The sequence below is a fragment of the Variovorax sp. KK3 genome, assembly GCF_001984055.1.
Lineage (GTDB): Bacteria > Pseudomonadota > Gammaproteobacteria > Burkholderiales > Burkholderiaceae_C > Variovorax.
In genome coordinates this window covers 1-44,222 of record NZ_LYVO01000061.1, presented here as the reverse complement: position 1 = coordinate 44,222, position 44,222 = coordinate 1, and the positions used below count along the sequence as shown (strand labels likewise).

Sequence of the window (44,222 nt, the reverse complement as noted above, 5' to 3'; positions counted from 1 at the left end):
GTCTAAAGCGATCCACAGGGGTATAGCTCAATTGGCAGAGCGTCGGTCTCCAAAACCGAAGGTTGTAGGTTCGATTCCTACTGCCCCTGCCACCTGATGGTGGCTCCGAAAAAAGCCCGTCATGACCTGACGGGCTTCGGCGTCTAGGAAGGCGCCGTAAATTGAAGAGGCCGAGAGGCCGCAGGAATATTTGCCCAAGATGGCCACTTCTCAAATCGAAACCGTGAGCACCAGCGCCGACAAGGCGAAGATGGCTGCGGCCGTCTTGCTGGCGGTGGGTGCCATCGTGGCTTACTACCTGCTGTCGCGCCAGGGCGCGATCGTGCAATGGGCCGTTTTGCTGGTCGGCCTGGCGGCCGCCGTGGCGACGTTCGCCAGTTCCGAGAATGGCCGGCAGCTCTGGGCTTTCGGTCGCGATTCGTGGCGCGAGGTCAAGAAGGTTGTGTGGCCGACGCGCAAAGAGGCCATCCAGATGACGGCCTATGTGTTTGCCTTCGTCGTCGTCATGTCCATCTTTCTGTGGCTCACCGACAAAACGCTCGAATGGGTCTTCTTCGACCTCATCCTGGGCTGGAGAAAATAATGACTGACGACGCTGTCGAGTTGAAGCCGGAAGACGGCTCGGTGCTGGCGCCCCCCGCCAACCCGGATTTCCGCTGGTACGTGGTCCACGCCTACTCGGGCATGGAGAAGGCGGTGGAGCGCAATATCACCGAGCGCATCAATCGCGCCGGCATGCAGGGCAAATTCGGCCGCATCCTCGTGCCGACGGAAGAGGTGGTCGAGGTGCGCAACGGTCAGAAGCGCACCACCGAGCGACGCTTTTTCCCGGGCTATGTGCTGGTCGAGATGATCATGGAAGACGACACCTGGCATCTGGTGAAGCACACCAACAAGGTGACGGGCTTCGTCGGTGGCGCCAAGAATCGTCCGGCCCCGATTTCGCAGAAGGAAGTCGAGGACATCGTCAGCCAGATGCAGCAGGGCACGGAAAAGCCGCGCCACAAGGTCGAATTCACCGTAGGCGAGTTCGTGCGCGTCAAGGAAGGCCCGTTCACAGACTTCAATGGTTCGGTCGAAGAAGTCAACTACGAGAAGAGCAAGGTCCGCGTGTCGGTCATGATCTTCGGCCGGGCGACACCCGTCGAACTCGAGTTCGGCCAGGTCGAGAAGACCTGAGTGATTTGAAGGATCTGGTGCTTCCCGACTCGGCACCGGTTCCAGTTTCGAGAGTCGTCAACCCCGGGGAGCTGCGGCTGAACAGGCCAAGGCGTTAATACCCGCAAGGAGAAAAGCATGGCGAAAAAAATCGTCGGCTTCATCAAGCTGCAAGTGCCAGCTGGTAAAGCCAATCCGTCGCCGCCGATCGGCCCCGCACTGGGCCAACGCGGTTTGAACATCATGGAATTCTGCAAGGCGTTCAACGCGCAGACCCAGGGCGTCGAGCCCGGTCTGCCGCTGCCGGTGGTCATCACCGCGTTCGCCGACAAGAGCTTCACCTTCATCATCAAGACGCCGCCGGCGATCACGCTGATCAAGAAGGCGATCAAGCTCGAGAAGGGCTCCGCACGTCCGCATACCGACAAGGTCGGCAAGATCACGCGCGCACAGCTCGAAGAGATCGCCAAGACCAAGATGAAGGACCTGACGGCGGCCGATCTGGACGCTGCGGTTCGCACCATTGCGGGCTCTGCCCGCTCGATGGGCGTGAATGTGGAGGGTGTGTAAATGGCCAAGATCACGAAAAAGCAAAAAGCGGCGTCCGGCAAGGTCGACAGCACCAAGCTGTATTCCCTGACCGAGGCCATCGGTATCGTCAAGGACGCCGCCACTGCGAAGTTCGATGAGTCGATCGACGTTGCCGTGCAACTCGGCATCGACGCCAAGAAGTCCGACCAGGTGGTGCGTGGCGCCGTCGTGATGCCCAACGGCACCGGCAAGACCAAGCGCGTGGCCGTGTTCGCGCAGGGCGCCAAGGCGGAAGAAGCCAAGGCCGCTGGCGCCGACATCGTCGGCATGGACGACCTGGCCGCCCAGGTGAAAGCGGGCGACATGCCTTTCGACGTGGTGATCGCCGCGCCGGATGCGATGCGTGTGGTCGGTGCCCTGGGCCAGATCCTCGGCCCGCGCGGCCTGATGCCGAACCCCAAGGTTGGTACCGTCACGCCCGACGTTGCCACCGCAGTGAAGAACGCGAAGGCCGGCCAAGTGCAATTCCGTGTCGACAAGGCCGGGATCATCCACGGCACGATCGGCCGCCGTTCCTTCGACACCGAAAAGTTGCAGGGCAACCTCTCGGCTCTGATCGAAGCGCTGGTCAAGGCCAAGCCGGCTTCGAGCAAGGGCGTGTACCTGCGCAAGGTGGCCGTGTCGTCGACGATGGGTGTGGGTGTCCGCGTGGACATGCAGACCATCTCGGCCCAGAGCTGAAGAAGTTGAAGACGGGGCCTTGCCGGAGCGAGGCCCCGCCGAAATTGCCCCGCTGACCGTTCTAAGGTTGGCGGGGTGGTGTGGTGGGTCGGCCGGGGGTGCAAACACCCGGTCGGGCCATCCAAGACCGCTGGCGTGCAGGAGGGCCTGCACTTAATTCGCCTCTTCCATCGCGAGGCAGCCAGCGCAGATGGCGATCCCGCTGCAAGGAATCCGTTCCGAAACAGTTGGTCGCTGCATGTAGCGCATCCGGAGGTCTCGGCCGAAGGATGCATTAAAGGAGTAGACCTTGAGTCTGAATCGCAGTGAGAAAGAAGCGGTCATCAGTGACGTGACCAGCCTCGCCGCAAAAGCTCAAACGCTCGTGATGGCGGAATACCGTGGCATCACGGTTGCCGACATGACCCGTCTGCGCAGCGATGCGCGCAGCAAAGGCGTGACCCTGAGTGTTCTCAAGAACACCCTGGCACGCCGCGCTGTCGCAGGAAGCGCATTCGAAGTCGTCGGTGACCAGATGACCGGCCCGCTGATCTATGGCTTCTCCGAAGACGCCGTGGCCGCCGCGAAAGTGGTGGCCGATTTCGCGAAGACCAACGACAAGTTGGTCATTCGCGGCGGTGCATTCGGTGGCAAGGCCCTGGACGTCGAAGGCGTGAAGCAACTGGCCAACATCCCTTCCAAGGAAGTGCTGCTGGCGCAACTGCTGGGCTTGATGCAGTCCCCCATCTCCCGCACGGCCCGTGTTCTGGCCGCGCTGGCGGAGAAGCGTGGTGGCGGCGAAGCCCCGGCCGAGGCAGAGCCTGTGGCCGAAGCCCCGGCAGCAGCCTGAGCTTGCTTTTGAAGATTTCAACCCAATTGTTAGGAAACCAAAATGGCATTCGATAAAGACGCATTTCTGACCGCCCTCGACAGCATGACGGTCCTCGAGCTCAACGACCTGGTGAAAGCCATCGAAGAGAAGTTCGGCGTGAGCGCTGCGGCCATGTCGGCCCCGGCTGCCGGCGGTGGTGCTGCCGCTGCAGTGGTCGAAGAAAAGACCGAGTTCAACGTCGTCCTGACCGACGCCGGCGCGAACAAGGTCTCCGCGATCAAGGCCGTGCGCGAAATCACCGGCCTGGGCCTCAAGGAAGCCAAGGACCTGGTGGAAGCCGCTCCCAAGGCCGTGAAGGAAGGCGTTGCCAAGGCCGACGCCGAAGCCATGCTGAAGAAGCTGCTCGACGCTGGCGCCAAGGCAGAACTGAAGTAATTCGGTTCTCCCGCAGGGCTGGAGTGTGCCGAAAGGCCCTCCAGCCTTTGCCGCTTTCAGAGCGCACCCAAAAACCGCTGTTCCTCGGCAGTTTTTGAGTGTCTTCTGACCCCGACTGCAGAAGACCCCTTGGTTCGGGCGATGTGCAACGCATCGCCGTCCGCCAACGGCTGGTAGTGGCCAGCCGCCAAGAAGGAGCGCGCGAGCGCTGCTGACAAGTCGCTGAAGATCTCAAAGCCCGGAGCTCTCATGGCCCAAACGTCCACGTACAGTTACACCGAACGCAAGCGCATCCGAAAGAATTTCGGTAACCGCGAAAGCGTCGTAGAAATTCCCTACCTGCTGCAGATGCAGAAGGACGCTTACACCGCGTTCCTGCAAGCAGGTATCCCGCCCCAGAGACGCACCGTGGAAGGTCTGCAGGCCGCGTTCGACGCCGCCTTCCCGATCGTGTCGCACAACGGCTTCGTGGAAATGAAGTTCCTCGAATACAACCTGGCGAAGCCGGCCTTCGACGTGCGCGAGTGCCAGACCCGCGGGCTGACTTACGCCTCGGCCGTGCGTGCCAAGGTGCAGCTGATCATCTACGACCGCGAGTCGTCGACCCCGCAATCGAAGGTGGTCAAGGAAGTGAAGGAGCAAGAGGTCTACATGGGCGAAGTGCCGCTCATGACCGACAAGGGCTCGTTCATCATCAACGGCACGGAACGGGTGATCGTGTCGCAGCTGCACCGTTCGCCGGGCGTGTTCTTCGAGCATGACAAGGGCAAGACGCACAGCTCGGGCAAGCTGCTGTTCTCGGCCCGCGTGATTCCCTACCGCGGCTCGTGGCTGGACTTCGAGTTCGACCCGAAGGACATGCTGTACTTCCGCGTCGACCGCCGGCGCAAGATGCCGGTGACCATTCTGCTGAAGGCCATCGGCCTGAATCCGGAATCGATCCTCGCGAACTTCTTCGTCAACGACAACTTCCGCCTGATGGACAGCGGCGCGCAGATGGAGTTCGTCTCCGAGCGCCTGCGCGGCGAAGTCGCGCGTTTCGACATCACCGACAAGTCGGGCAAGGTCGTGGTTGCCAAGGACAAGCGCGTCACCGCGCGCCACACGCGCGAGCTGGAACAGACGGAAACCACGCACATCAGCGTGCCGGAAGACTTCCTGGTCGGCCGGGTGCTGGCCCGCAACATCGTCGATCCGGACTCCGGCGAAATCCTGGCCAAGGCCAACGACGAGCTGACCGAGGCACTGCTGAAGAAGCTGCGCGCTGCCGGCGTGCAGGAGATCCAGTGCATCTATACCAACGAGCTGGACCAGGGCGCGTACATCTCCCAGACGCTGCGCATCGACGAAACCGTTGATGAGTTCGCCGCTCGCGTGGCCATCTACCGCATGATGCGCCCCGGCGAGCCGCCGACGGAAGACGCCGTGCAGGCCCTGTTCCAGCGCCTGTTCTACAACCCCGACACCTACGATCTGTCGCGCGTCGGCCGCATGAAGTTCAACGCCAAGGTCGGCCGCGACGAATCGACCGGCCCCATGGTGCTGACGAACGAGGACATCCTGGCGGTCGTGAAGATCCTGGTGGACCTGCGCAATGGCCGCGGCGAAGTGGACGACATCGACCACCTTGGCAACCGCCGTGTGCGCTGCGTCGGTGAACTGGCCGAGAACCAGTACCGCACCGGCCTCGCCCGCATCGAAAAGGCCGTGAAGGAGCGTCTGGGCCAGGCCGAGCAAGAGCCGCTGATGCCGCACGACCTGATCAACAGCAAGCCGATCTCGGCCGCCCTGAAGGAATTCTTCGGCGCCTCGCAGCTGTCGCAGTTCATGGACCAGACGAATCCGCTGTCCGAGATCACGCACAAGCGCCGCGTCTCGGCCCTCGGCCCGGGCGGTTTGACGCGCGAGCGTGCCGGCTTCGAAGTGCGCGACGTGCACGTCACCCACTACGGCCGCGTGTGCCCGATCGAAACGCCCGAAGGCCCGAACATCGGCCTGATCAACTCGCTGGCCCTGTACGCGCGCCTCAACGAATACGGCTTCATCGAGACGCCGTACCGTCGTGTGGTCGACAGCAAGGTCACGATGGACATCGACTACCTGTCGGCCATCGAAGAAGGCAAGTACGTCATTGCGCAGGCCAATGCCGCGCTCGACAAGGACGGCCGCCTGACCGGCGACCTGGTGTCGGCCCGCGAAACCGGCGAATCGATCCTGGTGTCCGCCGAGCGCGTGCAGTACATGGACGTGTCGCCGGCGCAGATCGTGTCGGTGGCCGCCTCGCTGGTGCCTTTCCTGGAGCACGACGATGCGAACCGCGCACTGATGGGCGCCAACATGCAGCGCCAGGCCGTGCCGGTGCTGCGCCCCGAAAAGGCTTTCGTCGGTACCGGCATCGAGCGCGTCTCGGCGGTCGACTCGGGCACGGTCGTCACGGCCAGCCGCGGCGGCGTGGTCGACTATGTCGACGCCACCCGCATCGTGGTGCGCGTGAACGACGCCGAAGCGGCAGCCGGAGAAGTCGGTGTGGACATCTACAACCTGATCAAGTACCAGCGTTCGAACCAGAACACGAACATCCACCAGCGGCCGATCGTCAAGCGCGGCGACAAGATCGCCAAGGGCGACGTGATCGCCGACGGCGCATCGACCGACCTGGGCGAGCTCGCGCTCGGCCAGAACATGCTGGTCGCCTTCATGCCCTGGAACGGCTACAACTTCGAGGACTCGATCCTCATCAGCGAACGCGTGGTCGCCGAAGATCGCTACACCTCGATCCACATCGAGGAACTGGTGGTGATGGCGCGCGACACCAAGCTCGGTGCCGAGGAAATCACCCGCGACATCCCGAACCTGGCCGAGCAGCAGCTCAACCGCCTGGACGAATCCGGGATCATCTACGTCGGCGCCGAAGTGCAGCCCGGCGACACGCTGGTGGGCAAGGTCACGCCGAAGGGCGAGACCACGCTGACGCCTGAAGAGAAGCTGCTGCGCGCCATCTTCGGCGAGAAGGCTTCGGACGTGAAGGACACCTCGCTGCGCGTCGACCAGGGCTCGCAGGGCACGGTCATCGACGTGCAGGTGTTCACCCGCGAAGGCATCCAGCGCGACAAGCGCGCCCAGCAGATCATCGACGACGAGCTGAAGCGCTTCCGCCTCGACCTGAACGACCAGTTGCGCATCGTCGAAGCCGACGCTTTCGACCGGATCGAGAAGCTGTTGACCGGCAAGGCCGCCAACGGCGGCCCGAACAAGCTGGCCAAGGGCACCAAGCTCGACAAGGCGTATCTGTCGTCGATCGAGAAGTTCCACTGGTTCGACATCCGCCCGGCGGAAGAAGAAGTGGCGTCGCAACTCGAGTCGATCAAGAACTCGCTCGAGCAGACGCGCCACAGCTTCGACCTGGCCTTCGAGGAAAAGCGCAAGAAGCTCACGCAAGGCGATGAGCTGCCTGCGGGCGTGCTCAAGATGGTCAAGGTCTACCTGGCCGTCAAGCGCCGTCTTCAGCCCGGCGACAAGATGGCCGGCCGCCACGGCAACAAGGGTGTGGTCTCCAAGATCGTTCCGGTCGAGGACATGCCACACATGGCCGACGGCACGCCGTGCGACATCTGCCTGAACCCGCTGGGCGTGCCCTCGCGGATGAACGTCGGGCAGGTGCTCGAAGTGCATTTGGGCTGGGCCGGCAAGGGCGTGGGCCAGCGCATCGGCGACATGCTGCAGGCCGAAGCCAAGGTGGCCGAGCTGCGCGAGTTCATGGACAAGCTCTACAACGGCTCCGGCCGCAAGGAAGAGCTCGCCAAGCTCAGCGACGCCGACGTGCTCGAGATGGCAGGCAACCTGGCGACGGGCGTGCCCTTCGCGACGCCCGTGTTCGACGGTGCCTCGGAAGAGGAGATCCGCGGCATGCTGCACCTGGCCTACCCCGACGAGATCGCCAAGGCGAAGGGCCTGACCGCGACGCGCACGCAGGCCTACCTGTACGACGGCCGCACGGGCGACCAGTTCGAGCGCCCGGTCACCGTGGGCTACATGCACGTGCTGAAGCTGCACCATCTGGTCGACGACAAGATGCACGCGCGCTCGACCGGTCCGTACAGCCTGGTCACGCAGCAGCCGCTGGGCGGCAAGGCGCAATTCGGCGGCCAGCGTTTCGGGGAAATGGAAGTGTGGGCGCTCGAAGCCTACGGCGCTTCCTACGTCCTGCAGGAAATGCTGACCGTGAAGTCCGACGACGTTCAAGGCCGTACCAAGGTGTACGAAAGCATCGTCAAGGGCGAACACTCGATCGAAGCCGGCATGCCGGAATCGTTCAATGTGCTGGTCAAGGAAATTCGTTCCTTGGGCCTCGACATTGAACTTGAACGCTCGTAATAAGGGGAAAGAGTCAATGAAATCGCTACTCGACCTGTTCAAGCAATTCACGCCGGACGAGCATTTCGATGCCATCCGCATCGGCATGGCTTCGCCCGAGAAGATCCGTTCGTGGTCTTTCGGCGAGGTGAAGAAGCCCGAGACCATCAACTACCGGACCTTCAAGCCCGAGCGCGACGGCCTGTTCTGCGCCAAGATCTTCGGCCCGATCAAGGACTACGAGTGCCTGTGCGGCAAGTACAAACGCCTGAAGCACCGTGGTGTCATCTGCGAGAAGTGCGGTGTCGAAGTCACGCAGACCAAGGTTCGCCGCGAGCGCATGGGTCACATCGACCTGGCCGCGCCCTGCGCTCACATCTGGTTCCTGAAGTCGCTGCCGTCGCGTCTGGGCCTGGTGCTCGACATGACGCTGCGCGACATCGAACGCGTGCTGTACTTCGAAGCCTACGTGATCACCGACCCTGGCATGACCCCGCTGAAGAAGTTCGGCATCATGTCCGAGGACGACTACGACGCGAAGCGCAAGGAATACGGTGACGAGTTCGTCGCCAAGATGGGCGCCGAAGGCATCAAGGACCTGCTGATGGGCATCGAGCTCGACAGCGAGATCGAGAAGCTTCGCGGCGACCTGACCGGCTCCGAAGTCAAGGTCAAGAAGAACTCGAAGCGCCTCAAGGTGCTCGAAGCCTTCCGCAAGTCGGGCATCAAGCCCGAGTGGATGGTGCTCGACGTGCTGCCCGTGCTGCCGCCGGACCTGCGTCCGCTGGTGCCGCTGGACGGCGGCCGCTTCGCGACCTCCGACCTGAACGACCTGTACCGCCGCGTCATCAACCGCAACAGCCGCCTGCGCCGCCTGCTCGAACTCAAGGCGCCCGAAATCATCGCGCGCAACGAGAAGCGCATGCTGCAGGAAGCCGTCGACTCGCTGCTCGACAACGGCCGCCGTGGCAAGGCCATGACGGGCGCCAACAAGCGCGCGCTCAAGTCGCTGGCCGACATGATCAAAGGCAAGAGCGGCCGCTTCCGCCAGAACCTGCTGGGCAAGCGCGTCGACTACTCGGGCCGTTCGGTCATCGTTGTGGGCCCGACGCTCAAGCTGCACCAGTGCGGCCTGCCGAAGCTGATGGCGCTGGAGCTCTTCAAGCCCTTCATCTTCTCGCGCCTCGAAGCCATGGGCATCGCGACCACGATCAAGGCCGCGAAGAAGGAAGTCGAATCCGGCACGCCGGTGGTGTGGGACATCCTGGAAGAGGTGATCAAGGAGCACCCGGTGATGCTGAACCGCGCACCGACGCTGCACCGCCTCGGCATCCAGGCCTTCGAGCCGATCCTGATCGAAGGCAAGGCGATCCAGCTTCACCCGCTGGTCTGCGCCGCCTTCAACGCCGACTTCGACGGCGACCAGATGGCCGTCCACGTGCCGCTGTCGGTCGAAGCGCAGATGGAAGCCCGCACGCTGATGCTGGCCTCCAACAACGTGCTGTTCCCGGCGAGCGGCGAGCCCTCCATCGTGCCTTCGCAGGACGTGGTGCTGGGCCTGTACTACACGACGCGCGAGCGCATCAACGGCAGGGGCGAGGGCCTGGTCTTCTCCGACATCGGTGAAGTGCAGCGCGCGCTCGACGCCAACGTGGTCGAACTCACCGCCAAGGTGAGCGTGCGCATCACCGAGTACGCCAAGGACAAGGAATCGGGCGAGTTCACCCCCAGCACCACGCTGGTCGACACCACCGTCGGCCGCGCGCTGCTGTCGGAGATCCTGCCCAAGGGCCTGCCTTTCGCGAACATCAACAAGGCGCTGAAGAAGAAGGAAATCTCGCGCCTGATCAACGTCTCCTTCCGCAAGTGCGGTCTGAAGGAGACCGTGGTCTTCGCCGACAAGCTGCTGCAGAACGGCTTCCGCCTCGCGACCAAGGCCGGCATCTCGATCGCCATCGACGACATGCTGGTGCCGTCCGAGAAGCACGGCATCATCGATCGCTCCGCCAAGGAAGTGAAGGAGATCGAGCAGCAGTACGTCTCGGGCCTGGTCACGGCCGGCGAGCGCTACAACAAGGTGGTCGACATCTGGGGCAAGGCCGGCGACGAAGTGTCGAAGGTCATGATGTCCAAGCTGTCGAAGGAAAAGGTCACCGACCGCAACGGCAAAGAAGTGGATCAGGAGTCCTTCAACTCCATCTACATGATGGCCGACTCGGGTGCCCGCGGTTCTGCTGCGCAGATCCGGCAGGTGGCCGGCATGCGGGGCCTGATGGCCAAGCCGGACGGCTCGATCATCGAAACGCCCATCACCGCGAACTTCCGCGAAGGCCTGAACGTGCTGGAGTACTTCATCTCCACCCACGGTGCCCGAAAGGGTCTGGCCGACACGGCGCTGAAGACTGCGAACTCCGGCTACCTGACGCGCCGCCTGGTCGACGTGACGCAGGATCTGGTCGTGATCGAGCAGGACTGCGGCACGATGGACGGCACCGTGATGCGCGCCATCGTCGAAGGCGGTGAAGTGATCGAGTCGCTGCGCGACCGTATCCTGGGCCGTACCGCGGCCGAGGACGTGCTGCACCCAGAGACGCGCGCCGTCGTGGCCAAGGCCGGCGACATGCTCGACGAAGACCTCATCGAGATGCTCGAAACCGAGGGCGTGGACGAGGTCAAGGTGCGCACCGCGCTCACCTGCTCGACGCGCTTCGGCCTGTGCGCCAAGTGCTACGGCCGCGACCTTGGCCGCGGCGGCCTGGTCAACAACGGCGAAGCGGTCGGCGTGATCGCGGCGCAGTCGATCGGCGAGCCCGGGACGCAGCTGACGATGCGGACCTTCCACATCGGCGGTGCCGCATCGCGTGCGGCGGTGGCGTCGAGCGTCGAGGCCAAGTCCAACGGCGTGATCGGCTTCAACGCCACGATGCGCTATGTGACCAACAGCAAGGGCGAACTGGTCGTGATCGCGCGTTCGGGCGAGATCGTCATCCACGACGAACACGGCCGTGAGCGCGAGCGCCACAAGGTGCCTTACGGTGCCACCCTGGCGGTCAAGGCAGACCAGCAGATCAAGGCGGGCCACGTGCTGGCCAACTGGGATCCGCTGACGCGCCCGATCATCACGGAGTTCGCCGGACGTACCAAGTTCGAGAACGTCGAGGAAGGCCTCACGGTCGCGAAGCAGGTCGACGAAGTCACCGGCTTGTCCACCCTGGTGGTCATCGATCCGAAGCGCCGCGGGGCGGCCAAGGTCGTGCGTCCGCAGGTGAAGCTGATCGACGCTGCCGGCAGCGAGGTCAAGATCCCCGGCACCGACCACTCGGTGACGATCGGCTTCCCGGTCGGCGCGCTGGTGCAGGTGCGTGACGGCCAGGACGTCGGCCCCGGCGAAGTGCTGGCGCGCATCCCGGTCGAAGGGCAGAAGACCCGCGACATCACCGGCGGTCTGCCGCGCGTGGCCGAGCTCTTCGAAGCCCGTTCCCCCAAGGACAAGGGCATGCTGGCAGAGATGACCGGCACCGTGTCCTTCGGCAAGGAAACCAAGGGCAAGGTGCGGCTGCAGATCACCGATCCGGACGGCAAGGTCTGGGAAGAACTCGTGCCGAAGGAGAAGAACATCCTGGTGCACGAAGGCCAGGTGGTGAACAAGGGCGAGTCGATCGTCGACGGTCCGGCCGATCCGCAGGACATCCTGCGCCTGCTGGGCTCCGAGGAACTGGCACGCTACATCGTGGACGAGGTGCAGGACGTGTACCGCCTGCAGGGTGTGAAGATCAACGACAAGCACATCGAGGTGATCGTTCGCCAGATGCTGCGCCGCGTCGTGGTCGAGAACCCTGGCGACGCGAACTACATCGCCGGTGAACAGGTCGAGCGCAGCGAGATCCTGAACACCAACGACGCCCTGCGCGCCGCGGACAAGCTTCCCGCCACGTACACCAACCTGCTGCTGGGTATCACGAAGGCTTCGCTCTCGACCGACAGCTTCATCAGTGCCGCGTCCTTCCAGGAAACGACGCGCGTGCTGACCGAAGCCGCGATCATGGGCAAGCGCGACGAACTGCGCGGCCTGAAGGAAAACGTCATCGTCGGTCGCCTGATTCCCGCAGGCACCGGCATGGCTTACCACCTGGCACGCAAGGCGAAGGACGCCATGGACGAGGCCGAGCGCCGCGCGATCGCCGAGGCGGAGGCTGCCGAGCTTGCCGGCAACACCTCTTCGTCAACCGAAGATGCGAGCACGGCCGATGCCAGCGAAGGCGCCGCGACCGAATAAACGGCTAGCATCGCCGGCATGACCGGTCGACCAAGCCCCCTTTCCGCCCGCGGATCGGGGGCTTTTTTCTGCATGGCCCGATGAGCTTCGTTCCCGATTCGTGGCCGTGGTGGATCGTCGGAGCGGTGCTCCTGTTCTGGTTCGTCGGCGCCTACAACCGCATCGTTCGGCTGCGATCGAGCGCGCTGCAAGCTTATGCGGCACTCGATGCCGCGCTGGTTCGGCAGCTCGACTTCGTGCAGTCGCGGCTGGCCGAGGCGCCCGCTGCGCAGCAGCCCTTGGCCGGCGATCCACCGGCGCACGCCTCGCTGCAGGCATCGGCCGGCCAACTGGTCACGCTGCTGGCGGCCACGCGTCTCAAGCCGCTCGATCCGGCCGGCATCGCCGCGCTGTCGACGGCGCTGCACGTGATGCTCGGCGCCTGGCAGCGGCTGTATCCCGACGCGGTGGTGAGCTTCGAAGCCGACGGCACCCTGTCGCGGCCGGCGCCACTGGGCGGCCGCGAAGAAGCGCTCGCCGCCGCCGCGCCGGGCACGGCCGTGCCGCTCGCCTGGCCCGAGCCCTCGGCCGCGGCCGAGATCGCACGCAGTCAGTTCAATCAGGCGGTGGACCAGTACAACGCCGCGACCGCTCAGTTCCCCGCGCTGCTGGTGGCGTGGATCATGCAGTTGAGACCGGCGGCGCCTTTGCGCTGACACCGGACCTTTTTCTTATCGACCCCAAGTTTTGTCAGACTCTCCCGATTCCCCCGACGCTTCGCCGCAGCCTTTCGGGCCGCCCCTGTGGCGCCAGCTGCAGCTCACCGCCGTCGCGCTGGCCGCGATTCGCAGCGGCACGTCCGGCACCGTGGCCTTCGAGGCCGTTCCATCCGAGCTTCGGCCGGGCGTGCAAGCGCTCGGCTTCCAGGTGCTGCGCTGGCTCGGGCGTGCCGAGGCCCTGCGCCGACAACTGGCCAAGCGCACTCCGCCGCCCGTTGCCGATGCGCTCTTGTGCACCGCTTTGGCGCTGGCCTGGGATCCCGAGATCGCGCCCTACGAGCCCTTCACGCTGGTCGACCAAACCGTCGAAGCCGCCAAGCGAAATCCTGGCACGCGCGCGCAGGCCAGCTTCGTCAATGCCTGCCTGCGCCGCTTTCTGCGCGAGCGCGACGAACTGGTGGCCGCGACCGATCGCGAACCGGTCGCGCAGTGGAACCACCCGCGCTGGTGGATCGAGCGTCTCAAGCGCGACCATCCACGCGATTGGCAGCGCATTCTGGCGGCCGACAACACGCACGCGCCGATGACACTCCGCGTCAATCGAGGCTGGGGCGATCGGCCGGCCTACCAGGCGGCCCTCGCGGCGGTGGGGGTGAAGGCAACGCCTGTCGCTTCGACCGGATTGCAGTTGCAGCGCGCCAAGCCGATCCAGGAACTGCCGGGCTTCGCCGAGGGTGCCTGCTCCGTGCAGGATGCGGCCGCCCAACTGGCAGCGCCGCTTCTGCTCGATGGCCTCCTAGGCCTGGCCTCTCGCACGGAACCCCTGCGAGTGCTCGATGCCTGCGCGGCGCCGGGCGGCAAGACCGCGCACTTGCTGGAGCTGGCGGGAGCCGAAGCGATCGAGCTGACTGCGCTCGAGGTCGACGCCGGGCGCAGCCGTCGAATCGATCAGACCCTGGCCCGGCTCGGCCTGAGCGCCAGGGTCGTCGTGGCCGACGCCGGCCGCCCGGGCACCTGGTGGGACGGCCAGCCCTTCGACGCGATCCTGCTCGATGCACCCTGCACCGCCTCCGGCATCGTCCGGCGGCACCCCGACGTTCGCTGGCTGCGCCGCGAGAGCGACACGGAGCAACTGGCACTTCAACAAGCGATGCTGCTCTCGGCGCTGTGGCCGCTGGTCCGCTCGGGTGGGCGCCTTCTCTACTGCACTTGTTCGGTTTTCCGGGAAGAGGGTGTGCACCAGATCGATGCGTTCCTTGCACACAACACCGACGCCGCTTTGCTGCCCTCGCCGGGCCATTTGCTGCCGCAAAGCGGGGGGATTGCCCATGGCGTCCAGGACAATGCCTTGGGTGATTACGACGGCTTCTTCTACGCCCTGCTCGAAAAGCAACCGACCCGTTGAACTGCGCGCCGCTGCCTGGCTCGTCGTCGCGCTCCTGCTGAGCTGCTTGCTGGCCGGCTGGCCGGCGCCGGCCGGTGCGCAAACGAAAAGCGCATCGATCAGCCAGCTGCGCCTGGAACAGGCGGACGACGGCGTGTACCTCAACGCCCAGGTTCAATTCGACCTGCCCAACCTTGTCGAAGAAGTGCTCGACAAGGGCATCGCGATCTACTTCGTCGCCGAGGCCGAGCTCTTTCGCGAGCGCTGGTACTGGACCGATCAGCGGGTGGCACAGGCCGCGCGCCACATTCGCCTGGCCTACCAGCCGCTCACGCGCCGCTGGCGGCTCAACGTGTCGCCGGTGCCGATCAGCAACTCGGGCTTCGGCGTGTCGTTGAACCAGAACTTCGATACCCTTGCGGAGGCGCTCGACGGCGTGCGTCGCGTAGCCCGCTTGCGGCTCGGAGACGTGTCCGAGATCGGCGACGACGGGCTTCATCCGGTGAGCTTTCGATTCCGGCTGGACACCTCGCAGCTGCCGAGGCCATTCCAGATCGGGGTAGCCGGGCAGGCCGACTGGAACATCTCCGTCGAACGCAGCGCACGCCTGCCGCTGGAGAAGATGAAGTGAGCAAGGACTCTCTCGTCGGTCAAGACGCATCCAGGGCGGCCAGCCGTGCCCGGGCCCGGCGCTGGACGCTCGGCGTCGGCGCCTTCCTGGTCACCGCCATCGGCCTGGTGCTGATGTTCCTGCTCGCCCAGTCCACCAACAACCGGGTGCTGTACGAGCGCAACTACGCGCGCTTGTTCGGCATCAACGTGGTGGTCGCGTTGGTGCTGGTGCTGGTGATCGGCTGGATCTCGTTTCGCCTGTTGCGCCGCCTTCGTCAGGGCAAGTTCGGGAGCCGGCTGCTGATCAAGTTGGCTGCCATCTTCGCGCTGGTGGGGGTGGTTCCGGGTGTGCTGGTCTACGTGGTGTCATACCAGTTCGTGGCCCGCTCCATCGAGAGCTGGTTCGACGTCAAGGTCGAAGGTGCGCTCGATGCCGGGCTGAACCTCGGCCGGGCTACGTTGGACTCCCTGTCAGACGACCTGACGAGCAAGGTGCGCGGCGCGAGCACGCAGCTGGCCGACGTCTCCGATGCGGGTGCCGGGCTGGTGCTCGAACGCATCCGGGACCAGCTCGGTGCCACCGACGTGGTGCTGTGGACGGGCACAGGCCAGCTGATCGCGGGCGCGGGCGCCTCCCGCTTTCAGCTGAATCCGGAGCGGCCCACCTCGCAGCAGTTGCGCCAGGCGAGAAGCGAACGCGTCATCGCCCACATCGAGGGCCTGGACGAGAACCCGATGCCCGCAGGCACGCTGCCGCCGCCCGCCAGCGTGCGCGCGCTGGCGCTGGTGCAGCGGCCCGGCTTCGACTTCAACACCGAGCCCCGCTTTCTTCAGGTCACCCAACCGCTTCCTCCGGCGGTGGTGGCCAATGCGCTTGCGGTGCAGGAGGCCAACCGCGAATACCAGGAGAGGGCGCTCGCGCGCGAAGGCTTGCGCCGCATGTACATCGGCACGCTGACGCTGACCTTGTTCCTCGCCGTCTTCGGCGCGGTGCTGCTGGCCGTGCTGTTCGGCACCCAGCTCGCGCGGCCACTGCTCGTGCTGGCCGACGGCGTGCGGCAGGTGGCCGGCGGTGACTTGCGGCCGACTGCCGTGTTGCAGGGCAAGGACGAGTTGGGCGGCCTCACGCGTTCCTTTGCCGTCATGACCCAGCAGCTCGCCGAGGCGCGCGCCGCAGTCGAGAAGACCCTCGGCGAGCTCGACGCGGCGCGCGCCAACCTGCAGACCATCCTCGACAACCTGACGTCCGGCGTGATGGTGCTCGACGCGCAAGGCATCGTCATCTCGACGAATCCCGGCGCCACGCGGGTGCTGCGCGCACCGCTGGCCGCCTACCAGGGCAAGAGCCTGGCAGAGGTGCCCGGCCTGGCGGAATTCGGGCAGGCCGTGCTCCAGCAGTTCGACGAATTCGATATCGAGCATCTGCAGCATGGGCTCGACCACTGGCAGCGTGCGTTCGAGCTTCATGCCAGCGGACAAGGGCTGTCGCAGGACGCAGTCAACATCGTTGCGCGGGGTGCGCAGCTGCCGGAAGGCGCGCGGCTGCTGGTGTTCGACGACATCTCCGAGATCGTCTCTGCGCAGCGTGCGCAGGCCTGGGGCGAGGTGGCGCGGCGGCTGGCGCACGAGATCAAGAACCCGCTGACACCGATCCAGCTGTCGGCCGAGCGCCTCGAGATGAAGCTGAGCGGCAAGGTCGCGCCGCCCGAGGGTGCGATCTTGGCCAAGTCGGTCAAGACCATCGTCGACCAGGTCGATGCAATGAAACGCCTGGTCAACGAGTTTCGGGATTACGCGCGGCTGCCCGCGGCCGACTTGAAACCTGTGGACCTCAACGCGCTGGTCGCCGACGTGCTGCAGCTCTATGTCGGCGAGAACGCGCCCATCGCGCTGCAATCCGAACTCGACGAGCGATGCCCACCGATACGCGCCGATGCGCAGCAGATCCGGCAGGTCATTCACAACCTGTTGCAAAACGCCCAGGACGCTGCCGAAGCCGCGGCGCACGGCAGCGGGCGTCGCGGCGAAGTCGTCATTCGCACGCGCTTGGGCGATTCGGGCCAGCGCGTGCGGCTCACGGTGCAGGACAACGGACCCGGCTTTGCCGAGAACATCCTCAAGCGTGCGTTCGAACCCTATGTGACGACCAAGAGCAGGGGCACCGGCCTAGGCCTGGCCGTGGTCAAGAAAATCGCCGACGAGCACGGTGCACGCATCGAACTTTCCAACCGCGTCACCGATGGGGCTGTGGCCGGCGCACAAGTCTCGTTATCATTCGCATCGGCGGGCGCGCCACAGGGAGCGCTCGCTCACCCCAAAGATTCGACGTCATCCGTCGCCTGAGCTTCTGCATGCGGGCGGCGGGTCAGCAAGCGAACCCTCGCGGGCGCATAACACCAAGCATTCATGGCAAACATCCTCGTGGTCGACGACGAGCTGGGCATTCGGGACCTGCTCTTCGAAATTCTGAACGACGAAGGCCACAACGTTGAGCTCGCGGAAAACGCAGCAGAGGCCCGCGCCGCCCGGCAACGGGCCAGGCCCGACCTCGTGCTGCTCGACATCTGGATGCCCGACACCGACGGCGTCACGCTGCTCAAAGAGTGGTCGACAGCCGGGCTGCTCAGCATGCCGGTGATCATGATGAGCGGGCACGCCACCATCGACACCGCGGTCGACGCCACTCGCATCGGCGCGTTCGCCTTTCTCGAAAAGCCGATCACGCTGCAGAAGCTGCTCAAGGCGGTGGAGCAAGGGCTGGCTCGCGAGAACGCGCGCCGCGCGGCCGCCAGCGTGGTGCCCGCGACGTCGAACAACCTGGCCACCGTCGTCACCACATCGGGCGAGAGCGCGCTGGTGCCTGCCATCCCACAAGGCCCGGCCGTCGACACGGGCCCCCAGGCCATGCAGAGCTTCGACCTCGACCGCCCCTTGCGCGATGCGCGCGACGGCTTCGAGAAGGCGTATTTCGAGTTTCACCTCGCCATGGAGAACGGTTCGATGACACGAGTCGCCGAGAAAACCGGCCTCGAACGCACCCATCTCTATCGAAAGCTCAAGCAACTTGGCGTCGATCTGTCGAGAGGCCGAAGAGGCGCTGTATAATCGCGGGCTGCACACCAAGGCCCGGTAGCTCAGTTGGTAGAGCAGCGGATTGAAAATCCGCGTGTCGGTGGTTCGATTCCGCCCCAGGCCACCAAACATCACGCCCCAGCACCATTCGGTTCTGGGGCGTTTCTGTTTCTGCTCGCAGGGCAGGGCAGGGCAGGCATGGCGCAATGGCATGCTCGGCGTGCCAGCTTCGGCGAAGCGCGGTCGAATTCGCTCACAATGCTGAGCGCGCCACGCCTCGACTCGATAAAGTCTTTGCCCATTCGGCACGCCGTCCATTCGTGACGCGCGTTGTCGCCCAGCGCATCAGAAAGCCGCCATGACCACCACCAATTCCCAGATCATCTATACCCTCACCGACGAGGCGCCGCGTTTGGCGACGGCCTCCCTGCTGCCCATCGTCCAGGCGTTCACCGCGCCGGCGGGCATCGAAGTCGCCACCAGCGACATCTCTGTCGCCGGCCGCATCCTGGGGCAGTTCCCCGAAGCGCTGGACGAATCGCAGCGGGTGCCGGACAACCTCTCCGAGCTGGGCAAGCTGACGCTGCGCCCCGACGCCAACATCATCAAGCTGCCCAACATCAGCGCCTCCGTCTCCCAGCTCAAGGCTGCGATCCAGGAACTGCAGGGCAAGGGCTACAAGATCCCCGACTATCCCGAGAACCCGAAGACGGACGCCGAAAAGGACATCCGCACGCGCTACAACAAGTGCATCGGCAGCGCGGTCAACCCGGTGCTGCGGGAAGGCAATTCCGATCGCCGTGCGCCCAAGGCCGTGAAGGAGTTCGCCCGCAAGAACCCGCACAGCATGGCCGACTGGAGCCAGGCCTCGCGCTCGCACGTCTCGCACATGCATGGCGGCGACTTCTACCACGGCGAAAAGTCGATGACGCTCGACCGGGCGCGCGACGTGAAGATGGAACTCATCACCGCCAGCGGCAAGACCATCGTGCTCAAGCCGAAGGTCGCGCTCAAGGATCGTGAAGTGATCGATTCCATGTACATGAGCAAGAAGGCGCTGCTGCAGTTCTACGAAAAAGAGATCGACGACGCACACAAGACCGGCGTGATGTTCTCGCTGCACGTCAAGGCCACGATGATGAAGGTCTCGCACCCCATCGTGTTCGGCCATTGCGTGAAGATCTTCTACCGCGAAGCCTTCGAGAAGCACGGAAAGCTCTTCGACGAGCTGGGCGTCAACGTCAACAACGGCATGGTCGATCTCTACAACAAGATCGCCACGCTGCCGAGCGCCAAGCAGGACGAGATCAAGCGCGACCTGCATGCCTGCCACGAAGACCGGCCCGAGCTGGCGATGGTCGATTCGGCCAAGGGCATCACCAACTTCCATTCGCCCAACGACGTCATCGTCGACGCTTCGATGCCCGCGATGATCCGCAACGGCGGCAAGATGTGGGGCGCCGACGGCCGCCTGAAGGACGTGAAGGCCGTGATGCCCGAATCGACCTTCGCCCGCATCTACCAGGAGATCATCAACTTCTGCAAGTGGCATGGCGCCTTCGACCCGACCACGATGGGCACCGTGCCCAACGTCGGCCTGATGGCCCAGCAGGCCGAGGAATACGGCTCGCACGACAAGACCTTCGAGATCGCCGAAGACGGTGTCGCCAACATCACCGACCTGGCCACCGGCGAGGTGCTGATGAGCCAGAACGTCGAGCAGGGCGACATCTGGCGCATGTGCCAGACCAAGGACGCCGCGATTCGCGACTGGGTCAAGCTGGCCGTCACGCGCGCACGCAACTCGGGCATGCCGGTCGTCTTCTGGCTCGACGCATACCGTCCGCACGAGGCGCAGCTCATCACCAAAGTGAAGATGTACCTGCACGAGCACAACACCACCGGGCTCGACATCCAGATCATGAGCCAGGTGCGTGCGATGCGTTATTCGCTCGAACGCGTGGTGCGCGGCCTGGACACGATCAGCGCCACCGGCAACATCCTGCGCGACTACCTCACCGACCTGTTCCCCATCATGGAGCTGGGCACCTCGGCCAAGATGCTGTCGATCGTGCCGCTGATGGCCGGCGGCGGCATGTACGAAACGGGCGCGGGCGGGTCGGCCCCCAAGCACGTGCAGCAGCTGGTGGAAGAAAACCACCTGCGCTGGGACTCGCTGGGCGAATTCCTCGCGCTGGCCGTGAGCCTCGAAGACCTGGGCCTCAAGAACGGCAACGCCAAGGCCAAGCTGCTGGCCAAGACGCTCGACATTGCGACCGGCAAGCTGCTGGACAACAACAAGGGCCCCTCGCCCAAGACCGGCCAGCTCGACAACCGCGGCAGCCACTTCTATCTGGCGCTGTACTGGGCGCAGGCGCTCGCCGAGCAGACCGAAGACACCGCATTGGCCAAGCACTTCCAGCCGCTGGCCGCGGCGCTGTCGTCCAACGAGAAGACCATCGTCGGCGAACTGGCCGACGTGCAGGGCAAGCCGGCCGACATCGGCGGCTACTACCTGCCCGAAACATCGAAGACCGACGCGGTGATGCGTCCCAGCGCCACGTTCAATGCGGCACTGGCCGCTGCCGCCGCTTCCTGACGGGCCGCATGCGCGTGGAACGGGCCGGCCGGCCCGTTCCACGCGCACACCGTCTTGCGGATTGAACAGCAGACGCCTATAAAGACCCGATCGCGCCCGTCGCGGAGGCCCGCATGACCGACGATCTCAGCCATTTCAAGCCGTTGGACCCGGGGCGCATCCTCGCCGACGATCCCCTGGAGCTTCGCTATTGGTGCCAGCAGTTGCGCTGCTCGGAGGCGCAGCTTCGCGATGCACTCTTCCAGGTGGGCGACCACGTCACCGCGGTGCGCGACCACCTGGCCGCCCGCGAATGACGCGCTGCTCGCCGGTCGTCAGAAGTCGACCAGGCTGAGCCCGATGCTCAACACGGTGCGCTTGCGGTTGTAGTCGACCAGCGTGTCGCCGTAGCCGTGGAACAGCTGCGTATGGAAGCGCAGGTTGCTCTTCGCCGAATCGCCGATGGCCTTCAGCCATTCGAGCCGTATCGATCCCTTGCCGCTGTCGCGCAAGTTGTGGCGCAGGGTCACGCCGACCGTGTTCTCGCTGCTGAGGTTCCAGCGGCCTGTGATCTCGGCGCGGCCGATGAAGTTCGCGATGTCCGGGTTGTCGTCGTTCGACTCGCTCTCGTGCAGACGCTGCCAGACGCGGCCCGTGAGGGTGAATCGGTCGTCCAGCTCCATGCCGCCCATCAGGTACACGCGGTTCCAGCTGCGCGAGTAGGGCAGGCTCTGGCCGTTCGATTGGTGCACCAGGCCCACGCCCGCGTAGCGCCAGCGCCAGCCGCCCGGCAGCTTGAGGTCGGTGGGATACACGTACATCAGCTCCGGCTCGTGGTCGGTGGTGCGGAAGGGCCGCGAGATGTCGCCATTGAACAGCTGCCAGGTCGACTGCTGCGTGTAGCCGAACCACAGCGAGTCTTTCTTGACCGGGTCGTTCTGCGTCAGCATGCCCTGGGCGAGCTTGGTGCGCACCGACAGCCCGATGCGCATCTCGTTGGCCTGGTAGGGGATGTAGGTGCCGGTGTGGCCGGCCGCGGGCGAGGTGGGCGTGTCGGGCTTGGAATCGGCCGTCGAGAACGAGACGTTGAGCGGCCGGTACCCGCGAAAGACGAAGGTGCCGCAGTCGCTGCCGTTCTCCAGCTCCCAGAAGCGCGAGAGCGCCGAGTACTGCCGGTCGCGGCAGCCTTCTTCCTTGGCGACCGAGACCACGCGCGTGGCGGGCACCGTGGCGTCCACGGGTGCGGGCGGCTGGGTCGCTGCGAGCACCGGCGGTGCGCTGGGCACGACGGCCGCCGGCAGCGTCTGCTGTTGCGCCCAGCGGTCGTAGCAGGCCAGTCGCGCGTCGTTGTCGGCGGCGAGGCGCTGGCATTGCTGCCAGGTCAGTTGCGCCTCCGACAGCGGGCTCGGCGGCGTGCCGGCGGGTGGGGTCTGCGCCAGCGCCGGGCCGAAGCCGGCGGCGAGGAGCGTTGCGAGGGTGGTGATGCGTGTCTTCATTGCCAGGTGCCTGTCTTGTTCAGCACGAAGGGATGCGTGCTGTCGTCGGACGCATTGCGCCACGTGCCCTTGAATTCCTTGCCGCACGAGCCCGGTTGAAGCTCGCCCAGCCAACTGCCACTGATGGCGCGGCCATCCGCCGACTCGTCGATGTTCAGCATGCCTTCGTCGTCGACGTCGCCCGCAAGCTGCGCCACCGTCGCAGGCTTCGTGCCACCGCCGCGCGTGACGGTGCCGCGCACGCCGGCATAGTCGGGGTGCCTCTCGAGCCGCACCTGCGCGATGCCGGGCTGCCCGTCGATGCGCGCCTCCCAGCGGCCGTAGAGGGCTTCCACCGGCAGTTCGCGGCCGTTCGCCGGGCAGGCCGGCTGGGCGGCCGCGCCGCATGCGGCCAGGCATGCAGCCAACAGGACGAGCCGCTTCATGGCGCCGGCGCGGCCTGCGCGGCAGCGGCGGCCGCCGCATTTTGCTGGGCCTTGCGTGCGAACTCGGCGCGCAGCGCCTTCAGCTTTTCGCGCGGGTCTTCCTTGACGGTCTTCTGGTCGAGCGCCATCTCGCTGATGAAGCGGCTGGGTTGCGCCGGCACCATCTCGCGGCCCTGCTTGCGGCGCTTGGTCCAGCTCACCGCCAGGCTGCGTTGCGCGCGCGTGATGCCCACGTACATCAGGCGCCGCTCTTCCTGCAGGCGCTGCAGGGTGTCGTCGCTCACCTTCTGCTGGCGGCCGCCGCCGTCGTCGAGCTTGAAGGGCAGCAGCCCCTCGTTGACGCCGATCAGCATCACGTGCGGCCATTCGAGGCCCTTCGACGCGTGCAGGGTAGAAAGCGTGACCACGTTCTGGTCCTGCTCGCGCTCGCTGATGGTGGACAGCAGCGAGATGGTCTGCGCGACTTCGAGCAGGGTCTTGGCTTCGGTGTCGGTGGTCGCGCCCGAGGGGTCGCTGACCTTGCCGCCGCAGCGCTGCGCCATCCAGTCGCAGAACTCCATCACGTTGGTCCAGCGGCTGGCCGCGGCCTGCTCGCTGTCCTCGCCGTCGTAGAGATGCTTCTCGTACTCGATTTCCTTGAGCCAGTCGTTCAGGAATGCGCGCGCATCCTCGGCGCCCAGCGTGCGGCGCGCGCGGTACTCGAGGTCGTTGATGTAGCGCCCGAACTCGTGCAGGCCTTCCATGGCGCGCTTGGCCATCACGCTCGGCAGCGACGACGAGAACAGCGCTTCGAACAGGCTCAGCTTGTACTGGCTGGCGAAGGTGCCGAGGCCGGCCAGCGTGGTGTGGCCGATGCCGCGCTTCGGCGTGGTTACGGCGCGCAGGAAGGCCGGGTCGTCGTCGTTGTTGACCCACAGGCGGAACCAGCCGCACAGGTCCTTGATTTCCGCACGGTCGAAGAAGCTCTGCCCCCCCGACACCTTGTACGGAATCTGCGCCTTTCGCAGGGCCTGCTCGAACACGCGCGCCTGGTGGTTGGCGCGATAGAGGATCGCGAAGTCACGGAACTCCTTGAACTGCGGGCCCTGCGTCACCGAGTCGCTGCTGCGCAGGCTGACGATGCGCGCCACCGCGCGCTCGGCCTCGTGCTGTTCGTGGTCGGCATCGACCACGCGCACCGGTTCGCCTTCGCCCAGTTCGCTGAACAGCGTCTTCGGAAAGAGCTTGGGATTCGGCCCGATCACGTTGTTGGCTGCGCGCAGGATGGCGCTGGTGCTGCGGTAGTTTTGCTCGAGCTTGATGACCTTCAGCGTGGGGAAGTCCACCGGCAGTTTGCGCAGGTTGTCCAGCGTGGCGCCACGCCAGCCGTAGATCGACTGGTCGTCGTCGCCCACTGCGGTGAAGCGGCCCCTCATGCCCACCAAAGCTTTGAGCACTTCGTACTGGGTGGCGTTGGTGTCCTGGTATTCGTCGACCAGCACGTGGCCGAGCGCGGCCTGCCACTTGGCGCGCACTTCCTCGTGGTCCTGCAGCAGCTTCAGCGGCATGCCGATCAGGTCGTCGAAGTCCACGCTCTGGTAGGCGGTCAGGCGCTCCTCGTACCGGGCCATGATGCGTGCGGTGATGCGCTCGTTGTCGTCGGCAGCCTGGGCTTCGGCCTGCGCTGCGGTGAGCCCCATGTTCTTCCACTTGCTGATCGTCCACTGCCAGATGCGCGCGGTCGCCGCGTCGGTGGTGCCGCCGGCATCCTTGAGGATCTTGGTGACGTCGTCGCTGTCGAGGATGCTGAAGGCTGGCTTCAGGCCCAGCACGGCGCCGTCCTCGCGCATCATGCGCACGCCCAGCGCATGGAAGGTGCACACCACCACCTTGTTGGCGTCGCGCCCGATCAGGCCCTTGGCGCGCTCCCTCATTTCGGCCGCGGCCTTGTTGGTGAAGGTGATGGCCGCGATGCGCTGCGGCGCGACGCCCGTCTGGATCAGCCGCGCGATCTTGTGCGTGATGACGCGCGTCTTTCCCGAGCCGGCGCCCGCCAGCACGAGGCAGGGACCATGGAGATAGTTGACGGCTTCCTGCTGCGCGAGATTGAGACCGGACATGAAGAAAGGGAAGGGCGGGGCGGCGCCAGGGGCAAAGCGGGCAATGATACGGGGCCGGCCCGATGCAAGGTCATGTGAAAGCTGTGTCGCCATGTGCCGCATGTCACGCAAGTCACGCAACGACAATCACGCGCGTGCTGCAGATCCTCCTCGTCACCCTCCCGTTCTTCGCCTTGATCGCGGCCGGCTATGCGGCAGCCCGCAGCGGGGCCTTGCCGCTCGGCGCCATCCCGGGCCTGAATGCCTTCGTTCTCTACTTTGCATTGCCGTGCATGCTGTTCCGTTTCGGGGCCGGCGCGCCTATCGGGCAGCTGCTCGACGGCGGCGTGGTGCTCGTGTGGGGCGTGTGCGCCTTCGCGGTCGTCGCCCTTACCGTGGGGCTGGCACGGCGGCAGCGCATCGGCTGGAACGACGCCGCCTTCGGCGCCCTCGTGGCCGCGTTTCCCAACACCGGCTTCATGGGCCTGCCCCTGCTGATCGCCATCCTGGGTGCGCAAGCGGCCTCGCCGATGATCATCACCATCGCCTTCGACCTGGTGCTGACGTCCTCGCTGTGCATTGCGTTGTCGCGCCTGGACGGCGCCGACGCGCACGGGCCCTCCCGTGCCGCGCGCCAGGCGCTGCGCGGCATCGTGCAGAACCCGATGCCCTGGGCCATCCTGCTGGGCGGGCTGGTCTCTGCCCTGCGCCTGACCCTGCCGGCGCCGCTGGAGCGCACGATCGCGATGCTGGGCGATGCCGCCTCGCCGGTCGCGCTGTTCACCATCGGCGCCGTACTGGCCCGCTCGGCCCTGCTGGCGCGCGAGCACCGGGCCAGCGCGCTGGTCGCCGCCGCCATGGGCAGCGGCGTTCGGGCGGCCGCGCAGGCGAGGCCGGCCGATCTGCTGTCGGTGACGGCCATCAAGCTGGCGGTGCATCCGCTGCTGGTCTACGGCGCGGGACGCGCGGCCATCGCGCTGGGCGTGCCGCTATCGCAGCAGGCGCTGGTCGCGATCGTGCTGGTGGCCGCGCTGCCCAGCGCCAGCAACGTGGCCATGCTGGCCGAACGCTTCAGTGCCGACAATGGGCGCATCGCGCGAATCATCCTCTGGACGACCGTCGCAACCTTCTTCAGCTTTCCTCTGGCGGTGGGCTGGCTTCGCTGACGCACCTCAGGGCCAGGGCGTGAGCACGCCGAGCTTGTAGGGGTCGGCATCGCTCAGCAATTCGCAGCGCGACATGTCCCGGCCCTGGGTGCCGTCGCAATAGAACGCGTTGTAGACGCGGCCGAAGAGCGTGGGCGTGGAGGTGAACAGCACGCCCTGCGTGGGTTGCCAGCGGTCCTTGGCGGCATTCGCTTCGCCGGCCGGCTCGGTGAACTCGGCCAGCGTCTTGTGCGCTTCGTCGCCTCGCCAGCGGCTGGACAGTTCTTGCGGTCCGGGTCGCACGGCCACCGGAATCAGCAGGCCGTTGACCTGGAAGCCGCGCGCGAAGCGGTGCTCCTTGCCGGCCAGGAAAGCGTAGGCACACGCCGCATGGCATTGGCCGCGCGCCTCCGTGTTGACGCCGCTGTCCCGGATCGCACGGGCATAAGCGCCCGCGACCTCTGCGGTGCCGCCCAGCGAGTTCTCGAAGATCACCGTGCGCACCTGGCCGCCGCCCAGGTGCTCCATGAACTGCCCGATGGCGCTGCCGTCGAGCATGCCGCTGACCCGCAGGCGGCTGCCTTCGAGTTCGATCTCCGCCGCCTGCGCACCGGCGGCGAGGATGGCTACAACCAACAACCAGCTTTTCACGCCTGCAGCCTTTCAGGTTTGCCCGTCGAAGTACCCGACTTTGTCCGACATCGGCCGCCGGCGCTGTCGGTCAAGGGCTCAGGATAGGGCGTGAACGAACGCAGGGCCATTGGCTGTTAGTGTTACTTACTCCATTTGACTAATGCTTCTGTTTGCAGTCCTGCTGGTAAAGTGGGCTCAAAACCGGGGAAATGCCATGACGACTTGGTTGCGCTGGGTGCTGTGGGTGGTCTGCGTTGCCACCGTGGGCTGGCTTTGGCTCGCGGGCGCCTTGGGCGCCGGCGGGGCGCTTGCGGCGGCTGCGGCCAGCTTCCTGCTGTTCGCATGGCCCAACCCGGCCCAGCGCCGACGGCGCTCGGCGCTTCGTTACATCGAAATGGGCAAGCTGCCGATCGGGCTCCACTGAGGCACCCGTTCGATCGCTAGATGCTCTGCGGGTCGACGTCGACCAGCCATCGGATCACCCCTTTGCCCTCGGGCTCGCGGCGCAGCCCGTGCAGCAGCGGCTGCCAGGCCCACAACATTTTCTGAAGCGCGACGCGTGAACGGCTTTCGATCAGCAACTGCGCCCGTTCGACGTTGGCCACACGCTGGATGGCATGCGGCACTGCCGGGTAGCGGGTCACCAACTCGGCGCGCTCCAATCCCTCTGCCGCGGCGCTGGCCGCATTGAGAAAGGCCTGCGCCCCTTCCTGCGTTCGGGCATCGGCACGCAGCAATGCCTGGAAGGCGAAGGGCGGCATGCCGGCGGCGGCGCGATCCTGCAGCTCGCGCTGCGCGAAGGCGGGATAGTCGTGCTTGCGCAGCGCCTCGAACAACGGGTGCTGCGGGTGGTGGGTCTGGATCCACATCTCGGCGGTCGCGCCTTGAGCCGCAAGGTAGGCCGCATCCCGCCCCGCCCGTCCTGCCGACTGCATGAGCAGACTGAACAGCCGCTCTGGCGCACGGAAGTCGCTGGAGAACAGCGCGCCGTCGGGGTTGGCGGCGGCCACCAGCGTGATGCGCCGAAAGTCGTGCCCCTTGGCGATCATCTGAGTGCCCACCAGAACGTCGACCTCGCCGGCATGCACCGCGGCCAGCTGCGATTGCAATGCGCCTTGCTTGCGCGTGCTGTCGGCGTCGATGCGGGCGATGCGCACCGGGCTGCCGTCCGGTCGTTTCACTGCGGCGAACAGCTCGCCCAGGTGCTCCTCCAGCCGCTCGGTGCCGCGGCCCACCGGCGCGATGTCCGGGTTGCCGCAGGACGGGCAGGCGCGCGGCACGCGTTCGGTGAAGCCGCAATGGTGACAGCGCAGGGTGCGGTCGATCTTGTGGAAGACCCGGTACGCGCTGCAGTGCGGGCATTCGCTCTTCCAGTCGCAGTCGCCACAGGCCAGCACCGGGGCGTAGCCGCGCCGGTTGAGGAAGATCATGCTCTGCTCGCCGCGCGCCACCCGTTGGCCGATGGCCTCCAACAGCGCATCCGACAGCACGGTGCGCGCCGGTTGCCGGCCCATGTCGACCAGGCGCACCGCCGGCAGCGCTGCCGTGCCGATGCGCGTGGGCATCTCGAGGCGCGAATATCGTCCGCCGGGGTCGTCGCCTTCCGCCGGCCGGCTCTGGTGCCAGCTTTCCAGCGACGGCGTGGCCGAACCCAGCATCACCTTGGCGTTCTCGCGCCGCCCGCGCCACACGGCCAGGTCTCGGGCCGAGTAACGGGCGCCTTCCTGCTGCTTGTAGCTCGGGTCGTGCTCTTCGTCGACCACGATCAGCCGTAGCGTTGGCAGCGAGGCGAACACCGCCATGCGCGTGCCCAGCACGATGCGCGCTGCGCCCGCGTGCGCGGCCAGCCAGCTGGCCAGGCGCTGGGGGTGGGTCATGCCGCTGTGCAGCGACACCACGGCCGTGCTGCCGAAGCGGTCCTTGAAGCGGGCCTCCAGCTGTGGCGTGAGATTGATTTCCGGCACCATCACCAGCGCCTGCGCGCCAGGCTCGCGGTCGAGCAAGGCGGCGACGGCTTGGAGATAGACCTCGGTCTTGCCACTGCCGGTGCTGCCATGGAGCAAAAAAGGACCGGGTTCCGCTTCGAAGCGCGCCAGGGCCCGGGTCTGCTCGGCGCTAGGCGGCAGACCGGCGTGGGCCGCCCCGGCCGCCTCCGCCGCGGCCTCCGGCGGCACCGCCTGACGCTTCAAGCGGCGCGCGAGCTGCACCGCGCTCAGGTCGCGCAACTGCGGCGGCAGGGCCGCCAACGCGATTTCGCCGAGCGAGCGCTGGTAGTAGCGGGCGGCGAAGCCCACCAGGTCGCGCCATGCCTCGCCGAGCGGCGCCAGCGCGTCCAGCGCGCCGGCTACCGGCTTGATCGCCGGCCCGTCGGTATCGCTCAGTTCGGGCGCGGCGGGCTGGCCCGACCACACCACGCCCAGCACCTCGCGCCGGCCCAGCGGCACCCGCACCAGCGTGCCTGGGGGCAACGATTCCCGGCTGGCGTAGCTCAGTACATCCCCTAATGCGCTGTGCGCGGGGGTCTGAACTGCCACCTCGAGACGCCAGCTCAAAGCGCGCCTTCCTTCCGCGTCTGGGTTAAAGCAAGTTGGAGCAAAGCAGCCTAAGTCGTTGATTTGCCAGTGCTTTGGCGGACATCCAGAGTTCTTGTGGATAACTTTGTTGATATCGGGGCTCCACAAGCCGCGAAGCCTTGAAAATCAAGGCTTCCGCTGGAATGCCCGCAAAAACGGCAAAGTTTAAAAGCTATAAAAATCAACAACTTAGCAACACCATGGCTCTGGGAGCGCTGTCATCGGTGCCCCAGAAGCTTTTCTGCGATGCAACAGCCGTTTTGTGCATAAGTCAGTCCGTCCTCACCATGGATGAACTTGACAAATGCGTGACAGGCGATCTCAGGTGCTTACAAGCCATAACCGAAGCCAGGAGGGGACGCCCTGCTGATCAGTTGGTACTCAGGTGCTGCTCAGTTGCCGCGCAGCGCGCGTGACCGTGCATGCACAGCGGCGACCAGCGCTGCGACGTGCTCGGGCGGCGTGAACTGGCTGATGCCGTGCCCGAGATTGAAGATGTGGGTCGGGCCGGCGGCCGAAGGGTCCGTATGGGGCCGGCCGAAGGCATTCAGCACCTTGTCGACCTCGGCCTCGATCTGCGCGGGTGGCGCGAACAGCACGTTCGGATCGATGTTCCCCTGGAGCGCCTTGGCGCCCGGGCCTTCGCCGACGAGGGCGCGCGCGCGGGCCAGGTCGACCGTCCAGTCCAGCCCCAGCACTTCGCAGTCGAGGCCGCGCATGTCCTCGAGCCACAGGCCGCCGCCTTTGGTGAACACGATGCGCGGCACCGGCTGCCCGTCGACGCCCTCGCGTTTCAGCTGCTGCAGCACGCGTGCGGTGTAGGCCAGGCTGAAGTCCTGGAACGCCCCATCGGCGAGCACGCCGCCCCAACTGTCGAACACCATCACGGCCTGCGCGCCGGCGTCGATCTGCGCATTGAGATAAGCCGCCACGGCATCGGCGTTGACCGCGAGCAGGTGGTGCATCAGGTCCGGCCGGCTGTACAGCAGTGTCTTGACCAACCGATAGTCGCTGGAGCCGGCGCCTTCGACCATGTAGCAGGCCAGCGTCCAGGGGCTGCCCGAAAAGCCGATCAGCGGCACCCGTCCATCCAGCGCGCGGCGGATGGAAGCAACCGCATCGAACACGTAGCGCAAGCGCTCCAGGTCGGGCACTCGCAGCGCCCGTATGGCGGCCTCGTCGCGGACGGGACGCGCGAAACGCGGGCCTTCGCCGGCTTCGAACGACAGGCCCAGCCCCATGGCGTCGGGCACGGTCAGGATGTCCGAGAACAGGATCGCCGCATCGAGCGGGTAGCGCGCCAGCGGCTGCAGCGTGACTTCGGTGGCGTAGTCCACGTTCGTGGCCAGGCCCATGAAGCTGCCGGCCTTCGCACGCGTCGCCACGTATTCCGGCAGATAGCGCCCGGCCTGGCGCATGAGCCACACGGGCGTCTGGTCGGTGGACTGGCGCCAGCAGGCGCGCAGGAAAGTGTCGTTCTTCAAGGGGGCGAAAGGCATCCCGCGATTGTCGCAGGGCCTTCCGCGCGGGCGGGGTCGGTCAGGCGGCCGACTTGTACTTGATCGAGCAGCCGTAGGGCCGCGTCGCCGCGGCGCTGATCGGCTTGCCGCCGAAGGCCTCGCCCAGCGCCTGGTTCACGTAGTTGGTCGCCGTCTTGATGTCGTCGACCCGGCTCGAGGCGATGCTGTCGATGCCGCCGGCGTACACCAGCGTGCCCATGGGATCGATGATGAACAGGTGCGGCGTGGTGCGCGCGGCGTAGGCCTGGCCGATGACGCCGTCTTCGTCCATCAGCACCGCGGTGGGCGCGGCCGACTGCTCCTTCATCCATGCGTCGAGCGCGGCGGGCTTCAGGTAGTCGCTGGCAGCGCGTTCGGTCGAGTTGACGGACAGCCAGACCACGCCCTTGGCGGTGGCGGCTTTCTGGGTGGCGGGCATGTTGCCGCTGCCGTAGTGCTTGCGCACGAAGGGGCAGCCCGGGTTGGTCCATTCCAGCACCACGAACTTGCCGGCGAAATCGGACAGCCGATGCTGCTTGCCGCTGGTGTCCACTGCGACGAAATCGGGCGCCTTCTGGCCCACGGCGGGCGCGGCCTCGGCGTTGGTGCCCATCAAAAAGGTGGCTCCCAGGGCCACGGCGGCGGCCATCACGGCACGCCGCGAGGCCCGGCTGAGGGCGGCGCGGGCGCGGCGCGCAGCGCGCAGGGAACGCGAGTCGGCGGTTGACGATGCGGTCATGGTCAGCTTGAACTCCTGTTGTAAATTTTTCAACTGTCGCGACAGCTTAGAACGGTTTCCTCGACGGCTTGTGACAACCCGTGAAGAGGCAGGGTCAAAGTCTGGCGAGGGCGGCGCGAAGCTCGTCCTTGCCCAGGATTTCGGTCAGCACCTCCGGTGCCTTGCCCGGCGCCATCAGCACGTAAGCCGGCACGCCGCTGCGGCCCAGAGCCGTCAGCGCGGCCGTGATCTCGGGGTCGCGCCGGGTCCAGTCGGCGCGCAGCATCGCGACCCTTCTTGCGTCGAATTCGGCCAGCACCTCGGCGTCTGCCAAAGTGCTGCGCTTGTTGTACTGGCAAGTGACGCACCAGGCGGCCGTGAAGTCGACGAACACCGGCCGGCCCTCGGCCGCCAGCGCGCTCACCCTTTCGGGCGACCAGGGCTCCCAACGTTCGCCACTGGCGGCGGCCATGGCGGGCGGCACGCCGCGCAGCACGTTGCCGCCGATCGCGCCGGCCAACACCGCGGTCACGCCGATCAGCAGGCCGGCCAGCACCACGCGGGTCCGGCCGCGCAGCGTCAAGGCCCACACGACGGCGGCCAGACAGACCAACAGGCCCAGCAGCGCACCGGCGCCATCGATGCCGCTTTGCTGGCCGAGCACCCAGACGAGCCAGGCGACCGTGGCGAACATCGGAAAAGCCAGCAGGCGCCGCAGCACGTTCATCCACGGCCCGGGCCGTGGCAGCAGGCGCGCGACGCCGGGGACGAAGCCGGCCGCCAGGTAGGGCAGGGCGAGGCCCAGGCCGAGCGCGGCGAAGGTCAGCAGCGCTTGCGACGCCGGCAGCCCGATCGCGAAGCCCATCGAGGCGCCCATGAAAGGGGCCGTGCAGGGCGATGCGATGACCACCGCCAGAACGCCGGAAAGAAAGTCGTTGGCCAGCGGATGCTGCACCTGGGCGCTGCACACCGACGACGGCGCGAGCATGCGGAACTCGAACAGCCCCGCCAGGTTGAGCCCGATCAGCGTGAACAGGCCTGCGAGCACGGCCACCACGCCCGGCGACTGCAGCTGGAAGCCCCAGCCCAGTTCGGCACCGGCAGCGCGCAGGCCCAGCATCGCACCGCCAAGCGCGAGGAAGGAGAGCATCACGCCGCCGGTATAGGCCACCGCCGCCAGGCGATGGCCCCGATGGTCGTCGGCACGCCGGGTGAAGCCCAGCACCTTGATCGCGAGCACCGGGAACACGCAGGGCATCAGGTTGAGCAGCAGGCCGCCGAGCAGCGCGCCGAGCAGCGCGGCCGCCAGGCTGCCGGTGGGCTGCGACTGCGACTGCGTCTGCGCTTGCGATGGCGCGGCATTGGCTTCCAATGCAGCCTGAAGTGCGGGCGAGACCTGCGCGCGCTGCGCCACCGCGGGCCAACTGCCGCTGATCGGCGACTCGGCCCGCCAAGCCACGGGCTGCCCGGGCTGGCGATCGGCCTCGGACAGCGCGACCACCAGCGGCAGCGTCGTGGGGCTGGCACTGCGCTGGTCGGCCAGGGGCACGGTGGCGGTCCAGGTGTCGCCGTCCCAGGACTGGGTCCAGTCCTTGCCCTGCACCGCGGCCGTGTGGATGAGTTCGGTGACCTCGGGGAAGAACTCCAGCGTCTTGCCGCGCGCTGCGGGCGGAAGCCCTTCGAGCCTCACCTTGAGCGCCTGTCCCTCGATCGCGACCGATCCCGTCTTGGCCAGGGCCGCGGGCTGGGCCGCCTTCGCCGCGTCGAAGGCGGCCTGGTGCAGCGCTGTGGAGCCCTGCACGGGCAGCTTGAGCAGGAACTCGCCGTCTTCCGGGATGCATTCCTTGCGGCAGACCAGCCAGGACGCCTTGAGCTTGATGTCCACCGAATCCGCGCCGCCGGCAAGGGCGGCCGGCGCCTTGAAGTCGGGCGCCACCGCGATCGGCACGGGCAGCAGCACGGTGTTCTCGTAGCCGTAATTGGCCAGGGTGCCGATGGGGATCTTCTTCGGCACCGGCCAGTCGATGTCGCCGGCCGACAGCCCCGCCGGCAGCGACCAGCTCAGCTCGGTGGGCAGACCGGAGTCGCCGGCGTTCTTCCAATAGGTGTGCCACTCGGGCTGGTGCGTGATCTGCAGGCCGACCCACACCGGCGCGCCCGGCGCAACGCCCTGGGGTGCCTGGGCCACCAGCTCCGCGCGCACGTGCGGCGTGGTGACGACCGGCCCAGCCCGGGAGGCCAGCTGGGCAGCCGCCGGCAGACAGGCCGCGAGGGCGGAGGCCAGGAAGGCCGCGAGGCGGAAGGAGCGGAGGAAAGCCATGCCGGTTTGTCGGAGCGTGCGGGGTGGGCGAAGTTCCGGTGCCGCCCGATCAGGCCGACCAGCCCAGCACCACGCGGCGGGTGCTGGCGCTCTTTTTCTCGATCTTGGTCACGACCACGCCGCCGATCTCGCTCGTGTTGGCCACGTGCGTGCCGCCGCAAGGCTGGAAGTCGATGGTGTCGGGTTCGCCGATCCGGATGGTGCGCACGGTGCCGGTGCCGCGCGGCGGCTGCACGCTCATGCTCTTGACCAGGGCCGGGTTGGCATCGAGCTCGGCATCGGTGATCGCGCCCACCGCCAGCGGCAGGCCGGCGGCCACCAGACGAGCCAGGCCGGCGCTGAGCGACTCCTTGTCCAGCGGCTCGGTCATGTGGAAATCCAGGCGGGCGTAGTCGGGTGTGATCGAGCAGCCGTCCACGGGCTGCGGCACCAGGTGGCACAGCAGGTGGGTGGCGGTGTGGAAGCGCATCAGCCGGTGGCGCCGCGCCCAGTCGATGCGGGCGGTGACGGCGTCCCCTGGTTTCAGCGAGTCCAGCACGTCGGCCTGTCCAGGTGCGGGCAGGTGGACGATGTCGCTGGTGGGCCGGCCCTCGGCGTCCTTGGCCTTGCGCGTGTCGGCGATTGCCAGTTCGCGCCCGTCGGCCAGCACCAGGTGCCCGCTGTCGCCTGCCTGCCCGCCGCCGAGGGGGTAGAACACCGTGCGGTCCAGCACCACGCCCGTTTCGTCGATGCGTAGCACGCGGGCCTGGCACTCGCGCAGGTAGGCATCGGAACGGAACAGGTCGTCGGTCATCGCCCGAATGGTAGCGGTGCCGTCGAGACGGGGTGCGCCCACGCGGGAATTCGCCCACAGCCGACATCCCCTGGCCCGCGCGGGCCCGGATGATGAGGCTCGATCGCCCGCCCTCAAGGATTCCATGGACATGACCCGTTTCGCCCGACGCCGCCTTCCCCAACTCCGCCTGCCCGCGCTCGCTGCAGTTTGCGCCGCCGCCCTGTTCGTGGCCGGCTGTGGAGAAACGGCCAAGCTGCCGCACGAGGCGGGCGTCGGCCCCACGCCGCAGCTGCCGGCGCCCAACAAGACGCTGGTGCCGACGGTCAAGGTCGCAGAGGCCGTGGGCTGGACCGACACCGCCGGGCCGACCGCGCCGAACGGCTTCACGGTGACGGCCCTCGCGCGCAACCTGGACCACCCGCGCTGGGTCTACACCCTGCCCAACGGCGACGTGCTGGTGGTCGAAAGCAACAAGCCGCCAAAGCCCGAATCGTCCGACGACGGGCTTTTCAAGAAGCTGCGTGGCAAGGTGATGGGCATGGTCCAGAAGCGCGCCGGCGCCACGGCGCCCAGCGCCAACCGGATCACGTTGCTGCGCGACGCCAACGGCGACGGCACGGCGGAAGTGCGCCAGGTGTTCATGCAGAACCTGATGTCGCCATTCGGCGTGGCGCTGGTCGGAAACGAACTCTTCGTGGCCAATGCCGATGCGCTCGTCAAAGTGCCCTACACGGAAGGCCAGACCCGCATCGACGCGGCGCCGGTCAAGGTGACCGACCTGCCCGCGGGCATCAACCACCACTGGACCAAGAACGTCATCGCCAACCGCGACGGCACCAAGCTCTACGTGACCGTAGGTTCCAACAGCAACGTCGGCGAGAACGGCCTGGCGGCCGAGGAAGGCCGCGCCGCGATCTGGGAGGTCGACGTGAAGACCGGCGAAAAGCGCCTCTTCGCCGGTGGCCTGCGCAACCCGAACGGCATGGCCTGGGAGCCCGACACCAACGTTCTGTTCACGGTGGTCAACGAGCGCGACGAGATCGGCAGCGACCTGGTGCCCGACTACCTGACCTCGGTGAAGGACGGCGCTTTCTACGGTTGGCCGTGGAGCTACTACGGCGGCATCGTCGACGTGCGCGTGCAGCCGCAGCGCCCGGACCTGGTGTCCAAGGCAGTGGCGCCGGATTACGCGCTCGGCGCGCATGTGGCCGCGCTGGGCCTGAGCTTCTCGCACCCGCGCGGCATGCCGCCTGAATTCGCCAACGGCGTCTTCATCGGCGAGCACGGCTCCTGGAACCGCAAGCCGCTCTCGGGCTACAAGGTGGTGTTCGTGCCTTTCATCGGCGGCCGCCCGAGCGGGCAGCCGGTCGATTTCTTGACCGGCTTCCTGAACGCAGAGGAAAAGGCGCAGGGGCGCCCGGTGGGCGTGACGCTCGACAAGAGCGGCGCGCTGCTGGTTGCCGACGACGTGGGCAACGTCGTCTGGCGCGTGGCGCGCGCGAAGTAGGGCGCGAAACGGGGTGCGAAGCAGCGGCCGACCGCGCTCAGGCGTCGAAGCCCGCCAGCACGACCTTACCCTGGGCCTTGCCGCTTTCGATCAGCGCATGGGCCTTGCGCAGGTTCGCCGCGTTGATGGTTCCGAAGCCGGCGTTGGCCGTCGTACGGATGCGGCCCGCATCGACCAGCGCCGCCACTTCGGCCAGCAACTCGCCTTGGCGCGCCATGTCGGCCGTCTCGAACTTTGAGCGCGTGAACATCAGCTCCCAGTGCAGCGAGATGGACTTGCCCTTGAGCGGCATCGCGTCGAGCACCGGCGCGTCGTCGATCACCGCGAGCTGGCCCTGCGGCCGCAGGCTCTCGATGATCTGCGCATAGTGGCGCGCGGTCTCGGTCAGGCTGGCCACCATGTCCACTTCGCCGATCCCGGCATCGCGCAACTCGGCCGCCAGCGGCTTCGAATGGTCGACGACCGCGTGCGCTCCGAGTGACAGGCACCATGCGCGCGTCTCGGCGCGCGACGCCGTGGCGACCACGCGCAGTTGGGTGAGCTGCCGCGCCAGCTGGATCAGGATGGAGCCGACGCCACCGGCACCGCCGACGATCAGCAGCGTCTGGCCGGCGCCGCCGTTCTTCGGCACCCGCAGGCGGTCGAAGAGCAGCTCGTAGGCGGTGATGGTCGTCAGCGGCAGCGCAGCAGCCTGGGCGTCGTCGAGGCTGCGGGGTGCCAGCGCCGCGATGCGCTCGTCGACCACGTGCAGCTCGCTGTTGGCACCGGGGCGGATGATCGATCCCGCATAGAAAACCCGGTCGCCTGCCTTGAAGCCCGTGACCGACGCGCCGACGGCCTCGACCGTGCCGACCGCGTCCCAGCCCAGCACCTTGGCTTGGCCGGCCTCGGGCGCCACGTTCTTGCGGATCTTGGTGTCGACGGGGTTCACCGACACCGCCTTCACGCGGACGAGCAGATCGCGCGATCCCGGGGTGGGCGCGGGCAGTTCGAGGTCTTCGAGCGAGGCGGGGTCGTCGATGGGGAGCGAATGGCGGTAGCCGACGGCTTTCATGGGCAAGTCCTGGAAAAAAGCAATGCCAGAAACTTTAGGGCTTGTGTCCGCATTTGATAATCCCCGCGCTCATTGCTTCAAATTCAAATGAAGATTGAAAATCTGGCCGACCTCCACGTGCTGGTGCACACCGCGCGCGGCGGCACGCTGACTGCGGCGGCGCGCAGCCTGGGCCTGACGCCGGCCGCCGCCAGCGCCGCACTCAAGCGGCTGGAGGCGCAACTGGGCGCGCGCCTGTTCGAGCGCTCCACGCGTGCCATGCGGCTGACGCCCCAAGGCCAGACCCTGCTCGACTACGCGAGCCGGGCCTTCGAACTGCTGGCCGAGGGCGAGTCGCTGGTGACTGCCGATCGGGCCGACCTGGTCGGCACGCTGCGCGTGGCCGCCCCGTCCGACCTGACGCGGGGCGCGCTGCTGCCGTGGTTCGACGAGTTTCTGGAAGCCCACCCGGGGCTGCAGCTCGCGCTGTCGGTGGGCGACCGCCCGCTCGACGTCACGCGCGACGAGGTCGACGTGGCGCTGCGCTACGGCGCGCTGGCCGATTCGCGGCTGGTGGCGCGCAAGCTGGCCGACTCCCGCCCGGTGCTCTGCGCAGCCCCGGCCTATCTGGCGCGACATCCCGCACCGCAAGCGCCGCAAGACCTCCTGAAGCACAACTGCCTGACCTTCCATCGCAGCGGCCGGCGCCAGCGAATCTGGCGCTTCGCGCGGCACGGTCAATGGACGGAGGTGCGGGTGGACGGCGACCGCATCGCCGACGATGCCTCGCTGGCGCGCCAGTGGGCCGTCGAGGGGCGCGGCATCACGCTGAAGTCGATGCTGGACGTGCGCAGCGACGAAGCGTCGGGTGCGCTGCTGCGGCTGCTGCCCGACTGGGACACCGAGCCCTATCCGCTGCACGCCCTGCTGCCGAGCGGTCGCTTCGTGCCCGCTCGCGTCCGCGCACTGGTGGACTTTCTGGCCGCGAAGTTCGCGGCGCTCTTGCCGCTCGAAGACGGTCCGGCCACTAAGATCGCCGCATGACCGCCCGCACGTCCGCTCCCCGCAGCCGCTTCTGGTCGCAACTCCGTGCGCCCGATTTCGCCGGTCTCGATCCCGCCGCCACCGTTGCGGTGCTGCCGCTGGGGGCGACCGAGCAGCATGGTCCGCACCTGCCGCTGGGCGTCGATTCGACACTGGTCGACGGCATCGTGGCGGCCGCGCTGCCCCTGCTGGCGCCGGAGCTGCCGGTGCTTTTCCTGCCGACCCAGGCGATCGGCCTCAGTCCCGAGCACGCGCGCTTTCCTGGCACCTTGACCCTCTCTTCCGAAACCCTGATCCGGCTCTGGCGCGAAATCGGCGCCGGCGTCGCGCAGGCCGGCGTTCGCAAGCTGCTGCTGTTCAACGCCCATGGCGGGCACACCGGCGCCATGGAAATCGTGGCGCGCGAGCTGCGCGTGGCGCACGGGCTCATCGTCTACGGCGCCAGCTGGTTCAACCTGCCGCTCGGCGAGGCGGGCGCGCAGTTCAGCGCCGACGAGCACCGCTTCGGCGTGCATGCCGGCGAAATCGAAACTTCGATGATGCTGGCGCTGACGCCGTCGCAGGTCGAGATGAGCGCCGCGCGCGACTTCGGCTCGACCTCGCGCCAACGCGCGGCCGACTACCCGGTGCTCGGCAACGGCCGCAGCGCCAGGCTGGGCTGGGCCATGGAGGATTACAACCCCGAAGGCGCAGCCGGCAATGCGGCGGCCGCGAGCGCTGCGAAGGGTCAGGCCGTGGTGGACGCGGCAGCGCGTGGTTTGGCCGATCTTCTGGCGGAGATCTCCCGCCTGCCACTGTCGACCGCGTACACCGGGCCCTTGCCCTGAGCCGGTTCAGCCTGCGACCGCAGGCCCGGCAGGTGCGGCGTCCTCGATCTTGATGCTGCCGTCGGGCCGCTCGCAGGTGCCGATTGACAGGCCGCTGGCCAGCGCATGCGCGCGCAGCTGTTCCATCACTTCGTCGCGGCCCGGCGTTTCCGAGAACTCGGGCATGGCGTCGAGCGCGAACAGCTGGAAGGCGTATCGGTGCACGCCGTGCCCCGGTGGGGGGTCGGGCGGCAGCCAGGCCGTCTGCAGATAGGAGTTGCGACCGGCATGCAGTCCGCTCCCCTCGTTGTCGGCGCTGGGAAAGGCAGCTTCGGCCAGGCTGCCATCTTCGGCGGGCAGGCCGACCGCGATCGCATGCACCAGCGGATTCGGCGTGGGCGAGTCGGCGTCTTCCACGAGCAACACCAGCGATGCAGCGCCCGGCGGCACGCCCGTCCATTGCAAGGGCGGTGACAGTCCCTCGCCGTCGGCCGTGTAGCGGGCCGGGATCGGCGCATGGTCGGCGAAGGCCAGGCTGCCGAGCGTGATCGAGGCCATGCCTTCGCGCAGGCCCAGCGTGTTGAAGGCGATCTCGTCCAGGCCGGCGCGTACGCCTTGCAGGGCCTGGCCGATGGCATCGGGAAGTTTTTCGAGCATGGCGCGAGGTATAGCGCGCGGCTCTGCAGTGGCGTGTAGGACGCGAGAGCTGCACAGTGCTCCGCTATCATGAATCGAGCCCTGCCGCCGGCAGCCGCTCTTCCCCGCCTCCACCTTTCGTCCCTCAAGGAACCGTATGAGCATCGTCTGGACCATCTTGATCGGCTTCGTCGCGGGCCTCGTGGCGCGCGCCATCAAACCGGGCGACGACTCGGCCGGCTTCATCGTGACCACGCTGATCGGCATCGCCGGCTCGCTGATCGCGACCTACGTGGGCCAGGCGATGGGCTGGTACACGGCGGGCGAGGGCGCCGGCTTCATCGCCTCGGTGGTGGGCGCGATCGTGCTGCTCTTCGTCTGGGGCCTGCTCCGGCGCAAGTAGGCCGCGGACGGCGCGAAGATCGGAGGCGGCGATGGGCCGTCGCGCCAGGGCGCACCACCACGTCTACGTGGTCGAGCTCGACGACCGGGTCTGGAACATCGCCCGCTTCCGCCGCGCCAATCCCGGCTACCAGCTCGGGCGCCCCTTCGTCTACGTCGGCATGACGGGGCTGGATCCCGACGTACGCTTCGACAAGCACAAGGCCGGCATCCAGGCGAACAGCTTCGTGCGGGACTACGGGCTGCGGCTGCTGCCAGGGCTCTACGAGGCCTACAACCCCATGCCCTACGAGGCGGCCCGCGAAATGGAAGTCGAGCTCGGCATCGCCTTGCGCGAGAAAGGCTACGGCGTCTGGCAAGCCTGAACGGAGAACCCATGGACCACACCGCCTGCATCGTGATGACCACCGCCAGCACCGAGGACGAAGCGGAATCGCTGGCCTCCGCCATCGTCGAGGCACGGCTCGCCGCCTGCGTGCAGGTGCAGCGCGTGCGCAGCTTCTACATCTGGAAGGACGAGCCGCACCACGAGCCTGAATGGCTGCTGATGATCAAGACGCTGCCCGCGCGCTACGAAGCGATCGAGGCCTTCGTCCGCGAACGCCACAGCTACGAAACGCCGGAGGTCGTGCAGGTGCCCATTACGGGCGGTTCGCCGGACTATCTGCAATGGCTGGCCGCGGGAAGCCGCGGCGGCGGTGCGCCGGCCGTGCCTCAGGAGTAGGTGACCCAGCCTTCGTAGGCCGGGCCGTCGAGGTGCGGCAGCGTGTTGTAGGTGACGAGCATGTGGCGCTTGGGCGTGAACGCGAACTCGGTCACCGAGGTGTTGCGGATGCGCAGGTTCAGTTCGATCGTGGTATCGGCGCTGGTGCCCAGCACGTGGCCCACGGCGGTGCTGATCGGCCCGCCGCTGGACACCACCAGCACGCGCGCGCCGTGGTGCCTGCCGCGCACGTGGTCGAGCGCCGTGGTCACGCCGGCCAGGAAGTCGACGTAGCTCGGCATGCCGACCGGCGTGGTGCGGCCCTGCATCCAGCTGCCGAGGCCATCGCGCAGCAGCCGGAAATGGTGCCGGTAAGCCTCGGGCGACTCCGGTTTTTGCAGCTTTTCGGGATGGATGGTCGCGATGACCGCCTCGGCGTCGTACTCGTTGAGGCCGGGCCAGGGCAGCACGTCCTGCTCCGACAGCCCCAGGCCCTCGGCGATGCCTTCCCAGGTCTGGCGGTGGCGCTTCAGCGTGCCGGTGATGACCGCGTCGAATTGCATCCCGCGCTCGCGCCAGTACTCGCCGAGCCGACGTGACTGCCGCTGCCCCAGTTCACTGAGCTGGTCGTAGTCGTCCGCGCCGAAGCTGGCTTGGCCGTGGCGCACGAGGTAGAGGGTTCCCATGCCGCGAATTCTGCCGGCCGCTGCCGCGCCGCGCGGTCACGGCGGCGACCGGCGCGTTTGTAGCGCTTTAGCATCAACTTCGACCAAGCGTGCAAAAAGCAACGTTTCATGTAAGCGAGTGAATCAAAAAGTTCTCACCGTGTAAGAATGCGACCTTTCGCGACATTGCTGTGCGCTCGGTGCGCCCGCAGGCGCGCTGCGACATCAATCAGAAGGTCAGCACAAGGATGAACAAGGCATACAGGAGCGTCTGGAACGAGGCGATCGGCGCATGGGTGGCCGTGTCGGAAGCCACGGCCACGCGTGGCAAGCGTTCGAGCGGGCTCGCGACCGTGGTGGTTGCCGCCGGCCTCGGCCTGCTGGCGGCGCCAGGCGGCGCGCAGGTCGTCTACAACAACGGCGACGTCCTGACCGCACCGATCGACACTACGCCATCGAACATCACGCTGCAAAGCGCCGATGCCGGCACCGCCACGCAGAGCGGCGTGATCAGCGGTACCAACGGCATCATCAAGACCGGTGCCGGCATCGTCGTGCTGACCGGCAACAACACCTACCAGGGCAACACCACCATCAACGCCGGCGCGTTGCAGGTGAGCACCGACGACGTCAACAGCAACCTGGGCGCTCCGGGCGGCGGCATCGTCCTCGACGGCGGTGCGCTGCGCATTGGCGCCAGCAACTTCGAAAGCGCGCGCACCATCACCGTCGGCGCGGCCAACGGCGCGATCGACGTGGCCGGCACCGTTGGCAACCTGCTGACCGGGCAGATCACCGGCACCGGCGTGCTCACGCTGCGCAACAGCGGCACCAACGCGCTGGGCGTCGAGACCCAGCGCCTCGCCATCGACAACGCCACCAACAACTACAGCGGCGGCACCGTGCTCGAAGGCAACGGCACGGCTGGCCGGCTCAATGTCCAGACCAGCACCGCGGGCTCGCTCGGCACCGGCCCCGTCACCGTCGGCACGAATGCCGAGCTGCGCTTCCAGGGCCCCGGCGCCAGCGCCGGTGCGCTCGCGATCACGGTGCAGCCCAGCACCGACATCAACGGCACCAACAGCGGCATTCAGTTCCAGGGCGGCGCCACGGCGGGAACCGCGACGATCAACGTCAACGGCGCGGGCTCGTACGCGGTGTTCGGCGGCGGCGCCGGCAGCGGCTCCACCGCGCAGCAAGCAAATATCACCAACAACGGCGGCCGCCTCGTCTTCCAGGAGTCGAGCACCGGCGGCAGCGCGGCCATCGCCAACACCAGCGGCACCCTGCAGGTCGCGAACGTCGCGACGCTCAGCGGTGCATCGGTCGTCAACGGCCCCACGGGGCAGATCTACGTGCACGCCATGAACACGGGCGTCAATGCGGCGATCGGTTCGCTGTCGGGCACCGGCATCGTCGTGCTCGGCGACGCCACGCTGGAAGTCGGCGCCCTGGGCAAGAACGACGTCTACGGTGGCGTCATCGGCAACACCGGCCCCGGTCTCACCGACAGCAAGGGCAGCATCATCATCAACCCGATCCTGGCGGGCAACGGTGCGGTCGTGAAGGTCGGCGCCGGCACCCTGGCGCTGACCGGCGACAACACCTATACCAACGGCACCACCATCAGCGCCGGCGCGATCCAGCTGGGCAACGGCGGCGCCACCGGCAGCGTGCAGGGGACCATCACCAACAACGCCTCGCTGGTCGTCAACCGGTCGGACAACTACGCGCTGGGCAACCTGATCGACGGTACCGGCTCGCTGACGCAGGCCGGCACCGGCACCACCACCGTCACCAACGCGTTGAATACGTACGGCAACGGGACAGTCCTGAAGGCAGGAGGTTTGACGGTCGCGAGCGGTGCCTCGATCGGCGGCGGGGCGCTGACACTGATCGGCGGGACGCTTGGCACGCCGGCCGTGAACCAGGTGATCACCAACGCGGTGGTCCTCGACGGCGCGGCCAACCTCGCCCCCAACGCCTCGACGACCTGGAGCGGGCCGGTCACGCTGGCCAGCAACTCGACCCTGACCATGGTCCCGGCGCAGGGCACGCTGACTTTCGCGGGCGCCATCGGCGGCGGCGGTGGCATCACGCTGGACGCCAGCGCGGCCGGGTCCTGGGGCAGCTACAACTTCCAGGCGGCCAACAACTACGCCGGCGCAACCACCGTGCAGGGCAATGCGGCATTGGTCGTGAACGGCGCCGGCAACGTGCCGGGCGCCCTGACCATCAACGGCAACGGCACCGTCTTCACCGACGGGAACGCCCGCCTGTCGCCGACGGCCACCGTCACGGTCAACTCGGCTGGCAACAACGTCAACGGGCAAGCGCAACCCGGCCTGCTGCTGCTCAACGCGGCGCAGACCATCGGTCAGCTCGACGGCACCGGCACGGTGGGCCTGGCCGGCTCCACGCTGACCGTGGGTGCCGGCACCTTCTCGGGCAGCATCGCCAACAGCCCGGCCTTCTCCGCGACGCCAGGCTCGCTGGTCAAGAACGGCGTCGGCACGCTCGCACTGTCGGGCATCAATACCTACACGGGCGCCACGACGGTTGCCGGCGGCACGTTGCGTGCGGGCGCCGTCAACACGCTGAGCGCCGCATCGGCGCACACCGTGGCGGTCGGCGCCACGCTCGACACGGCCGGCTTCAATCAGACGGTGGCCTCGCTCAACAACAGCGGCACGGTGTCACTGGTGAGCGGCTCCGCCGGCTCGACGCTGACAGTGACCGGACCCTACGTGGGCAATGCCGGCACGCTGAGCCTGGGCACCGTGCTGAACACGAACGGCCCCTCGGACCGCCTGGTGCTCGACGGCGCCACCGCGGTCGCGAGCGGCAATACCACCGTGCAGATCACCAACCGGGGCGGCCTCGGTGGCCTGACCACGGGCAACGGCATCGAGGTGATCACGGCGCTCAACGGCGCCACCACGACCGCCCAGACCACCAAGAACGCCTTCGCGCTCGGCGGCGGCCACGTGGATGCGGGTGCTTTCGAATATCGGCTGTATGCCGCGGATGCGGGCGGTGCCGGCGAGAACTGGTACCTGCGCTCGCAGGTGATTCCTCCGCCGCCCCCGCCGCCGAGCGCGAAGGCGTTCTTGGT

At 67.0% G+C, this 44,222-nt stretch carries 36 protein-coding genes and 2 tRNA genes; 26 read left to right on the top strand and 12 right to left on the bottom strand.

The features are described from left to right. Positions 1-16: 16 nt before the first annotated feature. The 17 genes from B0W80_RS24505 (at position 17) to B0W80_RS24425 (ending at position 20,966) form a co-directional block, all read left to right on the top strand. Positions 17-92, top strand: a tRNA-Trp gene (locus B0W80_RS24505). Positions 93-199: 107 nt separating this feature from the next. Continuing rightward, positions 200-583 (top strand): preprotein translocase subunit SecE, encoded by a 384-nt coding sequence (secE, locus tag B0W80_RS24500; RefSeq protein WP_077001768.1) that lies wholly within the window; start codon positions 200-202, stop codon positions 581-583. After that, positions 583-1,179 (top strand): transcription termination/antitermination protein NusG, encoded by a 597-nt coding sequence (nusG, locus tag B0W80_RS24495; protein ID WP_077001767.1) that lies wholly within the window; start codon positions 583-585, stop codon positions 1,177-1,179. The genes secE and nusG overlap by 1 nt, the downstream gene beginning before the upstream one ends. Before the next feature lie 117 nt (positions 1,180-1,296). Then, a complete protein-coding gene (gene rplK / locus B0W80_RS24490) occupies positions 1,297-1,728 on the top strand; it encodes a 50S ribosomal protein L11 (RefSeq protein ID WP_028252759.1) in 432 nt (143 codons plus the stop codon). Beyond that, the gene (gene rplA, locus B0W80_RS24485) at positions 1,729-2,430 is read left to right on the top strand and encodes a 50S ribosomal protein L1 (RefSeq protein ID WP_077001766.1); all 702 of its coding nucleotides are present in this window, start codon (positions 1,729-1,731) and stop codon (positions 2,428-2,430) included. It abuts the gene before it with no gap. Positions 2,431-2,719: 289 nt separating this feature from the next. Then, on the top strand, positions 2,720-3,259 hold the full coding sequence (gene rplJ / locus B0W80_RS24480; RefSeq protein ID WP_077001765.1) for a 50S ribosomal protein L10: 540 nt from the start codon (positions 2,720-2,722) through the stop codon (positions 3,257-3,259). A gap of 42 nt (positions 3,260-3,301) precedes the next feature. Next, positions 3,302-3,676, top strand: a complete 375-nt coding sequence (gene rplL / locus B0W80_RS24475) for a 50S ribosomal protein L7/L12 (RefSeq protein ID WP_077001764.1) — start codon at positions 3,302-3,304, stop codon at positions 3,674-3,676. A gap of 249 nt (positions 3,677-3,925) precedes the next feature. Continuing rightward, positions 3,926-8,050 carry a DNA-directed RNA polymerase subunit beta gene (rpoB, locus tag B0W80_RS24470; RefSeq protein WP_077001763.1) on the top strand — a complete coding sequence of 1,375 codons (4,125 nt, stop codon included), beginning with the start codon at positions 3,926-3,928 and terminating at the stop codon, positions 8,048-8,050. 16 nt (positions 8,051-8,066) lie between these two features. Then, a complete protein-coding gene (rpoC, locus tag B0W80_RS24465) occupies positions 8,067-12,305 on the top strand; it encodes a DNA-directed RNA polymerase subunit beta' (protein WP_077001762.1) in 4,239 nt (1,412 codons plus the stop codon). Positions 12,306-12,385: 80 nt separating this feature from the next. Further along, entirely contained in the window at positions 12,386-13,000 is a 615-nt protein-coding gene (locus tag B0W80_RS24460; protein WP_077001761.1) for a lema family protein, read from the top strand. 31 nt (positions 13,001-13,031) lie between these two features. After that, positions 13,032-14,408: a 16S rRNA (cytosine(967)-C(5))-methyltransferase RsmB gene (gene rsmB / locus B0W80_RS24455; protein ID WP_077001760.1), complete on the top strand. Its 1,377-nt coding sequence runs from the start codon at positions 13,032-13,034 to the stop codon at positions 14,406-14,408. Between the two features lie 46 nt (positions 14,409-14,454). After that, on the top strand, positions 14,455-15,018 hold the full coding sequence (locus tag B0W80_RS24450; protein WP_306171871.1) for a DUF4390 domain-containing protein: 564 nt from the start codon (positions 14,455-14,457) through the stop codon (positions 15,016-15,018). Then, positions 15,015-17,342, top strand: coding sequence for a PAS domain-containing sensor histidine kinase (locus tag B0W80_RS24445; RefSeq protein WP_077001758.1), 2,328 nt, complete (start codon positions 15,015-15,017; stop codon positions 17,340-17,342). Before B0W80_RS24450 ends, B0W80_RS24445 begins: the two co-directional genes overlap by 4 nt. A gap of 63 nt (positions 17,343-17,405) precedes the next feature. Then, positions 17,406-18,104: a response regulator gene (locus B0W80_RS24440; protein WP_077001757.1), complete on the top strand. Its 699-nt coding sequence runs from the start codon at positions 17,406-17,408 to the stop codon at positions 18,102-18,104. 18 nt (positions 18,105-18,122) lie between these two features. Beyond that, positions 18,123-18,198, top strand: a tRNA-Phe gene (locus B0W80_RS24435). Between the two features lie 231 nt (positions 18,199-18,429). After that, the gene (locus tag B0W80_RS24430; protein ID WP_077001756.1) at positions 18,430-20,670 is read left to right on the top strand and encodes an NADP-dependent isocitrate dehydrogenase; all 2,241 of its coding nucleotides are present in this window, start codon (positions 18,430-18,432) and stop codon (positions 20,668-20,670) included. A 113-nt stretch (positions 20,671-20,783) separates the two neighbouring features. Beyond that, complete coding sequence (locus B0W80_RS24425) at positions 20,784-20,966, top strand: DUF3606 domain-containing protein (protein ID WP_077001755.1); 183 nt, start codon at positions 20,784-20,786, stop codon at positions 20,964-20,966. Between the two features lie 18 nt (positions 20,967-20,984). Here B0W80_RS24425 and B0W80_RS24420 read toward each other — a convergent pair whose 3' ends face one another. From B0W80_RS24420 to B0W80_RS24410, 3 genes are read right to left on the bottom strand one after another with little or no spacing between them, the layout of a single operon-like run. Continuing rightward, positions 20,985-22,145, bottom strand: a complete 1,161-nt coding sequence (locus B0W80_RS24420; protein WP_083745604.1) for a phospholipase A — start codon at positions 22,143-22,145, stop codon at positions 20,985-20,987. Then, complete coding sequence (locus tag B0W80_RS24415; RefSeq protein WP_077001771.1) at positions 22,142-22,570, bottom strand: hypothetical protein; 429 nt, start codon at positions 22,568-22,570, stop codon at positions 22,142-22,144. The genes B0W80_RS24420 and B0W80_RS24415 overlap by 4 nt, the downstream gene beginning before the upstream one ends. Next, positions 22,567-24,669, bottom strand: a complete 2,103-nt coding sequence (locus B0W80_RS24410) for an ATP-dependent helicase (protein ID WP_077001753.1) — start codon at positions 24,667-24,669, stop codon at positions 22,567-22,569. Before B0W80_RS24410 ends, B0W80_RS24415 begins: the two co-directional genes overlap by 4 nt. A gap of 134 nt (positions 24,670-24,803) precedes the next feature. Between B0W80_RS24410 and B0W80_RS24405 the strand changes: the two genes are divergently transcribed. Continuing rightward, positions 24,804-25,814: an AEC family transporter gene (locus B0W80_RS24405; RefSeq protein WP_077001752.1), complete on the top strand. Its 1,011-nt coding sequence runs from the start codon at positions 24,804-24,806 to the stop codon at positions 25,812-25,814. Positions 25,815-25,820: 6 nt separating this feature from the next. On the opposite strand, the gene B0W80_RS24400 is transcribed toward B0W80_RS24405, so the two are convergent. Next, positions 25,821-26,444, bottom strand: coding sequence for a hypothetical protein (locus B0W80_RS24400; protein WP_256856678.1), 624 nt, complete (start codon positions 26,442-26,444; stop codon positions 25,821-25,823). Positions 26,445-26,640: 196 nt separating this feature from the next. Here B0W80_RS24400 and B0W80_RS24395 point away from each other — a divergent pair, with 196 nt between their 5' ends. Then, entirely contained in the window at positions 26,641-26,850 is a 210-nt protein-coding gene (locus B0W80_RS24395; RefSeq protein WP_077001750.1) for a hypothetical protein, read from the top strand. A gap of 16 nt (positions 26,851-26,866) precedes the next feature. Here B0W80_RS24395 and priA read toward each other — a convergent pair whose 3' ends face one another. From priA to B0W80_RS24370, 5 genes are all read right to left on the bottom strand, one after another. Further along, a complete protein-coding gene (gene priA, locus B0W80_RS24390; protein ID WP_077001749.1) occupies positions 26,867-28,978 on the bottom strand; it encodes a primosomal protein N' in 2,112 nt (703 codons plus the stop codon). A 413-nt stretch (positions 28,979-29,391) separates the two neighbouring features. Then, entirely contained in the window at positions 29,392-30,498 is a 1,107-nt protein-coding gene (gene hemE / locus B0W80_RS24385) for a uroporphyrinogen decarboxylase (RefSeq protein WP_077001748.1), read from the bottom strand. Positions 30,499-30,538: 40 nt separating this feature from the next. Then, a complete protein-coding gene (locus B0W80_RS24380; protein WP_083745603.1) occupies positions 30,539-31,237 on the bottom strand; it encodes a redoxin domain-containing protein in 699 nt (232 codons plus the stop codon). Positions 31,238-31,331: 94 nt separating this feature from the next. Beyond that, complete coding sequence (locus B0W80_RS24375) at positions 31,332-33,536, bottom strand: protein-disulfide reductase DsbD (RefSeq protein WP_179107015.1); 2,205 nt, start codon at positions 33,534-33,536, stop codon at positions 31,332-31,334. 49 nt (positions 33,537-33,585) lie between these two features. Continuing rightward, positions 33,586-34,329, bottom strand: a complete 744-nt coding sequence (locus B0W80_RS24370) for an alanyl-tRNA editing protein (protein ID WP_077001747.1) — start codon at positions 34,327-34,329, stop codon at positions 33,586-33,588. A gap of 124 nt (positions 34,330-34,453) precedes the next feature. On the opposite strand from B0W80_RS24370, the gene B0W80_RS24365 reads away from it, so the two are divergent. Further along, the gene (locus B0W80_RS24365) at positions 34,454-35,818 is read left to right on the top strand and encodes a sorbosone dehydrogenase family protein (protein ID WP_077001746.1); all 1,365 of its coding nucleotides are present in this window, start codon (positions 34,454-34,456) and stop codon (positions 35,816-35,818) included. A 37-nt stretch (positions 35,819-35,855) separates the two neighbouring features. On the opposite strand, the gene B0W80_RS24360 is transcribed toward B0W80_RS24365, so the two are convergent. Continuing rightward, on the bottom strand, positions 35,856-36,872 hold the full coding sequence (locus B0W80_RS24360; protein ID WP_077001745.1) for a zinc-binding alcohol dehydrogenase family protein: 1,017 nt from the start codon (positions 36,870-36,872) through the stop codon (positions 35,856-35,858). 87 nt (positions 36,873-36,959) lie between these two features. On the opposite strand from B0W80_RS24360, the gene B0W80_RS24355 reads away from it, so the two are divergent. Together B0W80_RS24355 and B0W80_RS24350 are read left to right on the top strand one after the other, a co-directional pair. Then, positions 36,960-37,895: a LysR family transcriptional regulator gene (locus B0W80_RS24355; RefSeq protein WP_077001744.1), complete on the top strand. Its 936-nt coding sequence runs from the start codon at positions 36,960-36,962 to the stop codon at positions 37,893-37,895. Next, entirely contained in the window at positions 37,892-38,722 is an 831-nt protein-coding gene (locus tag B0W80_RS24350; protein WP_077001743.1) for a creatininase family protein, read from the top strand. Before B0W80_RS24355 ends, B0W80_RS24350 begins: the two co-directional genes overlap by 4 nt. 6 nt (positions 38,723-38,728) lie before the next feature. Here the strand turns inward: B0W80_RS24350 and B0W80_RS24345 are convergent, their stop codons facing one another. Next, positions 38,729-39,358: a YbhB/YbcL family Raf kinase inhibitor-like protein gene (locus B0W80_RS24345; RefSeq protein WP_077001742.1), complete on the bottom strand. Its 630-nt coding sequence runs from the start codon at positions 39,356-39,358 to the stop codon at positions 38,729-38,731. A 136-nt stretch (positions 39,359-39,494) separates the two neighbouring features. Between B0W80_RS24345 and B0W80_RS24340 the strand changes: the two genes are divergently transcribed. From B0W80_RS24340 to cutA, 3 genes are read left to right on the top strand one after another with little or no spacing between them, the layout of a single operon-like run. After that, positions 39,495-39,740, top strand: coding sequence for a GlsB/YeaQ/YmgE family stress response membrane protein (locus tag B0W80_RS24340; protein WP_077001741.1), 246 nt, complete (start codon positions 39,495-39,497; stop codon positions 39,738-39,740). A gap of 31 nt (positions 39,741-39,771) precedes the next feature. Continuing rightward, positions 39,772-40,104 carry a hypothetical protein gene (locus B0W80_RS24335; protein ID WP_077001740.1) on the top strand — a complete coding sequence of 111 codons (333 nt, stop codon included), beginning with the start codon at positions 39,772-39,774 and terminating at the stop codon, positions 40,102-40,104. Between the two features lie 11 nt (positions 40,105-40,115). After that, positions 40,116-40,463 carry a divalent-cation tolerance protein CutA gene (gene cutA / locus B0W80_RS24330; protein WP_077001739.1) on the top strand — a complete coding sequence of 116 codons (348 nt, stop codon included), beginning with the start codon at positions 40,116-40,118 and terminating at the stop codon, positions 40,461-40,463. Here the strand turns inward: cutA and B0W80_RS24325 are convergent. Beyond that, a complete protein-coding gene (locus B0W80_RS24325) occupies positions 40,454-41,128 on the bottom strand; it encodes a histidine phosphatase family protein (protein ID WP_077001738.1) in 675 nt (224 codons plus the stop codon). The genes cutA and B0W80_RS24325 overlap by 10 nt on opposite strands. 227 nt (positions 41,129-41,355) lie before the next feature. Between B0W80_RS24325 and B0W80_RS36425 the strand changes: the two genes are divergently transcribed. Then, positions 41,356-44,222, top strand: a 2,867-nt coding sequence (locus tag B0W80_RS36425; RefSeq protein WP_179107014.1) for an S-layer family protein, incomplete at its 3' end; no start/stop codon positions are given.

Bases quoted from the DNA above. Each gene is read 5' to 3' on its own strand.
- secE (WP_077001768.1), top strand. From the start codon at position 200: ATGGCCACTTCTCAAATCGAAACCGTGAGCACCAGCGCCGACAAGGCG.
- nusG (WP_077001767.1), top strand. From the start codon at position 583: ATGACTGACGACGCTGTCGAGTTGAAGCCGGAAGACGGCTCGGTGCTG.
- rplK (WP_028252759.1), top strand. From the start codon at position 1,297: ATGGCGAAAAAAATCGTCGGCTTCATCAAGCTGCAAGTGCCAGCTGGT.
- rplA (WP_077001766.1), top strand. From the start codon at position 1,729: ATGGCCAAGATCACGAAAAAGCAAAAAGCGGCGTCCGGCAAGGTCGAC.
- rplL (WP_077001764.1), top strand. From the start codon at position 3,302: ATGGCATTCGATAAAGACGCATTTCTGACCGCCCTCGACAGCATGACG.
- rpoB (WP_077001763.1), top strand. From the start codon at position 3,926: ATGGCCCAAACGTCCACGTACAGTTACACCGAACGCAAGCGCATCCGA.
- rpoC (WP_077001762.1), top strand. From the start codon at position 8,067: ATGAAATCGCTACTCGACCTGTTCAAGCAATTCACGCCGGACGAGCAT.
- B0W80_RS24460 (WP_077001761.1), top strand. From the start codon at position 12,386: ATGAGCTTCGTTCCCGATTCGTGGCCGTGGTGGATCGTCGGAGCGGTG.
- B0W80_RS24440 (WP_077001757.1), top strand. From the start codon at position 17,406: ATGGCAAACATCCTCGTGGTCGACGACGAGCTGGGCATTCGGGACCTG.
- B0W80_RS24430 (WP_077001756.1), top strand. From the start codon at position 18,430: ATGACCACCACCAATTCCCAGATCATCTATACCCTCACCGACGAGGCG.
- B0W80_RS24425 (WP_077001755.1), top strand. From the start codon at position 20,784: ATGACCGACGATCTCAGCCATTTCAAGCCGTTGGACCCGGGGCGCATC.
- B0W80_RS24420 (WP_083745604.1), bottom strand. From the start codon at position 22,145: ATGAAGACACGCATCACCACCCTCGCAACGCTCCTCGCCGCCGGCTTC.
- B0W80_RS24415 (WP_077001771.1), bottom strand. From the start codon at position 22,570: ATGAAGCGGCTCGTCCTGTTGGCTGCATGCCTGGCCGCATGCGGCGCG.
- B0W80_RS24410 (WP_077001753.1), bottom strand. From the start codon at position 24,669: ATGTCCGGTCTCAATCTCGCGCAGCAGGAAGCCGTCAACTATCTCCAT.
- B0W80_RS24395 (WP_077001750.1), top strand. From the start codon at position 26,641: ATGACGACTTGGTTGCGCTGGGTGCTGTGGGTGGTCTGCGTTGCCACC.
- hemE (WP_077001748.1), bottom strand. From the start codon at position 30,498: ATGCCTTTCGCCCCCTTGAAGAACGACACTTTCCTGCGCGCCTGCTGG.
- B0W80_RS24380 (WP_083745603.1), bottom strand. From the start codon at position 31,237: ATGACCGCATCGTCAACCGCCGACTCGCGTTCCCTGCGCGCTGCGCGC.
- B0W80_RS24375 (WP_179107015.1), bottom strand. From the start codon at position 33,536: ATGGCTTTCCTCCGCTCCTTCCGCCTCGCGGCCTTCCTGGCCTCCGCC.
- B0W80_RS24370 (WP_077001747.1), bottom strand. From the start codon at position 34,329: ATGACCGACGACCTGTTCCGTTCCGATGCCTACCTGCGCGAGTGCCAG.
- B0W80_RS24365 (WP_077001746.1), top strand. From the start codon at position 34,454: ATGGACATGACCCGTTTCGCCCGACGCCGCCTTCCCCAACTCCGCCTG.
- B0W80_RS24360 (WP_077001745.1), bottom strand. From the start codon at position 36,872: ATGAAAGCCGTCGGCTACCGCCATTCGCTCCCCATCGACGACCCCGCC.
- B0W80_RS24355 (WP_077001744.1), top strand. From the start codon at position 36,960: ATGAAGATTGAAAATCTGGCCGACCTCCACGTGCTGGTGCACACCGCG.
- B0W80_RS24350 (WP_077001743.1), top strand. From the start codon at position 37,892: ATGACCGCCCGCACGTCCGCTCCCCGCAGCCGCTTCTGGTCGCAACTC.
- B0W80_RS24345 (WP_077001742.1), bottom strand. From the start codon at position 39,358: ATGCTCGAAAAACTTCCCGATGCCATCGGCCAGGCCCTGCAAGGCGTA.
- B0W80_RS24340 (WP_077001741.1), top strand. From the start codon at position 39,495: ATGAGCATCGTCTGGACCATCTTGATCGGCTTCGTCGCGGGCCTCGTG.
- B0W80_RS24335 (WP_077001740.1), top strand. From the start codon at position 39,772: ATGGGCCGTCGCGCCAGGGCGCACCACCACGTCTACGTGGTCGAGCTC.
- cutA (WP_077001739.1), top strand. From the start codon at position 40,116: ATGGACCACACCGCCTGCATCGTGATGACCACCGCCAGCACCGAGGAC.
- B0W80_RS24325 (WP_077001738.1), bottom strand. From the start codon at position 41,128: ATGGGAACCCTCTACCTCGTGCGCCACGGCCAAGCCAGCTTCGGCGCG.